Origin of the sequence: Flavobacterium mesophilum (genome assembly GCF_039581405.1) — a bacterium.
Lineage (GTDB): Bacteria > Bacteroidota > Bacteroidia > Flavobacteriales > Flavobacteriaceae > Flavobacterium.
In genome coordinates, this window is the sequence record NZ_JBCPXZ010000007.1 from 57,672 (window position 1) to 115,342 (window position 57,671).

Annotated in this window: 52 protein-coding genes and 1 tRNA gene (1 of these 53 only partly in view); 27 read left to right on the plus strand and 26 right to left on the minus strand. The window is 32.6% G+C overall.

What is annotated here, in order from left to right:
- The first annotated feature begins 57 nt into the window (after positions 1-57).
- Entirely contained in the window at positions 58-3,276 is a 3,219-nt protein-coding gene (locus AAYQ19_RS19350; protein ID WP_343538587.1) for a cytochrome c biogenesis protein CcsA, read from the plus strand.
- A gap of 77 nt (positions 3,277-3,353) precedes the next feature.
- On the opposite strand, the gene AAYQ19_RS19355 is transcribed toward AAYQ19_RS19350, so the two are convergent.
- The 4 genes from AAYQ19_RS19355 to AAYQ19_RS19370 form a co-directional block, all read right to left on the minus strand.
- Positions 3,354-4,085: a DUF3667 domain-containing protein gene (locus AAYQ19_RS19355; RefSeq protein ID WP_343538588.1), complete on the minus strand. Its 732-nt coding sequence runs from the start codon at positions 4,083-4,085 to the stop codon at positions 3,354-3,356.
- Between the two features lie 29 nt (positions 4,086-4,114).
- Positions 4,115-4,498 carry a DoxX family protein gene (locus AAYQ19_RS19360; RefSeq protein WP_343538590.1) on the minus strand — a complete coding sequence of 128 codons (384 nt, stop codon included), beginning with the start codon at positions 4,496-4,498 and terminating at the stop codon, positions 4,115-4,117.
- Between the two features lie 92 nt (positions 4,499-4,590).
- Positions 4,591-5,379 (minus strand): anti-sigma factor, encoded by a 789-nt coding sequence (locus AAYQ19_RS19365; RefSeq protein WP_343538592.1) that lies wholly within the window; start codon positions 5,377-5,379, stop codon positions 4,591-4,593.
- Positions 5,379-5,909, minus strand: a complete 531-nt coding sequence (locus tag AAYQ19_RS19370; RefSeq protein WP_343538593.1) for an RNA polymerase sigma factor — start codon at positions 5,907-5,909, stop codon at positions 5,379-5,381. Before AAYQ19_RS19370 ends, AAYQ19_RS19365 begins: the two co-directional genes overlap by 1 nt.
- A gap of 822 nt (positions 5,910-6,731) precedes the next feature.
- Here AAYQ19_RS19370 and AAYQ19_RS19375 point away from each other — a divergent pair.
- Complete coding sequence (locus tag AAYQ19_RS19375; RefSeq protein ID WP_343538595.1) at positions 6,732-7,316, plus strand: glutathione peroxidase; 585 nt, start codon at positions 6,732-6,734, stop codon at positions 7,314-7,316.
- 180 nt (positions 7,317-7,496) lie between these two features.
- Here AAYQ19_RS19375 and AAYQ19_RS19380 read toward each other — a convergent pair whose 3' ends face one another.
- The gene (locus AAYQ19_RS19380) at positions 7,497-7,994 is read right to left on the minus strand and encodes a GNAT family N-acetyltransferase (RefSeq protein ID WP_343538597.1); all 498 of its coding nucleotides are present in this window, start codon (positions 7,992-7,994) and stop codon (positions 7,497-7,499) included.
- A 25-nt stretch (positions 7,995-8,019) separates the two neighbouring features.
- A complete protein-coding gene (locus AAYQ19_RS19385; RefSeq protein ID WP_343538598.1) occupies positions 8,020-9,195 on the minus strand; it encodes a thioredoxin family protein in 1,176 nt (391 codons plus the stop codon).
- 174 nt (positions 9,196-9,369) lie between these two features.
- On the opposite strand from AAYQ19_RS19385, the gene menD reads away from it, so the two are divergent.
- Positions 9,370-11,031, plus strand: a complete 1,662-nt coding sequence (gene menD, locus AAYQ19_RS19390) for a 2-succinyl-5-enolpyruvyl-6-hydroxy-3-cyclohexene-1-carboxylic-acid synthase (protein WP_343538600.1) — start codon at positions 9,370-9,372, stop codon at positions 11,029-11,031.
- A gap of 91 nt (positions 11,032-11,122) precedes the next feature.
- The gene (locus tag AAYQ19_RS19395; protein ID WP_343538601.1) at positions 11,123-11,464 is read left to right on the plus strand and encodes a DUF2853 family protein; all 342 of its coding nucleotides are present in this window, start codon (positions 11,123-11,125) and stop codon (positions 11,462-11,464) included.
- A gap of 54 nt (positions 11,465-11,518) precedes the next feature.
- On the opposite strand, the gene AAYQ19_RS19400 is transcribed toward AAYQ19_RS19395, so the two are convergent.
- On the minus strand, positions 11,519-12,868 hold the full coding sequence (locus AAYQ19_RS19400) for a M28 family metallopeptidase (RefSeq protein ID WP_343538603.1): 1,350 nt from the start codon (positions 12,866-12,868) through the stop codon (positions 11,519-11,521).
- 132 nt (positions 12,869-13,000) lie between these two features.
- Between AAYQ19_RS19400 and AAYQ19_RS19405 the strand changes: the two genes are divergently transcribed.
- From AAYQ19_RS19405 to AAYQ19_RS19430, 6 genes are all read left to right on the plus strand, one after another.
- The gene (locus AAYQ19_RS19405; RefSeq protein WP_343538605.1) at positions 13,001-13,858 is read left to right on the plus strand and encodes a CvfB family protein; all 858 of its coding nucleotides are present in this window, start codon (positions 13,001-13,003) and stop codon (positions 13,856-13,858) included.
- Between the two features lie 848 nt (positions 13,859-14,706).
- On the plus strand, positions 14,707-15,540 hold the full coding sequence (locus AAYQ19_RS19410; RefSeq protein ID WP_012024845.1) for a 1,4-dihydroxy-2-naphthoyl-CoA synthase: 834 nt from the start codon (positions 14,707-14,709) through the stop codon (positions 15,538-15,540).
- A gap of 98 nt (positions 15,541-15,638) precedes the next feature.
- Positions 15,639-16,601 carry a 1,4-dihydroxy-2-naphthoate octaprenyltransferase gene (gene menA / locus AAYQ19_RS19415; RefSeq protein ID WP_343538613.1) on the plus strand — a complete coding sequence of 321 codons (963 nt, stop codon included), beginning with the start codon at positions 15,639-15,641 and terminating at the stop codon, positions 16,599-16,601.
- Between the two features lie 26 nt (positions 16,602-16,627).
- Complete coding sequence (locus tag AAYQ19_RS19420) at positions 16,628-17,305, plus strand: metal-dependent hydrolase (RefSeq protein WP_343538614.1); 678 nt, start codon at positions 16,628-16,630, stop codon at positions 17,303-17,305.
- A 206-nt stretch (positions 17,306-17,511) separates the two neighbouring features.
- Entirely contained in the window at positions 17,512-18,714 is a 1,203-nt protein-coding gene (locus tag AAYQ19_RS19425) for a tetratricopeptide repeat protein (protein WP_343538616.1), read from the plus strand.
- A 103-nt stretch (positions 18,715-18,817) separates the two neighbouring features.
- The gene (locus AAYQ19_RS19430; RefSeq protein ID WP_343538618.1) at positions 18,818-19,870 is read left to right on the plus strand and encodes an o-succinylbenzoate synthase; all 1,053 of its coding nucleotides are present in this window, start codon (positions 18,818-18,820) and stop codon (positions 19,868-19,870) included.
- A gap of 71 nt (positions 19,871-19,941) precedes the next feature.
- On the opposite strand, the gene AAYQ19_RS19435 is transcribed toward AAYQ19_RS19430, so the two are convergent.
- Positions 19,942-20,475: a hypothetical protein gene (locus AAYQ19_RS19435; RefSeq protein WP_343538619.1), complete on the minus strand. Its 534-nt coding sequence runs from the start codon at positions 20,473-20,475 to the stop codon at positions 19,942-19,944.
- A gap of 260 nt (positions 20,476-20,735) precedes the next feature.
- Here AAYQ19_RS19435 and AAYQ19_RS19440 point away from each other — a divergent pair, with 260 nt between their 5' ends.
- Both AAYQ19_RS19440 and AAYQ19_RS19445 read left to right on the plus strand, forming a co-directional pair.
- Positions 20,736-21,209 (plus strand): CYTH domain-containing protein, encoded by a 474-nt coding sequence (locus tag AAYQ19_RS19440; protein ID WP_343538620.1) that lies wholly within the window; start codon positions 20,736-20,738, stop codon positions 21,207-21,209.
- Between the two features lie 7 nt (positions 21,210-21,216).
- On the plus strand, positions 21,217-22,182 hold the full coding sequence (locus tag AAYQ19_RS19445) for a YpdA family putative bacillithiol disulfide reductase (protein ID WP_343538622.1): 966 nt from the start codon (positions 21,217-21,219) through the stop codon (positions 22,180-22,182).
- Positions 22,183-22,249: 67 nt separating this feature from the next.
- Here the strand turns inward: AAYQ19_RS19445 and AAYQ19_RS19450 are convergent, their stop codons facing one another.
- Together AAYQ19_RS19450 and msrA are read right to left on the minus strand one after the other, a co-directional pair.
- Positions 22,250-23,818, minus strand: a complete 1,569-nt coding sequence (locus tag AAYQ19_RS19450; protein WP_343538623.1) for a protein adenylyltransferase SelO — start codon at positions 23,816-23,818, stop codon at positions 22,250-22,252.
- Between the two features lie 73 nt (positions 23,819-23,891).
- Positions 23,892-24,422, minus strand: coding sequence for a peptide-methionine (S)-S-oxide reductase MsrA (gene msrA / locus AAYQ19_RS19455; RefSeq protein ID WP_343538624.1), 531 nt, complete (start codon positions 24,420-24,422; stop codon positions 23,892-23,894).
- Positions 24,423-24,606: 184 nt separating this feature from the next.
- Between msrA and AAYQ19_RS19460 the strand changes: the two genes are divergently transcribed.
- Complete coding sequence (locus AAYQ19_RS19460) at positions 24,607-26,094, plus strand: aminotransferase class V-fold PLP-dependent enzyme (protein ID WP_343538626.1); 1,488 nt, start codon at positions 24,607-24,609, stop codon at positions 26,092-26,094.
- 252 nt (positions 26,095-26,346) lie between these two features.
- On the opposite strand, the gene AAYQ19_RS19465 is transcribed toward AAYQ19_RS19460, so the two are convergent.
- The 6 genes from AAYQ19_RS19465 to AAYQ19_RS19490 form a co-directional block, all read right to left on the minus strand.
- Positions 26,347-28,089, minus strand: a complete 1,743-nt coding sequence (locus AAYQ19_RS19465) for an APC family permease (protein WP_343538627.1) — start codon at positions 28,087-28,089, stop codon at positions 26,347-26,349.
- Between the two features lie 141 nt (positions 28,090-28,230).
- Positions 28,231-28,701, minus strand: a complete 471-nt coding sequence (locus AAYQ19_RS19470; RefSeq protein ID WP_343538628.1) for a nuclear transport factor 2 family protein — start codon at positions 28,699-28,701, stop codon at positions 28,231-28,233.
- 50 nt (positions 28,702-28,751) lie between these two features.
- Positions 28,752-29,276: a hypothetical protein gene (locus AAYQ19_RS19475; RefSeq protein WP_343538629.1), complete on the minus strand. Its 525-nt coding sequence runs from the start codon at positions 29,274-29,276 to the stop codon at positions 28,752-28,754.
- Between the two features lie 9 nt (positions 29,277-29,285).
- Positions 29,286-29,762 (minus strand): hypothetical protein, encoded by a 477-nt coding sequence (locus AAYQ19_RS19480; RefSeq protein ID WP_343538630.1) that lies wholly within the window; start codon positions 29,760-29,762, stop codon positions 29,286-29,288.
- Positions 29,763-29,768: 6 nt separating this feature from the next.
- Positions 29,769-30,446 (minus strand): peptidoglycan DD-metalloendopeptidase family protein, encoded by a 678-nt coding sequence (locus tag AAYQ19_RS19485; protein WP_343538631.1) that lies wholly within the window; start codon positions 30,444-30,446, stop codon positions 29,769-29,771.
- An 11-nt stretch (positions 30,447-30,457) separates the two neighbouring features.
- The gene (locus AAYQ19_RS19490; RefSeq protein ID WP_343538632.1) at positions 30,458-31,123 is read right to left on the minus strand and encodes a spermidine synthase; all 666 of its coding nucleotides are present in this window, start codon (positions 31,121-31,123) and stop codon (positions 30,458-30,460) included.
- A 105-nt stretch (positions 31,124-31,228) separates the two neighbouring features.
- Here AAYQ19_RS19490 and AAYQ19_RS19495 point away from each other — a divergent pair, with 105 nt between their 5' ends.
- Complete coding sequence (locus AAYQ19_RS19495; protein WP_343538633.1) at positions 31,229-31,741, plus strand: 1-acyl-sn-glycerol-3-phosphate acyltransferase; 513 nt, start codon at positions 31,229-31,231, stop codon at positions 31,739-31,741.
- Positions 31,742-31,824: 83 nt separating this feature from the next.
- Here the strand turns inward: AAYQ19_RS19495 and AAYQ19_RS19500 are convergent, their stop codons facing one another.
- Positions 31,825-32,298, minus strand: a complete 474-nt coding sequence (locus AAYQ19_RS19500; RefSeq protein ID WP_343538634.1) for a helix-turn-helix domain-containing protein — start codon at positions 32,296-32,298, stop codon at positions 31,825-31,827.
- Between the two features lie 312 nt (positions 32,299-32,610).
- Between AAYQ19_RS19500 and AAYQ19_RS19505 the strand changes: the two genes are divergently transcribed.
- From AAYQ19_RS19505 to AAYQ19_RS19520, 4 genes are all read left to right on the plus strand, one after another.
- Complete coding sequence (locus AAYQ19_RS19505; RefSeq protein WP_343538635.1) at positions 32,611-33,765, plus strand: M14 family metallopeptidase; 1,155 nt, start codon at positions 32,611-32,613, stop codon at positions 33,763-33,765.
- A gap of 77 nt (positions 33,766-33,842) precedes the next feature.
- Complete coding sequence (locus AAYQ19_RS19510; RefSeq protein ID WP_007805990.1) at positions 33,843-34,322, plus strand: Lrp/AsnC family transcriptional regulator; 480 nt, start codon at positions 33,843-33,845, stop codon at positions 34,320-34,322.
- Between the two features lie 89 nt (positions 34,323-34,411).
- Positions 34,412-36,997, plus strand: a complete 2,586-nt coding sequence (locus AAYQ19_RS19515; RefSeq protein ID WP_343538636.1) for a phosphoenolpyruvate carboxylase — start codon at positions 34,412-34,414, stop codon at positions 36,995-36,997.
- A gap of 11 nt (positions 36,998-37,008) precedes the next feature.
- The gene (locus AAYQ19_RS19520) at positions 37,009-37,524 is read left to right on the plus strand and encodes a DinB family protein (protein ID WP_343538637.1); all 516 of its coding nucleotides are present in this window, start codon (positions 37,009-37,011) and stop codon (positions 37,522-37,524) included.
- 99 nt (positions 37,525-37,623) lie between these two features.
- On the opposite strand, the gene recQ is transcribed toward AAYQ19_RS19520, so the two are convergent.
- The 5 genes from recQ to aroB all read right to left on the minus strand — a co-directional run bounded on the left by recQ (position 37,624) and on the right by aroB (position 44,142).
- Positions 37,624-39,741: a DNA helicase RecQ gene (gene recQ, locus AAYQ19_RS19525; RefSeq protein ID WP_343538638.1), complete on the minus strand. Its 2,118-nt coding sequence runs from the start codon at positions 39,739-39,741 to the stop codon at positions 37,624-37,626.
- Between the two features lie 141 nt (positions 39,742-39,882).
- On the minus strand, positions 39,883-40,293 hold the full coding sequence (locus AAYQ19_RS19530; protein ID WP_343538639.1) for a DNA primase: 411 nt from the start codon (positions 40,291-40,293) through the stop codon (positions 39,883-39,885).
- Between the two features lie 9 nt (positions 40,294-40,302).
- On the minus strand, positions 40,303-41,271 hold the full coding sequence (locus tag AAYQ19_RS19535; RefSeq protein WP_026728690.1) for a deoxyhypusine synthase family protein: 969 nt from the start codon (positions 41,269-41,271) through the stop codon (positions 40,303-40,305).
- Between the two features lie 102 nt (positions 41,272-41,373).
- Positions 41,374-42,777: a type III PLP-dependent enzyme domain-containing protein gene (locus AAYQ19_RS19540; RefSeq protein ID WP_343538641.1), complete on the minus strand. Its 1,404-nt coding sequence runs from the start codon at positions 42,775-42,777 to the stop codon at positions 41,374-41,376.
- Positions 42,778-43,074: 297 nt separating this feature from the next.
- On the minus strand, positions 43,075-44,142 hold the full coding sequence (gene aroB, locus AAYQ19_RS19545; protein WP_343538642.1) for a 3-dehydroquinate synthase: 1,068 nt from the start codon (positions 44,140-44,142) through the stop codon (positions 43,075-43,077).
- 265 nt (positions 44,143-44,407) lie between these two features.
- Between aroB and AAYQ19_RS19550 the strand changes: the two genes are divergently transcribed.
- Positions 44,408-45,577, plus strand: a complete 1,170-nt coding sequence (locus AAYQ19_RS19550; RefSeq protein WP_343538643.1) for a proline dehydrogenase family protein — start codon at positions 44,408-44,410, stop codon at positions 45,575-45,577.
- Between the two features lie 204 nt (positions 45,578-45,781).
- Here AAYQ19_RS19550 and AAYQ19_RS19555 read toward each other — a convergent pair whose 3' ends face one another.
- Complete coding sequence (locus tag AAYQ19_RS19555) at positions 45,782-47,572, minus strand: ABC transporter ATP-binding protein (RefSeq protein WP_343538644.1); 1,791 nt, start codon at positions 47,570-47,572, stop codon at positions 45,782-45,784.
- Between the two features lie 265 nt (positions 47,573-47,837).
- On the opposite strand from AAYQ19_RS19555, the gene AAYQ19_RS19560 reads away from it, so the two are divergent.
- Together AAYQ19_RS19560 and AAYQ19_RS19565 are read left to right on the plus strand one after the other, a co-directional pair.
- Positions 47,838-47,912 (plus strand) — tRNA-Val (locus AAYQ19_RS19560).
- Between the two features lie 149 nt (positions 47,913-48,061).
- Positions 48,062-49,366: a M20/M25/M40 family metallo-hydrolase gene (locus AAYQ19_RS19565; RefSeq protein WP_343538645.1), complete on the plus strand. Its 1,305-nt coding sequence runs from the start codon at positions 48,062-48,064 to the stop codon at positions 49,364-49,366.
- An 81-nt stretch (positions 49,367-49,447) separates the two neighbouring features.
- Here the strand turns inward: AAYQ19_RS19565 and AAYQ19_RS19570 are convergent, their stop codons facing one another.
- A complete protein-coding gene (locus AAYQ19_RS19570; protein WP_343538647.1) occupies positions 49,448-50,377 on the minus strand; it encodes a DUF2268 domain-containing putative Zn-dependent protease in 930 nt (309 codons plus the stop codon).
- 128 nt (positions 50,378-50,505) lie between these two features.
- Entirely contained in the window at positions 50,506-50,640 is a 135-nt protein-coding gene (locus AAYQ19_RS19575) for a hypothetical protein (protein WP_343538649.1), read from the minus strand.
- Between the two features lie 253 nt (positions 50,641-50,893).
- Between AAYQ19_RS19575 and AAYQ19_RS19580 the strand changes: the two genes are divergently transcribed.
- From AAYQ19_RS19580 to AAYQ19_RS19600, 5 genes are all read left to right on the plus strand, one after another.
- The gene (locus AAYQ19_RS19580; protein ID WP_343538650.1) at positions 50,894-51,634 is read left to right on the plus strand and encodes a DUF6882 domain-containing protein; all 741 of its coding nucleotides are present in this window, start codon (positions 50,894-50,896) and stop codon (positions 51,632-51,634) included.
- A 13-nt stretch (positions 51,635-51,647) separates the two neighbouring features.
- Positions 51,648-51,959: a hypothetical protein gene (locus AAYQ19_RS19585; protein WP_343538652.1), complete on the plus strand. Its 312-nt coding sequence runs from the start codon at positions 51,648-51,650 to the stop codon at positions 51,957-51,959.
- A gap of 114 nt (positions 51,960-52,073) precedes the next feature.
- Complete coding sequence (lepB, locus tag AAYQ19_RS19590) at positions 52,074-53,684, plus strand: signal peptidase I (RefSeq protein ID WP_343538654.1); 1,611 nt, start codon at positions 52,074-52,076, stop codon at positions 53,682-53,684.
- 242 nt (positions 53,685-53,926) lie between these two features.
- Positions 53,927-55,135 (plus strand): outer membrane protein assembly factor BamB family protein, encoded by a 1,209-nt coding sequence (locus AAYQ19_RS19595; protein WP_343538655.1) that lies wholly within the window; start codon positions 53,927-53,929, stop codon positions 55,133-55,135.
- A 67-nt stretch (positions 55,136-55,202) separates the two neighbouring features.
- Entirely contained in the window at positions 55,203-55,733 is a 531-nt protein-coding gene (locus AAYQ19_RS19600) for a hypothetical protein (protein ID WP_343538656.1), read from the plus strand.
- On the opposite strand, the gene AAYQ19_RS19605 is transcribed toward AAYQ19_RS19600, so the two are convergent.
- Positions 55,734-56,579: a class I SAM-dependent methyltransferase gene (locus AAYQ19_RS19605; RefSeq protein WP_343538659.1), complete on the minus strand. Its 846-nt coding sequence runs from the start codon at positions 56,577-56,579 to the stop codon at positions 55,734-55,736. It abuts the gene before it with no gap.
- 308 nt (positions 56,580-56,887) lie between these two features.
- Between AAYQ19_RS19605 and AAYQ19_RS19610 the strand changes: the two genes are divergently transcribed.
- A protein-coding gene (locus AAYQ19_RS19610) for a chromate resistance protein ChrB domain-containing protein (protein WP_343538660.1) crosses the window boundary here: on the plus strand, positions 56,888-57,671 show its 5' portion. It continues 59 nt past the right edge of the window; 784 of the gene's 843 nt are visible here — the first part of the coding sequence; the start codon lies at positions 56,888-56,890; its stop codon lies beyond the right edge, outside the window.

Here is a 57,671-nt window from a genome sequence, read left to right on the forward strand (position 1 = left end):
GAACTCAACATTTTTAAGTACTTTTGTGCCACTTTTATACAATGTAATTCCTCAAAAATGGATAAAAAAATATTCTCTTTTTTGTTTTCTACACGCTTAATGGCCGTTCTTTTTTTAACATTTGCAATTGCAATGGGTGTTGGAACTTTTATCGAAAGTAAATACAACACGGATACGGCTAGAATCTTAATTTACAATACTTGGTGGTTTGAAGCTATAATGGCTGTTTTCATGCTAAATTTCCTTGGAAACATCAAACGTTATCAATTGCTTAAAAAAGAAAAATGGGCGACTTTGTTACTTCATATTGCTTTCGTTTTTATCCTTTTAGGAGCTTTTATAACTCGTTATATCAGTTATGAAGGAATGATGCCAATTCGTGAAGGCGCTGCAGAAAACCAAATTTATTCAGACAAAACATTTATTACCGTTTTTGCTGACGGGGATTATAAAGGAGAGCCAAGAAGAAGAGTTTTTGATAAAAGTCTTTTATTGTCGCCAGTAACTAACAATGATTTTAAGCTTTCAGGTCAGTTTGACGAAACGCCATTTGAAGTTTCTTATGTCAACTATATCATGGGCGCAAAAGAAACCATAAAACCAGATCCGAAAGGAACTCTTTACCTAAAATTAGTGGAAGCTGGAGCAGGTGGACGTGAAGAGCATTTCTTGAAAGAAGGTGAAGTTCAAAATATTCACAATGTGTTGTTTGCATTGAACAAACAAACTGATGGCGCAATCAACATCAACACAAAAGGAGATAAATATACCATTCAAACTCCATTTGAAGGAGAATTTATGCGAATGGCTGATAAATTAAAAGGAACTGTTACTAAAGATAATGTACAGCCTTTAATGATGCGTTCCCTTTACAGCATTGGTGATATCCGAATTGTTTTTCCAGATCCAGCAATCAAAGGAGTTGTAGATTATGAGTCAAGCAATGATTTTAAAGCAAAATCACATACGGATGCTTTATTTGTAAAAATAAAAGCTGACGGGCAAGAGAAGCAAATACGTCTTTTAGGTTCTAAAGGAAGTGTTGGAGAACCTCAAACTGTGAAAATTGGCAAAATTGAATATAGTTTATTCTTTGGAAGCAAAGCTTACGTTTTGCCATTCAAAGTTAGATTGAACGACTTTATAGCGACAAAATATCCTGGAACAGAGAAAAGTTATTCTGCTTTTGAAAGCAAAGTTACTGTTTTAGATTCGTCAGAAACTTTTGATGCAGATATTTATATGAATCACGTTTTAGATCATAAAGGGTATCGTTTTTTCCAATCTTCATTTGATCCAGATGAAAAAGGAACTGTGTTATCTGTAAACCACGATTTCTGGGGAACTAACATTACTTATTTAGGTTATTTTATGCTTTTCTTTGGCTTAATGGCGATTATGTTTACTAAACATTCACGTTTTGCAGATTTGAAACGTAAACTTGATGTGGTTAAAAAGAAAAAAGAAAAACTAATTACGATTTTAGTTTTAATGATTGGTTTAAGCGGTTTTGCACAACAAAATCCTCATGTACATTCACATGAACACGATCATAATCATACTGCAGATCCAAATGATCATGCGAATCACGTTGTGGCGCCGCCAAGTCAAAAGCAATTAGATTCGTTATTGACTATCTACAAAGCTCCAGAAGCTCACGCTGCTAAATTTGGACGTTTGATTATTCAGGATGCAGGAGGAAGAATGAAGCCTATCAATACGTTTTCATCTGAATTGCTGCGAAAAGTAAGTCAGAAGGATACTTATAACGGAATGAATTCTGACCAAGTATTTTTGTCTATGACACAATACGCTCAGGTTTGGATTCAGATTCCGCTTATTTACATGAAATCAGGAAACGATAGCATTCGTAAAATTATCGGGGTAGATAAAGACGCAAAATATGCACCATTTGTGAAGTTTTTTGATGAAAATGGTAATTATAAATTATCGCCATATTTAGATGATGCTTACAAAGCAGGAAATCCGAATCAATTTGAGAAAGATTTCATTGAAACAGACAAAAAAGTAAACTTAATGGAATCTGCTTTAAGCGGTAGTATTTTGAAAATTTTCCCTGTTCCAAATGATCCAAACAACAAATGGGTTTCGTTTTTAGAACGTGAAAACAGCGGATTTAAAGGAATGGATTCTACTTATGTGAAACAAATCCTTCCGTTATACTTCAGTGCTTTAAATAATGCTTCAATTTCTAAAAATTGGGATACAGCTGATCAATTGGTAGAAAGCATTAATGGTTTCCAAAAGAAATTTGGAGCAAAAGTACGCCCAAGTGAGCAAAAAATTGATGCCGAAATTGCATACAATAAATATGATGTTTTTAAAGTATTGCCATATTGGTACATAACCGTTTCAATCTTGATGTTGCTTTTTACAATTCTAAACATCTTTTTTGAAAAAAAATGGATTCGTATTACGGTAAATGGTTTCCACATTATTGTTGGATTATTATTTGCACTTCATACTTTAGGATTAGTAGCACGCTGGTATATTTCCGGTCATGCACCTTGGAGTAATGCATACGAATCTATAGTTTACGTGGCTTGGTCGACAATGTTTTTTGGATTAGCTTTTGATAGAAAATCAAAATTAACAGTCGCTTCATCTGCCTTTGTTACAGCAATGATTTTAATGGCAGCTTACATGAACTGGATTGATCCAGAAATTGCAAATTTACAACCGGTTCTTAATTCGTATTGGTTGATGATTCACGTTGCAGTAATTGTAGCAAGTTACGGTCCAACGGCTTTAGGAATGATTTTAGGTTTTGTGTCTTTATTATTGATTTTCTTTACTACTGAAAAAAATAAAGCCAAAATGGAATTGAATATCAAAGAGATTACATACATCAATGAAATGGCATTGACAATTGGTTTGATTATGCTTACAATAGGTAACTTCCTTGGAGGACAATGGGCAAACGAAAGCTGGGGACGCTATTGGGGTTGGGATCCGAAAGAAACTTGGGCTTTAATTTCGATTATGATTTACGCATTTGTAATTCACGCTCGTTTTGTACCTGCTTTACGTGGAAAATGGTTCTTTAACTTAATGAGTATGTATGCTTTTATTTCGATTTTGTTTACATATTACGGAGTAAACTTCCATTTAGTTGGTTTGCATTCTTACGCAAGCGGAGAGGCACATTCTTTAAATTGGATTTATTATTGTTTTGCAACAATTTCTGTAATTGGAGCGATCACATATCCAAAATACCGTAAATATTACAAAAGCAAAAAAGTGAAAAAGAAATAATATTTTTGAAGAAATTATTAATTCATAAAAAAGGTTCAGCTGTATAGTTGAACCTTTTTTGTTTAGAAATTTAATTATTAAGGTAGCTTTCCTAAAATTGCTAATACGATTATCATAATTATTAGAAAGCATATTAAGAATATTAAATGGCTTAAAATGCTTAAAAAGAATGCTCTAGTTTTGGACATCTTATTGAAAAACTGAATGTTAGTCCAAAAAATTAATATAAGTCCGATGATGTAGGTCGCTTGCGAAAATTTATGAATATAGGGTGTTCCATTTAAATAAAGCAATATCGGAAATGTCAAAATCTGGACAAAAAGACGTTGTGACGCTTTAAAAGTATTTAAAACAAAAAACTCGAAAAAATTATATCCTTGTTTTCTAAAGACAATAAAAGTTCCAACGGTAAAAATAGGAATTGTGGCAATTGTCATCCATGAGAAATGCGTAGCCATCCATTCGTTGAACTCACCGTAATCCATTGTTGCCTCTTTTGCATCTGGAAATGTATTTATATTAAAATAATGATAAAGCACCCCATATAGAGTAGCCAAAACTACAACCAAGGAAAGAGGCTTAAAATGTTTAACACGCTTTCCTTCGATAAATTCTCGTACGGAATCTCCTGGTCTTGTAAACAGTTGTTTTAATGAATAGGTAATTCCTTTATCAAAATGAAGTAAACCATGCTGAATATCATGCCATAAAAAATGAGCATTTATTTTGTGCGTTGCAGACGGTTGTCCGCAATTGCTGCAGTAGTGTCCTTTGTAAACGTGATGACAGTTTTTACAAATTATTTCCATTAATTGTGTGGTATTTTATAGGTTTCGATTTATATAGTATTCTTTTTAAAACCATTTGGATACATGATTGCAAGTAAGACTACAATGAGCAGAAAGTTGTATTCAACGCCATTTCTTCCTCCGCCAACTACAAACCAGCCTTCTTGAAAATGAACGAGGATTATTCCCATTACTAAAACAAAAATAGTTACAAATCCAGCAAGCTTAACATATTTGTTCAAAAGCAGAAGAACAGCAGCGATAACATGTGATAATTTAATGCTCCAAGCCAGAAAAACGCCAAAAGGAGCGAAGCCAATTTGATTTAAATACAAATTCCCAAAATCATTTATTCCGTTATTGAACATACCAAAAACAGAATGCGTCAAGAGAATAATAGCAACTGCAATTCTTAAAAGTAAATTTCCGTTCATATTGTGGCATTTGGTTATTAATGAATTAAAAATAATAAAAAAACGCATATTAAGATAATATGCGTTTTTCATTTTGAGTATGAATATCAAATTTAAACTTTTCCTAATGTATAAAGTTGTGTCATTGTTGGTGTCAAACTTCCGCCAGCTGGCTCCAGCGTAATCCCGAAAGCTTCTGCTTCATTTGTACGATCAACAGCAAAAATTTTATTTGAATTTCCTTCAAAATCGCTCAATAAACCAATACTTGTTGGTGTCAACACTGGACTAAGCTTTAATGCCCACACTTGGTAAACCATTCCTTTTGGAGGTTTTGGCAAACCAGCAGCATCAATATAAGTTGTTTTAGTGTCCTTGTTCCAATACACTTTTGCAAAAGATGTTGGAGAAACTGCTTGACCACCAAGCGTTACACCGGTATTTTTTATATCTCTTACAATGGCTAAACTTTTCTCAGTTTCTTTATTTTGCTGATCTAGAAAGGCATAATCTCTTTCAATTTTGCTCTTTTCAGTTCCAACTGTGCTGATAGCTTCTTTTGTTTTAGTCAATTCCAATGTTTGGTAACCTAAACCTAGCAATAACAGAATTGCTGCTGCCCAGCCCACATATTGCGACCAGTTTGATGCTGGTTTCATGTCGACCACTTTACCGTGTTTAAGCTCTAATCTGGCTTTGATTTTCTCAAAATTTGCTACCGAATGAAAAGGAGAGAAGCTTGACGACAAAGCAACAATAGCTTTCTCGATAGAAATAATTTCCTGTAAAACTTCTGGATTATTCTTAGCCAATTCGGTAATTTCTAGATTTTCAGCTTCGGTCAATAAACCGTAAACATATAATTCTAGAGTTCCTGATTCAATATATTCTTGTGCTTCCATTATATTTTTAGATAATTTCTTAAGTCATTAATACAGTTTCTGTTTTGTGTTTTGATAGTTCCCAATGGCATTGCCAATTCTTCTGAAGCTTCTTGTTGGGTATATCCTTTAAAGAATAATAAATTAATTATTTCGATACATTTTGGTTTTAGTTTTTTTACGAACTCTTGAATTCCAATTGCATCCAGTTTATTGCTTAATTTATTGCTCTCATCTAACAGATTTACGAAATTATCGGATGAAAGGTTTTTTTGAGTGTTATTATAATTTTTGGATCTCAAAGTATCGATCGAGGTATTCCTAGCAATATTAAGGATCCAGGTATAAAATCGGCCTTTGCTTTCGTTGTACGAATCGATGTTTTTCCAGATTTTCACAAAAACTTCCTGCAAAACATCTTCCGCCTCTTCGCGATTTTTGATCAATACACTTATGACCGAAAATAAACTTTTTGAGTACATATCGTACAAATGGGTAAAAGCTCGTTCGTCTTTCTCGTAAATTAAAACTAATAATTCTTCTTGACTCATAGATTTGGATTTAAGCTTAAACAAAAAATAATTTGGCAGTATTTTATTACCTGAGATAAAGATAAATCATTTTTTTATGAAAAAAATATTTTTTTTATTAACGAAATAACCAATGAATATAAGGGTTCGAAAAAAAAAATAAAAAAAAAAGCATTTTTTTAAAACCAAAAACAATCCAATTACGTAAATGCAAATAGATAGCAAATAAGTAGGAAATAGATTAAATGTAATAAAGATTAAATTTTTCTTGTCTAAGATTTACATAAATCCGATAAACAAAACTTTAATTTTAAAGATCACAAAAAGAGTGTGGACCAAATTTATAAAATCATGAATAAAACAAATTGTTTAAAGATTTTGATTGTAGCGCTTACGAATGTTTTGGCGGCAACATATTTTGGGAATAGTGATAATAGTAAAGATATAAAAAAGCTGAATTTTTCAATCTCTAGGATTCAGATTTAAACAATTCATAGTTGGTGTCCTCGGACTTCCAAACAGAAAGTTATTGGTAAACTGTATTTTCAAAATTATAAACGAGTAAAATCCACTGTACAAGCCATAGAAATTATTAGACGAGAATGCGAATTAGGGTTTGCAAAATAGTTTTCAATATAACCGAGAGGCATCAACTATATTTTAAATACGAAAAAAAGAATAAGGCATAATGATTAATTCATGGTTTGATTTGTTTGTATGGGGGGAAGCCTAACGTCTGATTAACGTTAGGCTTCATTTTTTTAACGAATCTTTAATAGAAAATAAAATTGCCAAAGCCATTTTGTAAATCAGATTTTAACTAATTTTATAAAAAATTAAACAATGAAAAAAATAGTATTTTTAGCTTGCAGTGTTGCTTTTTTATTTGCATCACAAGTTCAAGCTCAAACGAGTAATAAAAAATCTAAAACAGAGAAAGCTATGGCAGCAGAAACCATTTACCAATTCAAGGTTGAAGATTTATCAGGAAAAACTTTTGATTTTGCTTCCTTAAAAGGAAAAAAAGTTATGATTGTCAATACAGCTTCAAAATGTGGACTTACGCCACAGTATAAAGATCTAGAGGCAGTTTATAAAGAGTACAAAGACAAAAACTTTGTAATTGTAGGCTTTCCAGCAAATAATTTTGCAGGACAAGAGCCAGGAACAAATGAAGAAATTGCTACATTTTGTCAATTGAATTACGGCGTAACTTTTCCTATGATGGATAAAGTTTCTGTAAAAGGTGATGATATGTGCGAGGTTTACAAATTCTTGACTCAGAAATCTAAAAATGGATTGCAAGATTCAGAAGTAGAATGGAATTTTCAAAAATATCTAATTAATGAAAAAGGGCAATTGGTTAAAGTAATCAAACCTAAAACATTAGTTACAGATGCAGAAGTAATCAACTGGATTAAAAGTTAATTACCAATTAAAAAAAATAAAAAATCCACAAATTTGAAGAAATTCAAGTTTGTGGATTTTTTTTATTGTAGAATTACAGTCGTCTTCCTGAGCGAAGTTGAAAGATTTTGAAACGTGGTCTTCGACTTCACTCAGACTGACAATGTAAATATTTGGTATAAAAGAATGGAATTTTTAAGATTACTTCAAAATCAATTGCATAAAAACCAAATCCAGCCAGTGATCAAATTTGTACCCAACTTCGCGGATTGTTCCAGTTGCTACGAACCCAAATCGTTCATGAAAGGCAATACTTCCTGCGTTATCGGCATCAATTGCGCCAATCATAACGTGATAACCTTGTTCTTTTGCTAAGCGAATTAATTCGGTCAATAATTTAGATCCGATGCCTTTTCCAATCACATTTTCAACCACATAAACAGAATGTTCAATTGTATATTGATAACCAATTTTTTCACGGAATTGCCCATAACTTCCAAAACCTACAACTTCGCCGTCTAAATCAGCAACAACAATTGGCAAATTCTTCGATTTTTTATCTTCAAACCATTTTATTTGTACTTCAAGTGTTTGAATATCATAACTGTAATTTGCGGTTGTATGCAAAATAGAATGATTTACAATTTCTAGGATTTTTTGCAAATCATTTTCTGTTGCGGATCTTAGTGTAACTTCCATGGTAATTTTTAAGGTATATTTTTGGTTATTTTGTGTTTAGTTCAGCTAATAAAGTATCGACTTCTTTGGGGTTCCAAGTCATTTCGGTACAAATGGTTTTGGCGTCTTTGGCATATTGCAACGCCATTTTTTTGTCTTTGATTTTATTGTAAAGTCGGGCGATTAATAAATTCCCGTCGTACGAATCATTTAATTCTAATGAATGTTTTACCCAGAAAATTGATTTCTTCAAACTTTCAGCATCATTAATATGCTTTAAATAAGTCTGACCAATATCTTTTAAAAAACTAGCATCATTCCAAACTAATTTTTGAGTACTCTCAAGAGTTGTTTTTTTATAAAACTGCCATTTTTCTGTTCGCTCTGCCAGTGTTAAATCAAATTTAAAAACCAGAGAATCCGTTTTTTGCAGACGAATCGATTTTGCAACTTCTCTCTGTTTATAATAATTTATAGTGTCTAAATTATCAACCAAAGGACGAAGCAATTCGTTTACAATACTCTCAATTTTGCGATCTACACGACTTTGAGAAGCTACAGCGGCAAATTCTTTTTGATGTTTCAATACGTATTGAAATTCTCTAGAATTAATATCAGTAACTCCGTTAGCAATAATTCTCCAATTGGTTTCACTAACTAATTGTGCATCAGATTGTGTTTTTAAATAAATATGCGTTGCTGGCGATAATTCTGTTCTGTCTTTTCCTTTTTTTAGCGTATTTAAATAAGCGAAAAACTTATCTGAATTACTTGGGTCAGACATGAATTCTTTTTGTAAATAAGGCAATTGCATTCTAGAATTCAGCGCATATTTTGCTTCCGTCATAAATTCAGGCGTTTTCATTTCGCCTTTTAAGGCATATAAAAGCGTTTCATTGCCATCTAAAAACAAAAATGTAGGCAATGATTTTGTATTGTATTTGTTTTTTAAAGCAATTCCTTCGTCTTTTTCAATGTTCTTCCAAATGCAAACATAGTTTTCGTTTAAAAAAGCAATGACGTCAGGATTGCTAAAAACCTCTTTTTTCATTTGATTGCAATGCGGACACCAATCGGCATAAAGCATGATGAAAAGTGGTTTCCCTTCAGCTTTTGCTTTTTCCAGTGCAGCTTTATACGGCGTATCATTTGGAACAAACTGATTTTGAGAATTTATAGTTTGAAGCGAAAGAAAAAGGATAACAATATAAAGTAAACGCATAAGGTGTATATTTTTAGTACAAATTCACTTTTACAAATATATTCCCTTTTTCGAGAATGTTTCTTAATATCTTGCCATTTATAAGTTAAATCAATTACGAAGTTTGTAACTTTGTAGAAGTGAAAGAAAATTTTAGTTTTATAAAATTTCTTTAAAAAATAATACGCCACAGGAATGATTTACCCCAAAATACCGCTTGCACAAAGCATTATCGAAATTTGTTTAGCAAAAGGAATAACAAACATTATAATTTCTCCAGGTTCACGAAACGCACCTTTAACGATAGGGTTTGCGCAAAACCCGAATTTTAAGTGTTATAGCATCGCCGATGAGCGTTGTGCGGCATTTTTCGCATTAGGAATTGCGCAACAAACCAAACTGCCAACAGCGGTTGTTTGTACTTCAGGATCAGCATTACTAAATTATTATCCGGCTGTGGCCGAAGCTTTTTACAGCCAAATTCCATTAATTGTAATTTCTGCAGATCGCCCGCAAAGCAAGATTGATATTGGCGACGGGCAAACCATTCGCCAAGAAAATGTTTTCTCGAATCATTCGGTTTTCAATGCAAACTTAACCGAAGATGCTTCTGGTGAAAATGATTTGAAAATAAACAAAGCTATTGAAACTTCAATTCTTCAAAAAGGACCAGTTCATATCAATGCTCCATTTGAAGAACCTCTCTATGAAACAGTAGAAACGCTTTCTGTTCAGCCAAAAATCACAACTTCAGAAGAAGTTCTTGATACAAAAAACATTGAAAATGAAGCAGAATTTGTTTCAATTTGGAATAAGGCCAAACGCAAACTTGTTTTAGTTGGCGTAAATGAAGCTAATACAATTGATAATGCAATTATAGAAAATTTAGCTAATGACCTATCGGTTGTTGTGCTAACTGAAACGACTTCTAATTTGCATCATCCGAATTTCATCAATAGCATTGATACTTTGATTACGCCTTTTGACGATGCTGATTTCAAAGCCCTCGAGCCTGAAATTTTAGTGACTTTTGGCGGAATGATTGTTTCTAAAAGAATCAAAGGATTCTTGCGTAAATATAAGCCAAAACACCATTGGCACATTGATACGTTACGTGCATACGACACTTTTGGTGCACTGACACAGCATTTTGTAATGAAGCCAAATGATTTTTTTACTGAATTATTTGCTAAAACTGATTTTACAAAAAGCAATTATTTCTCTGAAATCAAAAAAGTTTACGATTTAAGAAAAGCAAAACGAAACGAATATTTGAAAAAAATACCTTTTTCAGATTTTAAAGTTTTTGATGAAATTATTAAATCATTGCCAAAAGATAGTCAGTTGCAGATTAGTAACAGTTCGGCAATTCGTTATGCACAATTAATCGATATTGAGGATTCTGTAGAAGTTTTCTGCAATAGAGGAACTAGTGGAATTGACGGAAGCACATCAACAGCAATTGGCGCGGCCGTGGGCAGTGATAAACAAGGGATTTTTATTACAGGTGATATTAGCTTTTTATACGACAGCAATGCTTTGTGGAATTCTTACATTCCGAAAAATTTTAAAATTATTTTAATTAATAACGGAGGAGGAGGGATTTTCAGAATTTTGCCTGGACATGAAGAAAAACCTGTTTTTAATACCTATTTTGAAACTTCACATCATTTGACAGCAGAACATTTAGCTAAAATGTATCAGTTTAACTATTTAAAAGCTTCTGATAATGAATCTTTAAAAGAAAATATAGTTGAGTTTTATTCTCAAAATGAAACTCCTGTTATTTTCGAAATATTTACCCCGACTGCGGAAAATGATGTTATTTTAAAACAATATTTTAAAGAATTAGTTTGATTTTTTTGTAAGTTAAATTGTGTTAAAATTTAAAATTGAATTGTTTTTAATTTTAAATTGGCTGCATTAATTGTAACCAATATTAAAATTTATGAACGCTAGAGAAGAATTAATTAAGAAGTATGCTTTAGATCTAAAAGAAAAATGTGGAGTAACGCCAAATATGGATTTGCTGACAAAAGTAACCATAGGCTGTGGCCCATCAATTTACAATGCCGATGCATCAACAGTAGCATCTTCACAACAATCTGAATTAGATACTGTAAAGAAAAACTTTTTAATCAAAAAGTTAGGATTAGCAGATGGTCCTGCTTTAGATGAAGCAATTAAAGCTGTAATTGAAAAATACGGCCATGCTAACAGACATAAATACAGAGCAGTTGTCTATTATTTATTGACGATTCACTTTAAGAAGGAAAGTGTTTATAAATAAGAGCAAAAAAGAAAAAGCGCCAATTTAGGCGCTTTTGTTTTTTTTTTGAATGTTCTATTTAATTGGTATAGGGAAAATTGGCAAACTTGCATGCCCTAAAGCATCTACTGTTTGTACGGCAAAAAAGTAATTATCTTTTGAATACGGAATTTCTGCCTGTGTTTCTTTTACAAAAATTGTTTTTTCCCAATGTGATGATGAAGTCTCACGCATTAAAATTTGATAGCCATATTGTGCTTTCCCTTCTGGAGCTGACCAAATCAAAGTCGATGAATTAGAAAGTTTTTTAACTTCAATTCCAACATTTTCCGGAGCTTTTGGCGAAGAAGCAAGATTAGCCAATGTTGCCAAGTTTGAACATGTATTTTTTCTTAAATAGTCAAAATCCATGAACTCAGGCAAATCGCCATATTTTATATTGTTCTCTGTTCTCAAATCCTGATGCTGATGGTCAAAATTTTCATTCATTTCACAAAAACGAACTGCTGTAAAGCCATTTTGGCTAAATGGAGTATGATCGCCACCACGTAAAAAGCGGTCGTTTCTATAAACTAATTTTACTTTCAGTTGATCTACATATTGCTCCGTAACCGTTTTGATATAGCGTGCCAAAAGTCTTGACGGACTGTCATTATCGCGGCTGATTGCTTTGCGCATTTTAGCTTCTTCTTCCGTTTCTAGATACGGAATAGTTTCACTAAAAACACGAATTTGAGTATTATCTCTTAAATTAGTACCACTTGACAAACTATTTCCAATCATGTCATTGTTAAGCATTGCAATAACATTCCAATTTTCTGCTTTTGCTTTTTCAGCAAGATGACGCGCACCAATTAATCCTTGCTCTTCACCTGTTACGGCAACAAAAATGATGGTAGCAGGAAAAGATCTTTTGCTCATTACTTTTGCCAATTCAATTACAGCAGCAACACCAGAACCATCATCATTTGCACCTGGAGCGTTTGATTTGATATTCATAACATCCGTAACTCTTGAATCAAGATGCCCACTAATAATAATCACACGATTATCATTTGGATCTGTTCCTTTTAAGGTTGCCATTACATTTCCAATCTTACTATCTACATTGATTCTTTTGCCATCAGCTTTAACATCAAAATAATCAATTTCAGCAGTTAATCTTCCATTTGATTCTAGGGCAAATTTGTCAAACTCAGATTTAACCCATTGTTGCGCGGCGCCAATTCCTTTTGTTTTATTTTTAGGATCGCTTAAAGTATGTCTTGTTCCAAAAGAAACTAATTTATTGATGGTTGCTTCAAGGTTTTCAGCTTTGATTTCGCTGATCATTTTCTTTATTTCTGGATCTTCAGAAACTTGTGCGACAGAAGCTTGTGTAAAAATTAAAAATGCAAAAGCAGCATAGATAAGGGTCTTTTTCATTTATTTGGTATTAATTATAGGTTTTCAAATGTAATTAAAAGGAATAAACTTTGGCAAAATGCAGCGTTCTTTAACATTTTTCGGTTTACCATTTCCAAACTTCGTACATTTGCAGCCTAGAACTTAATGAATATGCTTAAAATAGGAAAATACAATGCACTAACAATATTGCGTGATACTAAAGTTGGCTTGTTTTTAGGAAATCCTGAAAATGATCCAGACGGAATTCACGATGTTTTGCTTCCAAATAAATATGTTCCAAATGAATTTGAAATAGGCGAAGAGCTTGTTGTTTTTGTTTATTTGGATCACGAACAACGACCAGTAGCGACAACACTTGAGCCTTATATAATGTTGAATGAATTTGCGCTTTTAAGAGTAAATTACATCAATCAAGTTGGTGCTTTTATGGATTGGGGAATGGAAAAAGACATTCTTGTTCCGTTCAAAGAACAAGCCCGCCCAATGGAAAAAGGAAAACGCTATCTGGTTTATCTGTATATGGATAAGCAAACGAATCGTTTAGTGGCATCAAGCAAAACAAATCAGTTTTTAAGCAACGATCAATTGACGGTTGAAAAAGGAGAAGAGGTTGATTTGATCGTTTCGCATATTACTGATATGGGAATTAATGTCATCATCAACGAGCAACATAAAGGTCTTTTATACAAAGATGAAGTGTATGACGATTCAATTAGAACGGGTGATAGAATGCGAGGTTACATCAAAAACATTCGCCCTGACCATAAAATAGATGTTGCATTACAAATGCAAGGATATCAGAGTATTGAGCCAAATGCAGAGAAGATTTTGGATGAATTAAGAGCTAATCGAGGCTTCTTGAGACTAAATGATAATTCGCATCCAGAAGATATTAAAACGGTCTTGAAAATGAGTAAAAAGACCTTCAAAAAGGCAATTGGCGCTTTATACAAAGAGAAACTCATTGAAATCAAAGATGACGGAATATACCTTGTAAAGGAAAACTAAAAGGATAAATTCCAATATTTAAAATTCCAAATTCCAATGCATTTAAGTTTGGAATTTGGAATTTCTTTTTTTGAATTTCCCCAAGAATTGGAATTTGGAATTTATTTTTTGGAATTTATCTTGCGTTAGCAAAATTATTATAACAAGAAAGGCTGCTCATTACAAGCAGCCTCTCTCTTTTTATTCTAGTTTTAAAAAAAATTGTAATTAAAAAAAAACAGAAATAAAATAATTCGAATCCATTTAAAAAATAATAGCTTTATTACTTTTAGAAATTACTTTTCATCATGGGTATGTCTTTTAAACAATCAATACATTCATTTTTATTTGCAAAAGCTCGATTTCACGGCTAATCCATTTGGTTTGATAAAATAACTTTTAGAAAGTTTCAGTTAGTATTTTTTTCCTCTTTTCGTAATCAATCTTGTATACTAATTACATTGAACAATTCTATTGTTTAACCGTAGGTGTTACTATCTCCTTTTTGAAGTTTTAACAAACGCATAAATCATTTGCCCACTGTTTTTGGTTTTATTACTTATTAGAACCGTAAAAAAATGAGCGACAAATTTTTTAAATTTTCTCAAAAAAATCATTTTTTAGGTTAATAAATCAGTGAAAGAAAATCAATCTTATATCAACAAAATAATTTGTATCTCGTTGATTTCTAGGGTGTAAAATTACTTATTATTTTTTAAAACTAATGTTAAAAAGTGTTATTTTTTGTAAGTAAATACCAATTGTTAACATTACGAGTCGTTTTGATGCAAGACTTAAACTAAATTGAGTAGGTAAAAATGTAAAAATGCTTTATTTTTACACTATAATTATAAAACAAACAAATAAAAATGGATTGGATTACAGCCAGAGAATTTGAAGATATAACCTATAAAAAATGTAATGGAGTTGCTAGAATTGCTTTCAACAGACCAAATGTTAGAAATGCTTTTCGTCCAAAAACAACTTCAGAATTATATCAAGCTTTTTACGATGCACAAGAAGATACGTCAATTGGCGTAGTTTTGCTTTCTGCAGAAGGCCCGTCTACTAAAGATGGTGTGTATTCTTTTTGCAGCGGAGGTGACCAAAATGCTCGTGGACATCAAGGCTATGTGGGAGATGATGGACAACATCGTTTAAACATTCTTGAAGTGCAACGCTTAATTCGTTTTATGCCAAAAGTGGTTATCGCTGTAGTTCCAGGTTGGGCTGTTGGTGGTGGACATAGTTTGCACGTAGTTTGTGATATGACTTTGGCAAGCAAAGAACACGCTATTTTTAAACAAACAGATGCTGATGTTACAAGTTTTGATGGAGGCTATGGATCTGCTTATTTAGCTAAAATGGTTGGTCAAAAAAAAGCGCGTGAAATTTTCTTTTTAGGAAGAAATTATTCTGCTCAAGAAGCTTTTGAAATGGGAATGGTAAATGCTGTGATTCCGCATGATGAGCTTGAAGCAACAGCTTACGAGTGGGCACAGGAAATTCTTCAGAAATCTCCAACCTCTATCAAAATGTTGAAATTCGCCATGAACTTGACAGACGACGGAATGGTTGGGCAACAAGTTTTTGCCGGTGAAGCAACACGTTTAGCCTACATGACCGAGGAAGCAAAAGAAGGAAGAAATGCCTTTTTAGAAAAAAGAAAACCAAATTTTGGTGAAAATAAATGGTTGCCTTAAAAAGTTAAAAATTGTTTCAAGTTTCAGGTTTCGAGTTGCGAAACCCAATGCAAAACTTGAAACTTGAAACCTGAATCTAAAAAACTAAAAATAAAATAATGAAACATTGGATTGAAGCCGCAAGATTGCGCACATTGCCTTTATCAGTTTCTGGAATTATCGTTGGAAGTATTTACGCTTTATCAAACCCAACAGAAACAATTAATACGCCGACAGAAGTATTTAGCTGGAAAATTTTTGGTTTTGCACTTTTAACAACATTAGGTTTACAGGTTTTATCCAATTTTGCCAATGATTATGGCGATGGTGTAAAAGGTACTGATAATGCCGACAGAGTAGGGCCACAGCGTGCTATTCAGAGTGGAAAAATTACACCTCGAGCTATGAAAAAAGCCATAACAATCACATCGTTATTGACGCTTTTAGCAGCTATAATACTGATTTATTTTGCATTTGGAAAAGACAATTTTGGGTATTCAATTTTCTTTTTATTGCTAGGAATTGCGGCAATTGTTTCGGCAATTAAATATACAGTTGGAAATTCAGCATATGGTTACAAAGGCTTTGGAGATGTTTTCGTTTTCATATTCTTTGGGTTGGTAAGTACATTAGGGGTTAATTTTTTATATACCAAACAATTAGAACCGCTTTTGATTCTGCCTGCAATTGCAATTGGATTATTGAGTGTGGCTGTATTGAATTTGAACAACATGCGTGATGAAGAATCAGACAGAAAATCTGGAAAAAATACAATTGTAGTTCAAATCGGTGGCGCAAAAGCTAAAGTTTACCATTTTACATTGATTATTACAGCAATGATTTTGGTGATTGTTTTTGCAATTTTAAGCGATTACAACTTTGATCAATACTTGTTTTTGCTGGCTTATATCCCTTTAACTAAACATTTAATTACGGTTTCTAAAAATCAAGATCCCAAGCTTTTAGATCCAGAATTAAAAAAAGTAGCGTTAAGTACATTCCTGCTGTCGCTATTATTAGTAATCTGCATGATTTCACTAATTTCAGATATTATCGTTAATCTTTTTCTTGGAGGAAGATAATCAGTTCAACTTAAAAAAATAAGATCATGAAAATAACATTTTACGGACACGCTTCTTTAGGCATCGAAGTTGGAGGAAAACATATTATTGTTGATCCATTTATAACGGCAAATCCTGCCGCATCTTCAATTGACTTAAGAGATTTAAAAGCAGATTATATTTTGCTGACGCATGCACACTCTGATCATGTTTTAGATGTTCAGGCTCTTGCAAAACTTACCAACGCGGTTATTGTATCTAATGCAGAAATTGCTAGTTATTATGCAAAATTAGGTTTCAATTCACATCCTATGAATCATGGCGGAAGTTGGAAATTCGATTTTGGAAAAGTTAGATATGTGAATGCTATTCACTCAAGTACTTTTCCCGATGGTACTAGCGGAGGAAATCCAGGTGGATTTGTAATCGAAAGCGAGCATAAAAATATTTACATTGCTGGAGATACAGCTCTTACAATGGACATGAAATTAATTCCGATGCGAACAGAATTAGATTTAGCTATACTTCCAATTGGAAATAACTTTACTATGGATGTTGAAGACGCTATTATTGCCTCAGACTTCTTAGAATGCGACAAAGTTCTTGGATATCATTTTGATACTTTTGGATACATCGAAATCAATCACGAAGAAGCGATCAAAAAGTTCTTCGACAAAGGAAAAGATTTGATGTTATTGGCAATTGGCGAATCGATTGAATTATAAAAATATAAAGATTTTGAATATAGTCGAAAGAAGGAGCTAATCCCACTTTCGGCTATATTTTTTTAAACAAAAACGAGACTAAGTCGCTCGTTTTCATAATAAATGATTTTGGCATAATTTTTACTAAGTTCATTTCAAATCATAAAATAGGCAAAGAAAAATTAGTGCAATTCGTGCAATTCGTGGCCAAAAAAACGACCATTCATATGACTTTAAAAAAAATATTTTTATCCCTTTTAATAACTTTTTCTTTTAATGCTTTTGCGCAAAAAGACGGTTATTGGGATAAAGAGCGTGCTACAACAAAAGAAATCATCGTTTCTGCGCGCGACCGAATCGTTCTAAAAACAGAAGATTTGCCAGTTGGCACAACTGAAATAGTTTACCGAATAACGCTTTTGGATGAAAATCAGCAAATGGCAAACAGTTTGGTTTCAGTTTTAAAATCAATTCCAGACCCAACAGGAATTAGTCAAGGCTCAGCCGGAGCTGTATTTTTGATGTCTAAGATTTCAGGAGATGATACTTGTACTTATTCATTATTTACTTCAAATGAAACCGCAAAAAAGTATATTGAAGACGGGAAAATTGACAAAGCATGTTATTCGCAGGAAGAACCTTTGAGCAAAGATGCTAAACGTTTATCGCTAGATAAATCTTCTTGCTTAGGCCAAAATATTAGTAATCTCTGGTTTGGATTTCACAGCAAAAATTGGCTTTTGAAACAAAAAATAGTTTTAGAAGTTGTGCCTTGGGTAGATATAAAATTGAATCGTGGTTGGAATCAAGATAATAAAAACGAAATTATAAGTTTGTGCAAAACATCGACAATGGCTCAAAAAATGGCTAATTCTGATGATTTTTGCGTTTGTATTTTGGATAAAATCATGAAACAGTACCGTTACACTGAATTCCAAAAACTGCTTCCAATCGAGAAAAACAAAGTTTATAAAGACTTTGGAAATGCCTGTTATAAGGATGCCGATATTTCAAAAAATGTATTTAATGACCTTAGAAATCAAGCAGCAACATTAATTAAGCAACAAAAATACAATGAGGCAATTCCGAAATTAAATACAATTATTAATGAAGGGAAGGCAACGGCATTGGATTACAGTTCAATTGGTTATTGCTATATTCTAACCAAACAATTTGAAAAAGCTCTAAAATTCTTGCAGGAAGGCGAAAAATTAGACAACACTGAATTATTGGTAAAACTGAATTTGGCACATTTGTATTTGGTAACCAATAAGTACAGCGATGCAAAAGCAATCTATAAAAAATATCAAGATCAAAATGTGACCGATAGTTTAAGTTGGAAAGACAAAACGAAATCTGATTTTGCAATTTTTCAAAAAGCTGGCTTATCATCAAAAGATTTTGAGAAAATTTTAAAACTTTATAATTAAGTTTCTAAGTTGCTAAGATTCTAAGATGCTAAGTATATTTTACTTTACGCGTTAAAAACAAAACTTAGTATCTCAGCATCTTAGAACCTTAGCACCTTAAAAAATGATAGCTACTTACCACAAATACATGCTTGAATTCAAAGTTCCGTCTGGGACTTCGCGTGGCATTATGACCGAAAAAGAAACTTGGTTTATTATTCTTAAAGAAAATGACAAAATAGGAATTGGAGAGTGTGGTATTTTAAGAAGTTTAAGTGCTGACGATCGAGATGATTATGAAGAAAAACTTAAATGGACTTGCGAGAATATTCATTTAGGAGAAAAAGCATTATGGGAAGCTATGCTGGAATTTCCTTCAATCCAATTCGGAATTGAAATGGCTTTTTTATCGTTTAAAAGTGAAAATCCTTATGTATTGTTTCCATCTGATTTTACTTCAAATTCTAAATCAATTGTAATAAACGGTTTAGTTTGGATGGGAGATGAATCATTTATGAAACAGCAAATCGAAACAAAATTAGCCGAAGGATTTACATGTATAAAACTTAAAATCGGAGCAATCGATTTCCAAAAAGAATTGGATTTGCTGCAATTCATCAGAAGTCATTTTTCGCCGGAACAAATAGAAATTAGGGTAGATGCTAATGGTGCTTTTGCTTTAAATGAAGCTTTAGATAAACTGCACCAATTGGATAAATTTCAGCTTCATAGTATTGAACAGCCAATCAAAAAAGGAAATGAAGAAACAATGGCGGTGTTGTGCGAACAAACTCCATTTCCAATTGCGTTAGATGAAGAATTGATTGGCGTCTTTTCATTTGAAGACAAAGAAAAACTTTTACAGAAAATCAAGCCACAATACATTATTTTGAAACCAAGTTTTATTGGCGGCTTCAGAGGAACAAAAGAATGGATTGATCTAGCTGATAAATACAATATAGGCTGGTGGATTACATCAGCACTAGAAAGCAATATTGGCTTAAATGCGATAGCACAATGGACTTTTTTGCAAAACTCTAATATGCCGCAAGGTTTAGGAACTGGTGCGCTTTACACCAATAATTTTGATTGTCCGCTCGAAGTTTCAAAAGGACAGCTTTGGTACAATACTTCAAAAAGCTGGGATTCAGAAATTTTTAATAAAGTGACAAAGTAGCAAAGTAACAAAGGGACAAAGTATATAAAAGCTCTGCACCTTTGTCCCTTTGTTACTTTGTTACTTCAAATTCACTCTTTTCCTCCTAATAAATTAGCTTGCCAATCTTTAAGTTCCTGCCATTTTCCTTGATATGCCATTGATGCTTGCTTGGCCCAAGTACTTGGGTTGTGTATGCCGTAATTCTCGCCTCCGGCATCCAAAATTGATTGCAGTTTTTCAGTAGAAGATAAAGATAATTCCTGCCAGCTTGTAATTCCAGCTTCAATAAATAGAGACTCGATTTTGACGCCAATTCCTTCTACAATTTTCAAGTCGTTATTTTTGATTTTTTTGCCTAAAATGGTTAAAGCAATCTCTTGGTCAAATATAAATTGAGGTTGTATTTGTGAGTTATGATGTTTTGTTTTTGTATCTAGCTCAGTATCAAGACTGTTTATTTTTTGGTTTAGATTCTTGACAGTAGCTTTGCATACATCTAAATCTTCTTGTAAAGATATAGCAAGCAAAACATCTTTTTTCGAACTCATTCTTCCTAGTAGATAACCTAAAATCCCAAAGATCAAACCTACTAGTGCCGGTATTAAAAAAGACATTATGTTCATGATCAGACATTTTAAATTTTGATAAATATGGACTGCTGAAAGAAGTACTGCTTTAAATTTTATTTCAAAAAACAATAAAATCAACAGTTTTAGGGTTAATCAAATTTAGTCAAAAAACAAACCTTAATGTATTAACAATCAGTTAATTTGATTTAGATATGTAATTTGTAGCACCAGAAACGGCAACGAGATCCAATTTAGCAATTTAGATACTGAATTAAATTGAGTAACTTGCACTAAATATTAATTGAAGCATCAAAATGGTTGAAATTGAACGAAAGTTTCTTGTAAAATCGGAAGATTTTAAAGAACAAGCTTTTACTCAAAATAAAATTGCTCAGGGTTATTTAAGCTCAATTCCTGAAAGAACGGTTCGTGTTCGAATTAAGGGAGAAAGAGGTTTTTTGACCATTAAAGGAATTGGGCACCAAGGAGGAATGACTCGTTTTGAGTGGGAAAATGAAATTCCGCTAGAGGAAGCTACGGAATTGTTGAAATTGTGCGAAAAAGGGAAAATTGAAAAAACTCGCTTCGAAATCAAATCAGGAAATCATGTCTATGAAGTTGATGAGTTTTACGGCGAAAATGAAGGTTTGATTATTGCAGAAATAGAACTAAAATCTGAGACAGAAACATTTGACAAACCAAATTGGCTTGGAGAAGAAGTAACAAATGATGAGCGGTATTATAATGCTTATTTGAGTAAAAAACCTTTTAAAGACTGGGAAAAATAACCAATTTATGACAGATTACGATTTGATTATTGTAGGTGGCGGTCCAATTGGTCTTGCCTGTGCAATAGAAGCTCAAAAGAAAAACTTACATTATTTAATTATTGAAAAAGGGGCAATTGTAAACAGCATTTTCAATTATCCTTTGTATATGACTTTTTTCTCGACTGCAGAAAGATTAGAAATTGGAGATATTCCTTTTAATTGCTTGGCGCCAAAACCTGGACGTCAAGAAGCATTGGAATATTACAGAAACATTCATCGCTATTTTAATTTCGCGATTAATTTATTTGAAAAAGTTACTGGAATTCAGAAAAATGAAAATTCGATTTTTGAAATTACTACAAACAAGAACTTTTATAAATCAAAAAATGTAATTATTGCGACCGGATTTTATGACATTCCGATTACGATGAATGTAAAAGGAGAGGAGTTGCCAAAAGTTCGCCACTATTACAAAGAAGCACATGAATACGCTTTCCGAGATGTTTTGGTAGTTGGCGCAAATAATTCATCTGTTGATGCTGCCTTAGAATGCTGGCGAAAAGGAGCAAACGTTACAATGGTTATTCGTAAGAATGAAATTAACAGCAGAGTAAAATATTGGGTCAAACCTGATATTGAAAACCGAATTACCGAAGGGAGCATTAAGGCCTATTTTGAATCGAATATTACGGAAATAAAAGAAAATAAAGTTGAAATCGAAACTCCTAACGGAAAAGTGACAATTGAAAACGATTTTGTCCTAGCATTAACGGGCTATAAACCAGACTTGAATTTTCTTGAAAATATCGGAATTAAACTTTCTGATGATGCATTAAAAATTCCTGTTTATAATGCTGAAACGATGGAAACCAATGTTGAAGGATTATTTCTTGCGGGTGTTGTGTGTGGCGGCATGCAAACGCACAAATGGTTTATTGAAAACTCAAGAATTCACGCCAAAATGATTGTGGATTATATTACATCAAAATAAAAGTTTGCCACAGATTAAAGGATTTTTTGGATTAATCATTGAAATCCTCTAATCTGTGGCAAAAAAATTAAGAACTACAAGAAAGCATAGAACATCCTACTTTTGATCTTGCCCAATCTGGTCGTTTTGCGAACCATTTTTCATATTCTGGTTGTTCATCATATGGCTTTTGCAAAAGCATATAAAGCTCATCAATCAAAGAATAATCTTCTTTTTCAGCGGCATCAATGGCTAATTGCGCCATGTAATTTCGAAGCACATATTTTGGATTAATAAGATTCATTTTTTGAGCACGTTCTTCATCTGATAAAGATTCAATTTTCAATCTTTCCAAATAATCAGAAAACCATTTTGTCCAATTTTCTAAAATTTCTCCTGAAACTTCTTCTGGTTTATAAAATGAATATTTAATCTTTTCGATGGCTTCAGGAGCAAAATCTGAATTTTCTACTAAGCTTAAGTTTCTGAAAAAGATCGTCATGTCTGTTTCCGTAAGCTGTAAAATATGTTCTAGATCTGTTACTAATTGATCGTCAGTATCAGTTGAAGTGAATAACCCTAATTTACTTAAAAACATAATTTTATAATCAGAATCAAATTCAGTCACAAAAGATTCGAGAATCTTTTCTAATGGAGCGGCTTCATTAATTAAGGGATAAAGTGCATTGGCCAATTGGAACAAATTCCATTGTGCTACGCCTGGCTGATTTCCAAAACGGTACCTTCTGTTTTGACTGTCGGTTGTATTCGGGGTCCAATTCGGATCATAATTTTCAAGCCAGCCATACGGACCATAATCAATCGTGATTCCATGAATCGACATATTGTCTGTGTTCATTACTCCATGAACAAAACCAACGCGTTGCCAGTGTAAAATCATTTCACGAGTTGTATCGGCAACTTTTTTAAAGAATTGCAGATATTGTTCTTTCGGTTCGCCAATAATTTCTGGAAAATAATGTTTGATTGTGAATTCTACGAACTGTTTTAAATTCTTCAACTCATTTCGTGCTGTAAGCATCTCAAAACTTCCAAATCTGATGAATGATGGAGCTACACGACATACTACGGCACCTTTCTCGTAAGCAGGATTTCCGTTATATAAAATATCACGCAAAACTTGGTCTCCAGAAAGAATCAAAGAAAGCGATCGAGTAGTGGGAACACCCAGATTATACATGGCTTCGGCACATAAATATTCTCTAATTGAAGAACGCAAAACAGCCAAACCATCAGCGGTTCTTGAATATGGAGTTTTTCCAGCACCTTTTAATTGAAGTGTATAAAACTGATTATTGTGTTCGATTTCAGTTAAGTTGATTGCACGGCCATCTCCTAATTGTCCAGCCCAATTTCCAAACTGATGTCCTGCATAACACATCGCATACGGCTGCGTTTCCGGAAGAATTTCTTTTCCAGAAAAGACATTTAAGAAGCTTTCAGATTGAATTTCTTCTTTGGAAATTCCAACTAATGCTGCAACATCTTCAGAAGCGTGAATCAATTTTGGATCTGAAGGTTTTGTTGGATTTACATACGAAAACAAAGTGTTTTTGACTTGACGAACCTCATTGGATAATTCTGGATCAGCAGGCAATTCGGCAGTAAATCTGTTATTTATTTTAAGATTTTTCATTTTGTTTTTTTTCTTTTGCCACAGATTAAAATGATTTCATTCTTCAAATTTTATTTAATCTGCGGCAGAAAATTTAAATTAATCTATCAGCGTACATTTTTTTCAATTTCTGTACTTTCGGATCGATTACGATTTGACAGTAACGTGCGTCTTGATTGTTGTTGTAATAATTTTGGTGATCTTCTTCGGCCAAATAAAATACTTCAAAAGGAGTCACTTCTGTTACAATTCGATCTTCGTAAAAAGGTTGTACTTCTTGAAAAACTTGTTCAGCGATTTCTTTTTGCTCTAAATCGTGATACAAAACAATCGAACGATATTGTGTTCCAACATCAGCACCCTGACGATTTAAAGTTGTTGGATCGTGACTTGTCATAAATATGAAAATTAGATCGTGATATGAAATAATGTCAGGGTCAAATGTAACTTGTATAACCTCGGCATGTCCGGTTCTGCCAGTACAAACTTCACGATAGGGTGGGTTTTTAATAAAACCGCCAGAATAGCCTGATTTTAAAGATTTTACTCCGTTTAAACGCTGAATTACAGCTTCAATACACCAAAAACATCCGCCACCAAAAGTAGCTGTTGCTAAATTTCCCATAATAAATAGTAGTGTTTATTGTTTTAATGCCTATTAATCCGATAGAATATTATGATAATTTATTAAAAAAAGAACTAAATACTTAAAGATAGTCATTGGTTCTTTAAAATTTGAAGTTTAGTATTGATAAATTCGCAATTGTATAAAAAAGCAATATATTTGCAATCAAACTCAGGCACACATAATGAATAGCAAAAATAATACCATCAGTTTAGAAACTTATTTTCAGGATTTTCGTCAAAATATAGTGGGAATTAATCAAGAATTCATCTCTCCATTTGGCAAAAAAAGAATAATTTATACTGATTGGACTGCCAGCGGAAGGTTATATCGCCCAATTGAAGAGAAACTTCTTAATGAATTTGGTCCTTTTGTCGCTAATACACATACTGAAACGACTGTGTCAGGTACTGCCATGACAAAAGCATATCATCATGCCAGACATATTATCAAGCGCCATGCAAATGCCAATCATGATGATGTCCTAATTACTGATGGGACTGGAATGACTGGAGTTGTCAATAAATTCCAACGTATTTTAGGATTGAAAATTCCTGAAAACCTTAAAAGCTGCACAACTGTTCCAGCTGAGAAAAAACCGATTGTTTTTATTTCGCACATGGAACATCATTCTAACCAAACTTCTTGGTTAGAAACTATTGCAGATGTTGAAATTATTCCGTCTTGTGAAAAAGGACTTTTTAGCCTTGAGCATTTAGAAACACTTTTAGAAAAATACAAAGACAGAACTATAAAAATAGCTTCAATTACTTCATGTTCTAATGTTACAGGTTTGAAAACACCTTTTCATGAAGCTGCTAAACTAATGCATCAATATAATGGTGTTTGTTTTGTAGATTTTGCTTGCTCTGGTCCTTATGTAGAAATAAACATGCATCCTGCTGATCCTGAAGCATATTTGGACGCTGTTTTCTTTTCGCCTCATAAATTTTTAGGCGGACCTGGAACTTCAGGAGTTTTAATTTTCAACAAAAAGTTATACAACAATATGATTCCGGATTGTCCTGGAGGAGGAACTGTAAGCTGGACAAATCCTTGGGGAGAACATAAATATATTGACAATATTGAAGATCGTGAAGATGGTGGAACTCCAGGATTTTTGCAGGTTATAAAAACGGCTTTGGCAATTGAGTTGAAAGAAGAAATGGGAATTGAAAACATCTTGCAGCGTGAGCACGAAATTGTGGAGTATGTTTTCAATCAATTAGAGCCAGTTGAAAATATTAAGATTCTAGCAGGACAGCATAAAGAAAGATTAGGTGTTGTTTCGTTTTTTATCGAAAACCTTCATTTTAATTTAGGAGTTAAATTGCTGAATGACCGTTTTGGAATTCAGACTCGTGGCGGATGCAGCTGCGCAGGAACATACGGGCATTTCTTGCTGCATGTTGATCAGGAAACTTCAAATAAATTGGTTAACGAAATTACAATTGGTGATTTAATCAAAAAACCAGGGTGGATCAGAATGTCAATTCACCCAACTACGACAGATGAAGAAATCGCTTATGTTTGTGAAAGCATTAAAGAATTGGCTAAAAATCACGAAACTTGGGCTTTAGATTATTCTTATAATAAAAACACAAATGAGTTTATTCATAAAGATGCTACTTCGTTTGAAGATGAATTAGTGGAAAGTTGGTTTAAATCTTAGAGTTATAAATTGGCAATAATCTTTGTCAAAGTTTAAAAGTTTGACAAAGATGTTTTTACATAATTAAACCCGACAGGTTTTAAAATCTGTCGGGTTTTGTTTTTTGTGTTTGTCATGAAAATGATATTTCTCATTTAGCCCCGATAGGACTGAAAATCCTTTTGTGCCGGGGTTCGGCACAAAAGATTGAAAGGGATAGCGGGAAGTCACTTGAACTGAAAACGAATATTTCTGCTCCTTAAAATTCAGAAACTACATAATCAATCGCACGCCACCGAGATCTGAAACGCGGTAGGAGAATTTATCTCCGGGAGACGCGATGAACATGAAATTTTTTGGAATATTCCATTTTTTCGAAAGTTCGTCAATCATGTCAGGGCCAAATACACCTTGTATTTCAAGATATTCGATATCAATGTCATCATATGCGCGATCTAAAACTTCAAGATCCTTTTTTAAAGCGGTGTTGGTTGCTTCGTGTTTTTTGACATGAACAATTTTGAGTTTTTTTGTAGTTTCATTATTTTCAACATATTGCAAGACTTTATTTAAAATTGCAATGTCATCGCCTTTAGTGAAAAATACAAATTCCTGAGAGTTTATTTGAATGCTTAAATTCTGAAGATAACGATTGCTTAATATGACCATTCGGCGTAAAGGCTGATAAAAATATTCAAGCGCTTCGATTAGCAATTTGATCAATATGACGCGATTGAGCATAATTCCGATAAAAAGCAGAGACGGAATCATGTATTTCAAAAAGGTGTAAAAAGCGTTAATGTTAAGTTCCATGTTTCCGATGAAAGCTGCGATAACAAAAATTACAGCGGTGACAACTGCAATGCCACGTGCGCGTTCTGGTCTTGGAAGTTTTTTGCGCTTAAATTTCAACAGTAAATTCCCGATTCCGAAGAGCGCCATTACAGCTAAAAATGAAAATGTATAAACACCTGCTAATGATTCTAAATGCCCTTGTGTGGCAAAAAGTACTGAAATGCAAAGAATTAAAAAGCTAACCACAATTCGGTAATGTGAACCTCTTTTGTTTTGTTTTAAGAAATAATTTGGCAAAATTCGGTCTAACGTCATACGATTTAATAATCCGGAAACACCAACAAATGAAGTCAATACTGCACCACACAAAACTAAAACAGCATCAATTGAAATTAACCAAGCCAGCCACGAACCGCCAGTTGTTTCGCCTAAATGCGCTAGAAGTGATTCTTTGTTTTCGCCAACTTCGGTAAGCGGAATTACACTAATCAATAAAATGGCAATTACAGGATTGAAGAAACTTACAATTGCCCACATGTTGCGGAGTGTTTTGGGAAAAATTCCTTGTTCTTGTTCTTCGACAAAATTTGCTGAACTTTCAAATCCCGAAATCCCAAGCATTGCTGCAGAAAATCCGAGAAAAAGAGCTGTTTCTATGCTTCCTGTTGCTAGTGGTGTCTGCCAATTTATATGAAAAGTTTCAAGTCCGTTAAAAAGTAAAAACCAAACCGACGTTAGGACCAGCAAGGTCAAAGTCGTAATGTGCGTAATGAAAATGATTACCGCTACAAATGCAGATTCGCCAATTCCTAAAATAGCGAGAAACGTAAATAAAATTAAAATAACAACTGTAGCGATCGTAACATTTAATCCATCAAAAATTCCGTGCAAGTAATGCATCCCTTCAGATGCCGAAATTACTGCCGTCGCCATGTATGATAAAACAGTTAAGGTTGCTGCAAGTGATGCTAATTTTTTTGTAGAAGTGTTTAATAAAACATTGTAAGCCCCGCCATTTAAAGGAATTGCGCCAACAACTTCACCATAAATTTTTCGGAATAAAAATAAAACAATGGCAACAATCAGCAATGAAATCCAAGCATACTGGCCAGCATATAAAATAGTTAATGCCGAAACATACAAACAAGAAGAACTAATATCATTGCCACAAATGGCGGTCGCCTGTAATTGATTTAATCTTTTGTGAACGATTTCTTTCATGAGTATTCAAGATTACAATGTGATTAACTTTATAAAAATGGCAACAAAACAATTAAAATCAGTATTTGCGAACAGTTTCTTGATTTTTGAAACTGAAATTATTTAGTTAATCTTGAATTTTGAATATTCAAGTTAAGAATATTATTTGGATTGCTGAAACTTTTTAAGAGACAGTAAAGCTTGTTCTTGAATTTTTTTATGAAAAAATCCTGTCCAGCCCAATAAATATCCGGTAATACCAAAAGCTTGCTTGGACCATTTCCAAACATCAAAATTATCGGTATGTTTGATAATCAGTCCGTCTTGAAATACAAATTCTGCATAAATGTTGTTTACCACTTTCCTGTTGGTTTTGCTAAAATTATAAGTAGCAACCCATCTTGCAGAACCTGAAAAATCATTGGCTTTTACATCCGAAAATTCAATTTTAATATTTCCTTTGCTTTTCAAAATAAGCATTTCCCACATTTTAGAAACTTGCCCTTCTTTAAGCAATCCAAAAGCTGGATCGATAAAATGTACTTTTGGATGATAGCATTCGCTCATTGTTTTTGCGTCAGCATTTGCAAAAGCGGTGTAGAATTTTGTAATTAAACTTTCGTTGGCGTTCATTTAGATCTTAATTTGAGTATAAATATAAGATTATTATTTAAGTCTTTTCTTTATAAAATACTAATTTCTTTTGCCGTATCAAAAGTCTTTTTTGATTTGTCGTAGAGTGTTGAAAAATAAGAGTTTCTATTCACAGCTGTAAAATGTCCTGTTTCATTGCTAAAGGCATTTGAATTGCCTGCAACAATAAAGCGAATGCCTTGAATATCTGTTTTTTTAAGTTTCAGCATTTCGGCAGGAGTAAAGTAATAGTAAGCTGAAGTTTTGCCATCAGCAGTTTCTTTGACATTTTTGTCGACGCAAGCAATTACATCGCCATTTGCCAAATCGACATAAACACCTCCCGAAATTTTGGTTTGATCATTTGCTGTAACTATGCTTAATTTTAAAATTCCGCCTTTTTCTGTTTTTGCAACCTGAACATTAAGCTCACCTGAGAAAGCATATTTTTCGCAAATGAAAACATAATTTTGAGTTGCTGGATAAGGTTTTGAGCCTTTTACGCTTATGCTTTCCTGAGCGTTAGCAAAGTTTGCAATAAGCAGCAATAAAAACAACGGTAATTTTAAACGCATATATTTACTTTATTTGTCGGTTAATTTAGCATCAAATTTTTCATCCCAATCCATTGATTTAATGGCCGAAATCAAATTATTTTCATCAACAAAAACTCTAAGTTCTTTGTTGGCTACTTTTTTGGAGTACAAAGCATGATAACGATAGATGACTTCGTTTTTAGTTTTGTAAACGCCGTCGAGCTTCAAATCAATAAAACTGCCATAATACTGTCTAAATCTTGTACAAGTTTTAGTCAATCGTTCTTCAGTTGTATTTTCCATTACAGATTTGGTTACTTCTGTATCGTTAAATGGCTTAAATTTAGAAGTATTGCAGGTTTCTAAAACACGTTTGCCTAATTCGTAAGCTTTTTTTTGCTGGTTCGAATTAATTTCAGAAACTGCTACTTTCTTAATTTTTAAATCTTCAGTATCTCTACTGACCGTTTTTGATTTGCATCCAATAAGCAATAACAAACATATAATCAATCCTGCTTTCTTCATAACTATTTATGTTATTTTTAATAATAAGTTAGGGTCGGGGCAGTTTTCTATGTAAAAGTTTAGATCATTTGAATTGCATACGCCAGGATAATCACCCCAATATTCTTCAATATTTTGTATAATTTGAAAATGAACATGAGGTGCATAATCACCATTAACAGCAGCATTTCCAAGGGTTGCAATCTGATCTCCTTTTTTGAAAGACTTCCCAACCGTTAAGTCGTCTAAACTTTCTAACGATAAATGTCCATATAAAGTATAAAATTTTACATTTTGAATTTCATGTTCCAAAATAATTGTTGGTCCATAATCGCCTAAACCAATATTATTTTTAAAACTGTGCACTTTTCCGTCAAGCGGAGCCAAAACAGTAGTTCCTTCTTTCGTCCACAAATCAAGTCCAATGTGAATATTGCGTTCTGGTATCGAATCATTTCTAAAAATCGTACTCCTTTTATATAAGGTACGACCTTCAATATAGCCGCCAAAAGCTACTTCGGCATTATTTCTGGACAAATAATCTGAAATGAAAACTTCAAATTCAACGGCATTCTCTGGTCGGCTGTCCATTAATTCTTCATTATTTGCAGATAAATCTAACGGAATATATTTCGATAAATCAATACTAGAATCAATAATTTTAGTAGGTGGTAAGGCGTTTAAAATGGCGGAAAGGGGTTTCATAAAAATAAAATTTAAGCTACTTTTTCGATTATAATTAATTCATTGTGAGCCTCAACGCGAGGCAGCATTTTTGAGGAAAACAATTTAGGGTTTATTTCTGAAATGTACTTCTTATTTCTCACATTATGTGCTTCGTCTAAAATCATCGTATTAAAAAGCACAAAACCGTGGTTATTTAAAAGTGAGCAAACACGCTCGCTGAAAAAACTTTCAAACAAGAAATTCGGCATTTTTATATCTTCAAAAATGTCTATTATAATTAAATCGTATTTGTCTTTCGTTTTTAAAACAAATTCAAACGCATCATCAATAATCAGTTCCAGTTGTTTAATTTTATTCAAATTAAAATATTGATTGGCAACCTGAATCATGTCTGAGTCAATTTCGACACCAGTTATTTTTCCTTTATACTGAATTTCATCAACTAAAGTTTTGATGACGCTCCCGCCGGCAACACCTAAGACCAAAATATGATTCATTTCTAAAACCTTGTTGTAGCCAATATTTCGCAATCCATATCTTAAAATACGCTGCAAGCTTCCATAAGAATAATTTGTGTTTTCAGAGTCTAAAACCAGTTCGCCATTCGCCCATGTAACTTCTATTGTTTTGCTTCTGGCCGATTTTTTTTTGTAAATTTTTATAGGGATAATATAACTGAACAGTTTTTGAATCATTTTATAAGGCTTTTACTCAAAAATACATTTTAAATCTTTTATTTTGCAGAAATAATAAAACTTTAATGAAAAAAACAGTTATACAAATTCATCTTTTATAAGCTAATGGGCTGGAAAATTAAGGGAATCGAAAATGCAGATGTAAAAAAATGCATTTTGATGGTTATGCCTCATACCAGCAATCACGATTTTTATATTGGGCTTTTAACTCGCGGAATTTCTGGACTGCAAATGAATTGGGTTGGAAAAAAGGAATTATTCAAATTTCCTTTTGGTTATTATTTTAGAAATGTTGGTGGCGAACCGCTTGATCGTTCTGGAGGATTAAATAAAGTAGATTCAATAGCGGCAATTTTTGACCGCAAAGAAATATTTCGTTTAGCAGTTGCGCCCGAAGGAACTAGAAAAGGAGTAACTGAAATTAGAACTGGTTTTTATTATATCGCACTTAAAGCGAATGTTCCAATTGTTCCAGTAGCTTTTGACTGGGGAAAGAAAGAAGTTAATTTAGGTAAGCCTTTTTTTCCAACAGGAAATTATGAAGCCGATTGGGAAATTCTGAAACAACATTATATAGGTGTAGTTGGAAAAATTCCTGAAAACGGAATTCAGATTTAAAATTTTCTATTTTTTTCAATTCCGTGAGAATCGCTTAAATGAAAAATATTTTTAAAAATTTTCAAATACGCGAAATTTTCGCATTACGGGATATATACCTTGAAAGTTCCGTTTTTATGAAAAAATATTATTTTTTCGATTTCATCTTCTTCTGAAGCAAAAAATTGATTTTTGATTGGCGACGGACTTTTAGGTTCTGTTTTTTCTTTTTCATGATTGATTTCAGAAAATAAATCGAACGCATTAAAATTTTCATTTGAAGAAATAGGAGAGGACGTTTTTTCCATTTCGGAAATTACATTAGATTTTTGAATGCTAATTTCATCATTGCTTTTTGGAAAATTTCCTTTCCCATTTAGTAGCCAATATAAATCTACATCAGGAAAAACTTCTAGAATTTTCATGACAAAATCAAGACTTGGTTTGTTTCTTCCGGATAAGAGATGAGACATACTTGATCGTTGCACGCCAATTTTATCTGCAAACGAAGAAGCATTTAAAGTATAGTAATCAAGTATAATTTCAAGCCTTTTTACAAAATCATCGATGTTTACCATTGTAAATTATTTTAAAAGATTTACCTGTTTACAAATGTAACAAAAAGAATTTGGATAGCCAATTTTACAGTTGTAAAATGTGAAAATAGGGACATATATATTAAACTATTACTTTAATATTTTAAATATAACTAATTGAAATTTAGTGATTAATACATTAAGAGCGCAAATAATAACATTTGTCAACTACTTGATTTAATTGGTTTCAAATTTAATAGTAAAAACTGTTTACAATCTTGAATTATTTCAATTTTTAATAGTTTACATTTGTAAAAATAAAGATGTTTACTTTTGTAAACAAATCAAAACACAATGAATTTAGAAGAATTATTTAACCAGAACAAAGAAGAATCTATCTCAGGACGTTACTTGACTTTAGATCATATTGAGCCTTTATTGAATAAACTAAATACGAATAATCAAGTTTCGGTTATTGGCAAATCAGTTTTAGGAGCACCTATATATAGTTACCAAATTGGAACCGGAAAAACACGTGTTTATCTTTGGTCGCAAATGCACGGAAACGAGAGCACAACAACAAAAGCACTGTTTGACTTTATTAATGTATTGAATAGCGGCTCGGAGTTTGCTCAAAAAATGTTAAATACTTTTACTTTTTATAGCATCCCAATACTAAACCCTGACGGTGCGAAGTTATATACGCGTGAAAATGCCAACAAAATCGATCTAAATCGTGATTCGCAGAATTTGACGCAACCTGAAAGTAATGTTTTAAGAGATGTTTTTGAGACTTTTAAACCTCATTTCTGCTTCAATCTTCATGATCAGCGAACAATATTTGGTGCAGGAGAAACAGGAAAGCCTGCGACAGTCTCGTTTTTAGCGCCTTCATATAATGAAGAAAGAGAGGTAAATGAAAACAGATTAACAGCTATTAATCTGATTGCCGGAATTAATGACGAACTGCAGAAGCATATTCCAGGGCAAATTGGTCGTTTTGATGATTCATTTAATATAAATTGTATTGGAGATACTTTTCAATTTTTGGGCGTGCCAACCATTTTATTTGAAGCAGGGCACTATGCAGGCGACTACAATAGGGAAATCACGAGAAAGTTCATATTTTTCTCACTAATTACGGCGTTTCAACTGATTTCCGAAAACGATTTAGTTCATAATAGAATTGGTGATTATTTGAATATTTCACAAAATAAAGTGGTTTTTTATGATTTTATGTATAAAAATATCAAAATAAATTATGATGGTATCGAAATTATTACGAATTTTGTCGCTCAATACAAAGAGGAATTGATTGAAAATAAGATTCATTTCAATGCTTATATCGTTGAAGCAGGAGAATTAGAAAATTATTTTGGACATTATGAATATGATGCAAAAGGCGCAGTTTATTCAGATGATTATGATAATTTTCCGAAATCAAACCAAAAAGCAGATTTTTATTTAAATAAAAATATTAAATTTGTTAACGGGTTGATAAAAAGTTAATTTTTATGTGAATTTGTTGTTTTTTATATATATTTTTATACTTTGTAAGAGCAATTAGTAATATTAATTAAAGAATTATGAGTAAATTTCGTTTAGATGAAGTAGATCACCAGATTTTAGATATGTTAATAGACAATACGAGAGTTCCGTTTACTGACATTGCAAAAAAACTATTGATATCTGCTGGAACAGTACATGTTAGAGTAAAAAAGATGGAGGATGCCGGTATCATTATGGGATCATCTTTAGCCTTAGATTACGATAAATTAGGGTATTCATTTATTGCTTATGTAGGTGTATTCCTTAATAATACGTCTCAAACTAAATTTGTATTAGAGAGAATCAATCAAATTCCATTCGTAACAGTTGCTTCTGTAACGACGGGTAAATTCAACATTTTTTGCAAAATTAGAGCAAAAGATACTAAACACGCAAAAGAAGTTATCTTCATGATTGACGATATTGAAGGTGTTTACAGAACTGAAACAATGATTTCATTAGAAGAAAGTATTAACGATAAGAAGCGTTTGATGCATACTATTTTTAAAAATATGTAATATTTTCTTGAATGCTATATAAAAATATACCTCAAGTTTACTCTTGGGGTTTTTTTATGACTAATTAACCAACCAACTACAACACAATTATGTACACGTTACCAAAAATTGAACGTTTTAATCAAGACGTTCTCTCTAAATACTACATTTATAATAGTGTTTTTATAACATTGCCGTTTGATTCTATAGACAATACAGGAGTTTTATTGCCTTTATTTACAGAAACTTGCGAAACAGGATTTAAAAAACAGGAAACACCAAAAGAAATTTTTGATTTTTTCTCAAATAAGTTTCTAAATAATGCTTCTGAGAAGGAAAAAATCGACTTAATGTTTCGATTTATTCAATATATCGAACGCCAAATTGTATTATTTGACGCCATTGAAGATGCAGCTTTTCCAGAAGTAAATAATATGGAGGGGCGCGGATCTCTTCGTGATATTAAAGAAAAGACAGACGCAAAAGAAAAAGACGAAGAATTAATAGAGTTTCTTGAAAACTTCAATGTTCGTACGGTTTTAACAGCGCATCCAACTCAGTTTTATCCTGGACCAGTTTTGGGAATCATCAACGATTTGACTGAGGCAATTCGCAAGAATGACTTATTAGAGATTAAACAATTACTGGCGCAATTAGGAAAAACACCTTTTATTCAAAATGTAAAACCAAATCCTTATGATGAAGCCGTAAGCTTAATCTGGTTTTTGGAAAATGTGTTTTATGCAACTTCAGGAGAAATTGTTCATTATTTGCAGAAAAATATTTTAAACGGAAGTGCAATTCAAAATCAATTAATCAAACTTGGTTTCTGGCCAGGAGGGGACCGCGATGGAAATCCTTTCGTTACAACAGAAATTACTTTGAAAGTTGCTGATCGTTTGCGTACTTCTATTTTGAAATGCTATTACGTTGAAATGAGAAACTTAAAACGTAAGTTAACTTTCTCAGGAGTAGATACTTTAGTGGCTGAACTTGAACATAAACTTTACCGTTCAGTATTTTATTCAAAAGGTGAAATTTTTATCACTTTAGAGGAGTTATTGGCTCAATTGAATAAAATCAGAACTATTATAATTGAAAAACATCAGTCTTTATATTTAGACGAATTAGAAGCACTTTTAGTAAAAATCAACCTTTTTGGATTCCATTTTGCTACTTTGGATATTCGTCAAAACAGCAAAATTCATAATGCTGTATTTAAGGATGTGGTAAATTATTATTTGAATTCTGGTTCAGATACTTTTCCTAAAAATTATTATGAATTGACCGAAGATCAAAAAATTGATGTTTTGTCAAAAATAAAAGGAAATTTAAATCCTGCTGATTTTGAAAATGAAATTACAAGATCGACTCTAGAATCTGTTCAAGCAATTAAAACAATTCAGCAAAATAATGGAGAAGAAGGAGCGAATCGTTATATCATTAGTAATAACGAAAGCGCCCTGAATGTAATGGAAACTTTTGCCATGATTCGTTTGAATAATTGGGAAAACCCAACTGTCGATATTATTCCACTTTTCGAATCGGTTGATGATTTGCAAAATGCACACTCTATTATGGAGCAGCTTTATACAAATCCAGAATATTCTAAACACCTAGAAGCAAGAGGAAACAAACAAACTATTATGCTTGGTTTCTCTGATGGAACAAAAGATGGTGGTTATTTAATGGCTAACTGGAGTATTTATCAAGCTAAAATTTCGTTGACAGAAATTTCTAGAAAATACGGAATCAAAGCAATTTTCTTTGATGGTCGTGGTGGACCTCCTGCGCGTGGTGGTGGAAAAACACATAAATTCTACGCTTCATTAGGTCCAAAAATCGAAAACAATGAAATCCAGATTACAGTTCAAGGTCAGACTATTAGCTCTAATTTTGGAACTTTAGATTCTTGCCGTTATAATATTGAGAATTTATTGACTGCCGGAGTTACAAATCAGGTATTCAAAAAAGAAGAAAACGAACTAAGTGCTGAAGAGACACAAATCTTGACGCAATTAGCGACTTTAGGATATGATAAGTATTTGAGTTTTAAAAATCATCCAAAATTCATTCCATACTTGGAAAAAATGAGTACGTTGAAATATTACTCAAAAACAAATATTGGAAGCCGTCCATCAAAAAGAAGCAAATCAGAATCACTTGATTTTGCTGATTTAAGAGCGATTCCATTTGTTGGATCTTGGAGTCAATTAAAACAAAACGTACCAGGATTTTTTGGTGTAGGCTCTGCTTTAAAACATTTTGAAGAATCTGGACAATGGGAAAAAGTAAGTGATCTTTACCATAATTCATTATTTTTCAAGACTTTGCTTGAAAACAGTATGATGTCTTTGGCAAAATCATTCTTGCCATTAACAGCATATATGCGTAAAGATCCTGAGTTTGGGGAGTTCTGGCAGATTATCTATGATGAGTTTTCAGAAACAAAGCGTCTTTTACTTAAAATTGCAGGTCACAAAACGTTAATGGAAAATTATCCTGACGGTATAGCTTCGATTCAAATTAGAGAACGTATTGTATTACCATTGTTGACAATCCAGCAATATGCTCTATTGAGAATCAATGAATTGAATAAAGAAAAAGAAGCAAACGAAGATTTGATCAAAGTTTATGAAAAAATTGTAACAAGATCTCTTTTCGGAAATACGAATGCAAGTAGAAACTCAGCTTAAAAAATAAAATCATGAATGCAGACCAATTATTAGAAAATGAATATTCCGGTGGATTTGCAACATATATCCGCGAAGCAGGAAATGTAAATTTGATTGAAGAACTTGAAATTTCACTTCATGAATTTATCAGGTTTGTACAAGATATTCCTATGGACAAATTTGATTATCGTTATGCTGAAGGGAAGTGGACAATCAAAGATATCATTCAGCATATTATGGACTGCGAGCGTATTTTTGCTTATCGTGCACTGCGTTTTTCAAGAAACGACAAAACGGCTTTGCCAAGTTTTGAGGAAAATGATTATGCTGAAAACACAGACTCAAATCATAGAAGCATTCAGGAATTATTAACAGAATTGTCAGCTTTAAGACATTCAACGTTATTGTTTTACAAAAGTTTATCTGAAGAACAGCTTAAACGAATTGGAACTGCTTCGAATATTCAAATTTCAGTTCGTGCTTTAGGTTTTGCTATTATTGGACATCAAAAGCATCATCAGAAAGTTTTTAAAGAAAGATATTTGTAAAAAATGAAATGTTTAAAAATAGAAAAGCCTGTGAGTATTCACAGGCTTTTCTATTTTTAATTCTGTCATTTCTTCTTCGTCGAAATGAGAGAAAAAAGTCTATTTTGTATTTTGATATTTTCTTTCTATAAAAGCTAAACCAAACCTAATTTTGTCATATGACATTTTTTCTTCAAAATAATCAAAATAAGGTTTCAGAGCATTTGGTTGCTCTAATTCGATTTGCGCTTTTTCTATTTTTGAAATTTCATCTTCAGAAACGAATTGACTCAAATCCAAATCATATCCATCAAGATATAATTTAGCCAAATGAGAAATTACAGTAGTTTGGCTGATACTTCTTCTTTCTGCAATTTCTTCTACTGAAATTCCATTTTCAAATAATTCTAAAGTCTTTTTATAAGTGCTGTCCTTTTTTTCTTTTTTTACAACCGACTTGTTTTTGTAAAATTGAATTATCGCATTTATAAAATCAGATCCGTATTTTTCGAGTTTTGCTTTACCAACACCTTCCACCGCAAGAAATTCTTCATCAGACATCGGTCTTAAAATTTCCATTTGTCTCAAAGTTGCATCACTAAAAATGACATAAGCTGGAACTTCTTCTTCTTGAGCGATTTCATAACGCAATTTTCGCAAGGTTTCGAAAAGAGAATTTTTGACTGCTTTTGCTTTCTCTTGCTTAATTTCATTTTTATCAATTACTTTCTTAACAACAGTTGTCAGTTTTACCTTTTCTCCTTCAAATAAAACTTTTTTAGCAAAAGGAGTAAGCAAAATTTTATTGTGCTGATGGAAGGCAATTTCGCAATATCCTAAATTTATTAATTGAATAAGATATTGATTCCAATCGTACCAAGAAATATCGGCGCCAATTCCGTACGTTTTTAGCTCTTGATAATTTTTTTCATAGATATACGCGTTTCTCGAGCCTCTTAAAAAATCAACAATCACTGCCAAAGGTTCAGATTCCTGCAAACGTGTAATAGCGGATAATGCTTTTTGCGCGAGAATCGTACCATCGAAAAAAGTTGGCGGATTTTTGCAAATATCGCAGTTACCGCAATTCTCTGTTACAAGCTCGCCAAAATAAGAAAGCAAAATCTTCCTACGGCAACTTACAGCATCTGCATATTGTTTCATTCGATCTAACTTTGCGAGCTGAACATCTGAATTCAATCCGTCAGAAGCAAATTTTTGAAGTTGAATTACATCGGCATAACTTTCAAACATTATAGTTTCCGCTGGCAATCCATCTCGGCCGGCGCGTCCAATTTCTTGATAATAACCTTCGATGTTTTTTGGGAGATTATAATGAATTACCCAACGAACATTAGATTTGTCAATTCCCATTCCGAAAGCAATGGTTGCGCATACCACCTGACAATCGTCATTTATAAATTGATCCTGAGTTTTGGCTCTAGTTTCATTATCTAATCCTGCATGATATGCTTTTGCCTGAATTCCATTTTTTGATAATTTTTCTGCAAGTTCTTCTGTTGTCTTTCGGCTTAAGCAATAAATTATTCCAGATTCGTTTGGCTTGTTTTCTATAAAATCAATAATTTGTTTTACACGATCTAAAGCCGGGCGAACTTCCAGACTCAAATTTTTTCTATCAAAAGAAGCTACGAATGTTTTTGGATTTCTTAAATTCAGCTGTTTCGTAATATCCGTTCGTGTCGCTTTGTCTGCAGTTGCAGTCAGGGCAAGAATTGGAGTAGAAGGGAAGCGGTTCTTTAAATATCCTAAATTAGTATATGCAGGTCTGAAGTCATGCCCCCATGAAGAAATGCAATGCGCTTCATCAATCGCAATCAAGCTGATAGTCAATTCATTAAAAACAACATCCAAATAAGATAAGCTTTCTGGCGCAATGTAAACCAACTTGTAGGTATTTGATTTTAGGCTATCAATGTAAAATTGTTGCTCTTGAGAAGATTGGCTGCTATTAATATAACAAGCTGCAATTCCATTTGTTTTCAAGCTGTCGACTTGATCTTTCATAAGAGCAATCAGTGGTGATATTACAATTGTAATTCCTGGCAGTATTAATGCTGGCAACTGAAAACAAATTGATTTTCCTCCGCCTGTTGGCATAATTGCAAGTGTATCTTGACCAGATAAAACCGTAGTAATAATGGTTTCCTGATTGGGTCTGAATTTTTCAAATCCAAAATTTTCCTTTAGTTTGGCGTGGAGTAGTTCTAAATTCATATGGCAAATATTTATATTTTGATAGAGAATATAAATATAGTATTTTTCTTAATAATTTAACAATTTGCTTTTCACTCATATCTCATAAAAAAAAGGAACTCTATATGAGTTCCTTCTTTTATTATTTAAACGAAAAAATGATTAATCTTCGTCATCTTCATCATCGTCGTCGTCTGCGATATCATCTCTGTCCTCATCGTCATCGTCATCATCACCACCATCAGTATCTGGTTTATCTTGGTTGTCATCTTCATCGTCATCATCAGCAGCATCGTCATCAAGATCTAGACCTTTAACTGGCTCGATTGTATCAACATCAAGATCCATATCGTCATCTTCGTCGTAATTTTCAATTCTGTCAGCAAGTTTTGTACTAATTTTTACTAAATAAATAGTGTCTTCAGTACGAACTTCAACAGCTTCTACTAATTCGTTTTTAGCGTTTCTGAAACGGATAACATCCGAATCGTCATAACCATCAGGAAACTTTTCAACCAAAAGGTTTAGAATTTCATTGGTCAATTTGGCGTAGTCTACTATAATTCTTTTCATAAAAATATACTATAAATCTAATAAATAGGCGAAAATTAATGGTGCAACAATTGTGGCATCCGATTCTATAATGAATTTTGGAGTTTTAATATCTAATTTACCCCAAGTGATTTTCTCATTCGGAACTGCTCCAGAATATGATCCGTAACTAGTTGTAGAATCAGAAATTTGGCAGAAATAGCTCCAGAAAGGAACATCATGCATTTCCATATCTTGGTATAACATTGGAACCACGCAAATTGGGAAATCCCCTGCGATACCACCACCAATTTGGAAAAATCCGATACCGTTATCGCTATTTTTTGAATACCAATCAGCAAGGAAAGTCATGTATTCGATACCTGATTTCATTGTTGATGCCTTCAAATCACCTTTGATTACATATGAAGCAAAAATATTACCCATTGTGCTGTCTTCCCATCCTGGAACGATGATTGGAAGATTTTTCTCAGCAGCTGCGTACATCCAGCTATCTTTTAAGTCGATTTCATAATATTCTTCAAGAACACCAGACAGCAACATTTTGTACATGAATTCATGCGGGAAATAACGTTCTCCCTTGTCATCTGCATCTTTCCAAATTTTATAAATATGTTTTTGCAAACGTCTGAAAGCCTCATGCTCAGGAATACAAGTGTCAGTAACACGATTTAAACCTCTTTCAAGCAATGCCCATTCGTCTTCTGGTGTCAAATCACGATAGTTAGGAACTCTTTCATAATGAGAGTGAGCTACTAAGTTCATGATGTCTTCTTCTAGATTGGCTCCAGTACATGAAATAATTTGTACTTTATCTTGTCTAATTATTTCAGCGAAAATTTTACCAATTTCTGCCGTACTCATAGCTCCAGCCATACTCACAAGCATTTTAGCGCCATTTGCTAATTGCTGCTCGTATTCTTTAGCTGCGTCCACAAGAGAAGCAGAATTAAAGTGTAAATAATGTTTTTCAATAAACTGACTGATTGGTCCTTTCATTTTCCTTTTTTTTTGTTTTTTTGAATTAAAGATTTTAACCTTCTGTGTTGTATGCAAATTAAGCATTTTTAAAATATTAACATTTAATTTGCAGTTATTTTTTTACATTTTTTTCTTGTATCCTAAAATCTTCAATACATCATCAGAAGTTTGTTGCTCTGAAAACACTTCGGTTGCTAATATTCCGTTTTCGTCACGGTCTATTAGAATGTGCTTAGGTTGGGGAATTAAGCAGTGGTGCAAACCTCCATATCCACCAATTGTTTCTTGATACGCACCAGTATTAAAGAAACCAATATACAATGGCTTTTCTTTGTTGTATTTAGGCAAATAAATAGCGTTCATATTTTGTTCTGAGTTGTAATAATCGTCACTATCACAAGTCAGTCCACCTAATAAAACCCGCTCATAAGTATCATTCCAGCGGTTGATTGCTAGCATGATAAAACGTTTATTTATTGCCCAAGTATCTGGCAAAGTTGTAATGAACGATGAATCGATCATATTCCATTTTTCTCTATCATTTTGTTGTTTTTGATACAAAATTTGATAGATTGCGCCACCACTTTCGCCAACCGTAAACGAACCAAATTCTGTAAAAATATTTGGAACATCAACTTCAGCCTCTTCACAAGCAATTTTAATTTGATTGATAATTTCATCAATCATATATTGATAATCATATTCAAAAGCAAGAGAGTTTTTGATTGGGAAACCACCACCAATGTTCAAGCCATCTAGAGTAGGGCATTCCTTTTTAAGTGCGATGTATACTTTAATACATTTTACTAACTCATTCCAATAATATGATGTATCATTGATTCCAGTATTGATGAAAAAGTGAAGCATTTTAAGCTCTAATTTGTCATTTTCCTGGATTTGTTTTTTATAGAACGAAACTATGTTTTTATAACCGATTCCTAATCTTGAAGTATAAAACTCAAATTTAGGCTCTTCCTCAGCAGCAATACGAATTCCAATTTTGAATTTCCCTTTGATTTCACCTTGCAGCAAATCAAGTTCTTCGTAATTATCAATAATCGGAATAGTGTTTTTATGTCCGTTATTAATTAATCGTGCAATATTCGTAATGTATTCGTCTCTTTTAAAACCATTACAGATTACATAAGTACTTTTATTGATTTTACCGTTTTCAAGTAAATTCTCCACAATATTAACATCAAATGCAGATGATGTTTCAATATGAATGTTATTCTTGAAAGCCTCATTCATAATATATTCAAAATGAGAGCTTTTTGTACAATAACAATAGTAGTACTTTGCTTCATATTTGTTCTTTTCCATTGCCTTTCTGAACCAAGCTTTTGCTTTGTTGATATTTTCAGAAATTTGAGGTAAATAAGTAAACTTTAATGGAGTACCATATTGTTCAACCAATTTCATCAAATCGATGTTATGAAATTGAAGGTTGTCTTTGTTTAGTTTAAATTCCTCTTGTGGAAAATAGTATGTTTGGTTTATTAGATCAGAATATTTTGTATTCATTTAGTTTTCAATATTTTAATTTGTATTTAAATTTAGTAAAATCGGCGCTAAATTTAAAATTCAAACTCTAATATTGGCAAAAATAATTGGCAGCTTTTCGTGTTCTGCTCGTGAACATAAAAAAACATCAAAACAAAACGGGCTTTTACTATTATAAAAACGGTTCAACATTCTTAATAAAGAACTGTTGAGTCTGTTTCTGTAAGAGCTGAAATGTCTTTGTTTTCTGTTTGTTTTCATCGAGGCAAATGTAAAAAATAATATATACCTAAAGCAATCCTTTTGATTAAAAAAAAATTAAGATTTATAATCCTGAAACGCTTCGAGAATCAATTTATTTTCAACAGATTGGTTAATTTTTATTTTCCCGATTCCTTCAATTAATGCAAATTGAATTAATCCGTATTCATTTTTTTTGTCGTGAATCAGCAATTCCAAGATCGGATCGATGTCGTTTTCTTCAAAAATCACATCGTCGTAAATACCTTTAATTATAGTTTTTATTTCTCTATATTCTTCTTGAGAAATAAGGCCTTTTTGAAGTGAAATATAGCTTTCTAAAATCATTCCAACTGCTATAGCTTCTCCATGCAATAAAGTAGTTTTTTCCTCACTTTCTAAGAAATAGCCTTCAATAGCATGTCCTAATGTATGGCCAAAGTTTAAAGCTTTACGGATATTTTTCTCGGTTGGATCTTGAACGACAATTTCATTTTTAATCTCAACCGAACGATATATTAATTGATCCAACTCGTCAAAAACAATCGATTTTAAGTCTGAGAACTGCCTCCAGTATGGGGCATCGTATATCAAGCCATGTTTTAGCATTTCAGCCAAACCAGAGCGCATTTCGCTTTGAGGTAAAGTCTCTAAGTATTCAGTATCAATCAAAACCATTTGTGGCACGTTGATAACTCCAATTTGGTTTTTAAGATTTCCTAAGTCAACACCTGTTTTTCCTCCAACAGAGGCATCAACCATAGATAATAATGTAGTTGGAACATTAATGAAATTTACTCCTCTTTTAAAAGTAGAGGCAACAAAACCGCCTAAATCAGTAACAACACCACCACCTACATTAATAATAAGCGTTTTTCTGTCAGCGCCAAGTTCGGTTAGTATATTCCAGATTTCAATACAAGTTTCAATATTTTTATTTGCTTCTCCTGCTTCAAATTCTATGATTTCGATCGCTAAATCTGTTTCTAAAAGAGGGATGAATTTCGGCAAACAATATTCATTTGTTTGATCATCTACAATTATAAATATATTAGAGTATTTATTTTCTTTTAAATGTTTGTTTAAAGCTTCGTAGGCATTTTGGTTGAAATGAACGAAATAATTATTGGCTTGAATAGATTTCATAATTTGCAAGTTAATTGAAACCGCAAAATAAGGCATTTTTTAACAAATAATATTCAAACTTTGGTTCTAATTTGTTGGATAAGCACCATATCTTATTCAATTATTTAAATTAGCAAACCAAAGCATATGCGTAATGTGTTAATATTCTTAATTTCTTAAACTTTTGATTCAAATGACAACTTTAACTAAAAATATGCAAAATTATAATGCTGTTTTATAAACAATATTCAAAACACTCTATATCTTTGCATCAAAACTAAACTTAATGGAAAAAATATTCGATAACACTCAAGTTGCATTTTCGCTAAAGAGTGACACAGAACTAGACAGAGCTTACTTTCTTTTTAAAATGATTGATAGCGAACCACTTGTAAGAATCGGAACTGCTGTAACTAATTTTGCGATCAAAGCGCACCTTCCAGTAGAAGGGCTTATTCGCGCAACGGTTTTTGATCACTTTTGCGGTGGGGTAAACGAGAATGATTGTCTTACAGTAGTTGACAAAATGTTTACAAAAGGCGTTTCATCTGTTTTGGATTATTCTGTTGAAGGAAAAGAAGAAGAAGAGCAATTTGATGCTGCTTTAGAAATGACATTAAGAACGGTAGAATTTGCCAAAGAACGTTTAGCGATTCCTTTCGCCGTTTTCAAGCCAACAGGTTTAGGACGTTTTGAATTGTATGAGAAATTAGGTGAAAAACAAACTTTGTCACCAGCCGAACAAGAAGAATGGAATAGAGTAGTGGCACGTTTTGATAAAATATGCAGTGAAGCGCATAAAAAAGATGTTGCGTTGCTAATTGATGGTGAAGAAAGCTGGATGCAAGACGCTGCTGATGATTTGGTAACCGATATGATGCGCAAATACAATAAGGAAAAAGCAATTGTTTTCAATACTTTACAAATGTACCGTTGGGATCGTTTGGATTATTTGAAAAAATTGCATGATGTAGCTAAAGCAGAAGGTTTTTATATTGGAATGAAATTAGTTCGTGGCGCCTATATGGAAAAAGAACATAAAAGAGCAGAAGAGAAAGGATATGTTTCTCCGATTTGCGTTTCTAAAGAAGCAACTGACGTAAACTATGATGCTGCTGTACATTATATGTTAGAGCATTTAGATACAATGGCTATTTTTGCTGGAACTCACAACGAATTGAGCTCTTACAAATTAATGGAAATGATGGCTCAAAAAGGAATTGCTAAAAACGACCATAGAATCTGGTTTGGACAATTATACGGAATGAGTGACAACATTAGTTACAATTTAGCTGAAAACGGTTATAATGTTGCAAAATACTTGCCATTTGGCCCTGTAAAAGATGTTATGCCATACTTGATTCGTCGTGCCGAAGAAAATACTTCTGTAGCAGGTCAAACAAGCCGTGAATTATCAATGATCAAAGCAGAACGTAACAGAAGAAAAGGGAAATAATTTGAGTTTTCGGTTTTCTGTTTCAGTTACAGATATAAAAAACTCCAATCGAAAGATTGGAGTTTTTTTTGTATTAAATATTAAACCCGACAGGTTTTGAAAACCTGTCGGGTTTGTCCAGTACAATAAAAGCCCGATTTGAGAAATCAAATCGGGCTTTTGTATTATTTTGGAATTTGGAATTTTTAAAATTTGGAATTTCGCTTATGAGTTGCTGAATTGAAGATTACTCAAGTTTTTATAAATTCCGTTTTCAAGATTTATCAATTCTTGGTGCGTTCCTTCTTCAGAAATTTTTCCGTTATCAAGAACTAGAATTTTATCAGCATTTCTAATCGTTGAAAGTCGATGCGCAATGATAATGCTTGTTCTTCCTTCCATTAATACTTCTAAAGCTTCTTGAACCAGTTTTTCGCTTTCGCTATCTAATGAAGATGTTGCTTCATCTAGAATCAAAATACTTGGATTTTTAAGCAAAGCTCTCGCAATGGCGATACGCTGACGTTGTCCGCCCGATAATTTAACACCACGTTCTCCAACCAAAGTTTCAAATTTTTCAGGGAAACCTTCTATAAAATTGAATGCATTTGCTTGTTTTGCAGCAGCTATAATTTCTTCGTTTGAAGCATCTGGTTTTCCGTAAGCGATATTTTCTCTGATTGTTCCTCCAAATAAAATCACATCTTGAGGCACAATACTCATATTTCCACGTAAATTTTCTAGATCATAATCGTGAATATTTTTTCCGTCAACCAAAATTTCTCCTGCAGTGATATCGTAAAAACGTAATAATAATGAAGAAATAGTTGATTTTCCAGCACCACTCGGACCAACAATCGCGATTTTTTGTCCAAATTCTGCTGAGAAATTCACATCTTTTAAAACCTGAACTTCTTTTCGTGAAGGATAGTGGAAAGCAACATTTTTAAAAGCCACATTTCCTTTGATTTTTTCTATAGTTGATGCATGCGGATTTGCATTGATTTCTTCTGGAGTTTCTTCCAATAATTCAAAAACACGTTCAGTTGCTCCAACGGCCTTTTGAATTTGAGCATACATTTCGGCAATTCCACCAAAAGACGCACCAATAAAAGTGGTATAAAGAACAAATGAAATCAAATCTCCAACGCCTTCAACCTCACCTCTGATTGTTAAGGTAATTCCGTACCAAACTACAGCAACTACACATCCAAAAAGACATAAAATGATAAATGAAGCAAAATACCCTCTGTATTGTCCGCCTTTGATAGCGATTTTTACGATTTCTTTGATTTTGTTTTTATAACGCTGAATTTCATACCATTCATTTGCAAAAGCTTTTACATTGCTGATTCCTTGTAAAGTTTCTTCAACAATAACTTGACTTTCGGCAACCTTATCTTGTGTTTTCTTTCCGTATTTGCGAATAAATCTTCCAAAAATTACTGCAGCAACAGCCACAACCGGAACAATAGCCAACATCATTAAAGTCAATTTCGGACTAATACTTCCTAAAATAACAAAACCTCCAATAATCAAGATAAACTGACGTAGAAATTCTGCAATTGTTGTGGTGAAAGTATCTTGAAGTTGCGAAATATCAGCACTGATTCGGCTGTTTAATTCTCCAACACGTTTTTGCGAATAAAAAGACATTGGCAATTTTACCAAATTCTCATACAATGCAAAGCGGATATTTGATAATGAATTCTCAGTAAAATTTACGAAAAGTGAAATTCTGAAAAAAGAGAAAATAGCTTGCAGTGTTAGAATTCCCATTAAAGCAAGCGCAATTTCGTTTGCTTTGTCAAGATCTTTATTAGTAACACAATCTACAAGCATTCCCATTAATTTAGGAAAGGCGAGGGCAGTGGCGCTGGTTAATAAAAGGAAAATCAAGCCTAGGAAAAATTTCCATTTGTGATTTTTGGCGTATTTAAAAATTCGGAGTGCTTTTTGAAGCGAGTTAGAGTCTAATTTAGCTTTCGGTAAATCATTTTCTTGAAATCTTGCCATTGGAGTTTACAATTAAAGTACGACAAAGGTATGATTATAGCAAGTGAATACAAAAGAATATTCCAATTTCCCTTTTGAGATCTTCATTTTTAACTAAAATTAAGAAAACGAATATTTTTTTTCATTTTTTAATCGACTGAAAAATAGTACGCTAAATATTTTTTTAAAATTATTTTAAACTTTTTTCCCAAAAACGCTTGCAAATATAAAATCTAGCTGTATATTTGCACTCGCAATCACAAAATGATAGCCACCTAGTAAAATAGGGCGATTAGCTCAGCTGGTTCAGAGCACCTCGTTTACACCGAGGGGGTCGGGGGTTCGAACCCCTCATCGCCCACAGAATTTTAAAAACTCCAAAGTCTTATGACTTTGGAGTTTTTTGCGTTAAGACACTTTATGAATTTTTATTGTTTATATTTTGTTTAGTTAAAGTAAGAATAAATTGTATTTTTGGTTTAACTAAAATATTATTTCTAAAAGCAAAATATGAAAAAAATCATTGTAAGCATCTTTGTTCTAAGCCAATGTTTTAATGCACATGGACAATCAATTGATAAAATTATCACAAACAAGGAAGTATCTCGTATAGAGAAAATACTTTCGGCTGATGATATGCAAGGAAGGAGAACTTTTACTCCTGGTATTGACAAAGCATCTGCCTTTATAGAATCAGAGTTTAAAAAAATTGGTTTACAGACATATAACGGAGCAAAGAATTACAGACAAGAATTTTCAATGACTGCCTCTAAAGCAGTTTCTTCAAAAATTATTATTGATGGCAAAGAAATAAATAATAATCAAGTTGTAACATTCTCATATCTTCCTCAAGTTTCTTTAACCGAAAAAAGCGATATTTCTATTGTAAAAATTAATAAAGGAGATAACGTTGGACAGAAATTTAATGAATATTATAAAAGCTCGAAAAATCTTTTGGTATTGGTTGACCCTTCATTCGAAAAAGTCTTACCAAATATTCAGCATATTGATCGTATAACTGCTAATCCTGGAAACAATACCGTTATGTTTGTTTTTGGTACGACAGAAGCAACCACTTTTTCTGTTGAATTAACGAATACAATCTCTAAAAAAACATTGAATAATGTTGTTGGGATATTACCTGGAAAAACTAAACCAGATGAGTATGTGATTTTTTCAGGTCATTATGATCATTTAGGTGTAGGCTCTCCTGAAGAAGGTGCGCCACATCCAGCAACAGATTCTATTTATAATGGTGCAAATGACGATGCAGCGGGAACAACAGCAGTAATTATGCTTGCGAAATATTTCAAAAAGCAAAATAATAACGAGCGCACTATTATTTTTACCACATTTGTGGCTGAAGAATTAGGTGGTTATGGAGCCAAATATTTTTCGAAACAGTTTGCACCAGAAAAAGTTATGGCGATGTTTAACATCGAAATGATTGGAACAGAATCTAAATGGGGCAAAAACTCTGCTTACATTACAGGCTTCGAAAAGTCGAATATGGGACAGATTTTGCAAACGAATTTAACAGGGACGAATTTTACATTTTATCCAGATCCTTATCCAGACCAACAATTGTTTTACCGTTCAGACAATGCTACATTAGCTAGACTGGGTGTTCCTGCTCATACTATTTCTACTTCAAAAATGGATAATGAACCCTATTATCACACAGCTGATGACGAATTTGAAACGTTAGATATTGATAACATGACTCAAATAATAAAATCAATTGCATTAAGTTCTTCTTCGATTATTAGCGGAAAAGATACACCAACAAGAGTAGATAGTACTCAATTGAAATAATATAAGTAAACTATAAAAAAAACTCCTTAAGAAATTAAGGAGTTTTTTTATGTGCGTTTTTTGAGCAGGAAAAATTCTTAATCATTTAAAAAACGCATCATAACTTTCTTTTTTGTCTTTCTGATACTTTTCGATATAAGCATCTAAAAATCCGCTTTGTTTTAAAAATTGCAAAGAATCTTTTATATTTAATATTTCTTCAATAGCTTTTTGCTTGTCTTTTTGTTTATTGAAATAGGATTCTATTATTTTATAACCCATCCAATAGCCCAAATCATTTGGTCTATCATCTTTCTTAGAAGTTCCATAAAGCCAATCTTGAATGTCTGTATTTTTTAATCTTGAAACAAACTCTTCGGCTAATTTAGCTTCATTTTGCGCTCCATATTGGTATGAAAATTCATTAATTGATTCTCCGGAAATAAGTTCCCCAATAAAATCTGCTCCACCTTCTTTCAAGCACCATTTCAAAAGCATATCTTGGCCTGTAAAGTTTTGTTGATAATGAATCAATTCATGAGCGATTAGGCTCGAAACTCCGTCTAGATTTTGAAGTTTTTCGGTTCCAATTACTATTCCTTCGGGAGCAGAAGTTCCTCCCGAATTAAATCTTCCATAAACAAAATAAATAGGAGGGAATTTGGCATTTGGATACCAATATTTTAATGCGCTATAAATCGCTCTAACGCGCTTTTCTTTACTGGAAAGATTATTCAAAACATTTCTTGAAAGCTCATAATCGGCTTTTCTTTTCTTGACAACAGAAAAAAGAGAATCGGCATTAATTATTCTGTTTTCAGTAAAAGCTTTCACGCCTGGAGAACCTTTTTTCATGTATTCTACAAACGGATTTTCTTTCGACTTATCCATTTTATCAAAAGCTAACCAAAAATTTTTTGAATCTTTTGTTTCAAAAACAGCATCTAATGGATTGCTAGAGAAATTGTTTTGTCCGAAATGAGAATTAGAAAATGTAAATAAAACTACGACTAGAACCAATTTTAAATTCATATAATATTTTTTTAAGTAAAGTACAATTTTTTAATAGTTCTAAAACGAGAAAAATTATAACGAAATAAATATAATAAAAACAGCTTGTTTATAGAATAAAAAAAAAGCTGGATATACTTCATATTCTATTAAATATGTTCTTTATAAAACGCAGGAAATTTAAATCCAATTTCGCTTTCTTTTTGAAGGATTTGCCCTTCTGTTCTTCCAATTGTCGCGTCGGTAAAACCTTGCTCGGGTTGTCTCCAAATATCTTTTATCATATTAATTCGCTGAGTAATTTTAATCTTTCTTCGAATTTAATTCCAACTTGTATTTTCTACAGAGTAAACTTTCGAGTTTTTATCAAATTTTTTAGATTAAACATTTATTCTAATTTTTAAGAATCCATATACTTGCTTCTTACAATTTATAAGAATAGTTTCTATATTAGCGAAAACAAAATCTTAATCACATCAGATTTATTTGTCCTAACCCTAACAGCTAAGATAGCTTTTAAAGCTATTAATTTACAATATGACTTACAAAGATTTCTTGACAAATTGTTTTATTGAATTAGAAAAAATACAAGATCAATTAAACGAGTCTTTTGATATTAATTCTTATACACGTTGGGATTATGATCAACCTAGCGGTATTATTACTCTGTCTAAATCTGATAAAATTATTAATTTTAGATATTACGAAGTTGGAACTTATTCTACAAAATCAAAAACATGGAAGTGGTCGTGGGATAATGAAAACACATCAAAAAATGTGGTGGTTGACGAAGAGAAAATTAAAGGTTTTGGTATTGAAAAGAATTACGAGAATTTAATTAATGGAGAATTTTCTTCGTATGACGAAATTGGATGGGAATTATCCTCTATTTGTCTTCATCTCATTGGAGGAATTGGCGTTTATAGACCAGTAATAGACCACTTAAACATTCATCTTGTCTTAACCGAATTAATTGACAATGATTTGGCCGAAAGAGAAAGAACGAAATACGTTGACTGCGAAAATCATCAAAGGAGAAGAAGAGCATTTATATGTGGGCACTTGAAAGAGGGAAGCAAAAATGGATTCGAAGAATCATTTGAGACATTTGAGGATATGGAGTTTGAATATGAGGATGACGATTTTGTTGCTTGGTGCAATGATTGTGAAAAAGTAAGAGTGGAAGAAGATAGCTTGTCAGGAAAATGCTGGGAGCAAGGCAATTTCAAGGTGGTTTGCGAAAAATGTTATTTCAAAATAAAGGAAACTAATACCTAAGACAGCTACAACAATGTTATTAAAAGACGCAATTTTATCCTGCGAAAATTACGAAGATCAAGAAGAAACTCTATATTCAGTTTTTGCCAAAAGAATTAACGGAAAATTTCAACCAGATTCCGAAGCTTTAATTTTAGAATTAACCATTGAAGAAATGGAAATTCAACCTGCTAAAATAGCCGAGGAAAAATGTCCGGGATATGACTATTTTTTAGAAATGTTTATTTTAAAAGATTTTTATACGGACTTATCAAATCTTGAAGAATATCGATCAGATGCCAAGAAAGTTGAGCGAATCATCTATTTCGCCGAGTTTGATGCGTAACTAATTTCATATTGCTTGTTGTTTATTAACATGTAACAAATTCTATAAAAAGCTACATATATTAAAGCAATATAGATTTTGTACAAATAAAACAACCAATAAAACTTCAAAAATATGAACTTATCACAATGGCTCATCTTTATTTTTATTCTGCAAATCATCCACGGATTATCGACTTGGAAACTTTATATTAAAGCGGGAAGAAAACCCATAGCGTCATTTATCCCGATTTATAATTTAATTGTAATGATGAAAATTATAAAGCGTCCCCGCTGGTGGGTTGTTTTGCTTTTTATTCCAATTATTAATCTTTTGATGATTCCGGTATTTTGGATTGAAATCATTAAAAGTTTTGGGAAAGACACTACAAAAGATACCATTTTAGTTTTAGTGACATTTGGCTTATATATTGCTTTTTTAAACTATTCTGAAAAGCTGACCTATATTGAAAATAGAGATCTAACTCCTAAATCTAAAACAGAAGATACAATAGGCTCGCTTGTATTTGCAATTATTGTTGCCACATTGGTTCATACCTATATAATACAACCATTTACCATTCCGTCTTCATCATTGGAGAAAACATTATATACAGGAGATTTTTTGTTTGTAACCAAGTTTAATTATGGCGCAAGAACTCCAATGACGACAGTTGCTTTGCCGATGGTTCATGACTCAATTCCTTTTTTGGGTAAAAAATCATATTTATTTAATGATGATGTCACAAAAAAAGAAACATCCTTATTAAACAAATTACAGTTGCCTTATTTCAGATTTCCTGCTATAGAAAGCATTGAGCGAAATGAAATTGTAGTTTTCAATCAGCCTGCCGACACGTTGCGAGATATGGATAATTTTCATCCAGACAGAAATTACTACAAACCAATTGACAAGAAGACAAACCTAGTTAAAAGATGTGTTGGAATTCCTGGAGATTCTTTAGAAATCCGTCAAGGCGATATTTACATAAATGGCAGACTATCAATATTACCAAAAAGCGCCAAACCACAATACAACTTTCTAATTGACACAAAAGGACAAGCAATTGATCAAGACGCTCTTGTTCACCGATACGGAGCCAGAGAAGGCATGAGGTATGAAAGCGGAGCTTTTGCCATGACCAATACTGGAGAATATTTTTTGACATTGACCGATGAAGAAGCTAAATTAATAGCAAGCAATCCTGTTGTAAAATCGGTTAAAAAACAATTGACACCAAAAGGTCAAGATGAAAATGTTTTTCCACACGTTAAATCATTGGGTTGGAATATAGACAATTATGGACCAATTTATATTCCTAAAAAAGGAAAAACGGTTCAGTTAAATTTAAAAACATTGCCTTTTTACAAGCGAATTATTCAAGAATATGAGCACAATGACTTAAAAATCGACGGAAAAAATATTATCATAAACGGAAATCCAGCTAATACTTACACTTTTAAACAAGATTATTATTGGATGATGGGTGATAATCGTCAAAACTCTTTAGATGCAAGATTTTGGGGATTTGTTCCTTTTGATCATGTTATTGGCAAACCTGTTTTTATTTGGTTCAGTTGGGATAAAGATGGTGTTGGGATCAATAAAGTGAGATGGAATCGCGTTTTTTCTGTAGTTAACGGAAATGAACCGAAATCGTATTTAATTCATTTCATCGTATTTATAGTTCTTTGTAGCGTAATAAACAAATTCATAAAAAAGAGAAGAAAAAGCACTCAATCATAACAATAATATCTCATTGAAAAAAGCATCATTTTTGAATTTAGCCTGCTAATCAAAGCAGTAAAATTGCTAAATCGCTGTAATAGTTTTTCACTATATTTGGCATAGAAATTGGTTGGTTTATTGTGTTCAATTTCATTGAATTATTTTTGAATCAACCAATTCTAAAACAATAATTTTGAATTTAATCAGTTACATTTTTACGCGATTTCCCCAAATCAAATTATAGAACCAAAATTTTAAAAATGAAGCAAAAATTAACCACTCTCTTATTTGTATTTACTTGCATAAATATGTTTGGCCAAGTGTCACCTACAACAAAACCCAGCCAAACTATTGATCCTAACAATAAAGTTTTAGCTTCAAGTGATGTACTCACTAACAAAGCGATAAGCCCACTTAAAAAAGTCCCATTAGACGAAGCTTCAATTTTGCTTTATGACTATGATGGCACTCTTTTTTCTTTTGATCTAGAATCTGAAACGATCGTTTGGACTAAAAAAGCTACGGATTCACACACAGAAATGTGCGCAAATGCGGTAACACTGCAAGATGGCGTTGTTTATGTTCCGTTTATTAACGGTGAAATTTTTGCAATTGACAATCAAACGGGAGATCTTTTCTGGAAATCAAGAATAGGCAACTACACAGATCAAATTGTATTAAAAGATCAAACACCAACGATTGCTAATGGCAAATTATTTGTTACAACTCAAAATCAAAACAGCAGCATTTATGCACTTGATATAAAAAATGGAAGTCTAGCATGGAGTTACAAACTTGATTCTGAGGTTAATCATGCTCCAGTTTTGTTTTTTGAGAACAAAGTTTTCACTCAAAGCGCAACCAATTTTTACTGTTTTGAAGCCAATACTGGAAAAGTAATCTATCAAAAGACTTTTGATGAAGCTATAACTGGAAAGCCTGTTACAGATGGCCAAAATGTTTTTGTAGCAAGTGAAAAAAATACGCTTTATGCCTTGAATCCTAATAAATCAGATATTGTTTGGGAATTTAAATTTGATGAAAATCAGAATAATGTAAAAAATCGCATTTTCTGCAAAGACAATAAAATATATTTTGCAGCGCAAGGAACAAGTACTACTTCTGTTTATTGTGTTGATTCAAAAACAGGAACGCAGCTTTGGAAAACTGATTTTAAAAATGACAATATTGAATATATCACTCAAGAAAATGATAATTTATGGGGATATACGCGTGGAAAGAAACTTTTTCAAATACTTTTAGATAGTGGTGAGGTTGTTCTAGATAAAAAATTGACGACTTTGCCAATCTCAAATATTGAATTCCCAGCCGATGACAATCTGTTGCTTTATTATTGCGACGCAGGTTTGATTCAATATGACTTGAAAGAACAAGATGAGAATATGTTCTATATGCGAACATCCATAAAAGATGATGTTTATAGCGCATTTATAAAAATTATTAGATAAAAAAAGAAGCTTTTTCACTATTTGAAAAAGCTTCTTTTTTTTAAATAAGATCAAAATTGATTTGTTTATGAAAAACATCATTTATATACTTTTTTTTGCCCAATCTTTGGTTTGTTTTGCTCAAGAACCTCCCGCTATTTTTAAACTAAAATATAGTTTCTTAAAAACTGATTCACTTCACGTTCTAGATGACTACAAAATAAATTCTCCGTCTGTAGAATACTATAAAAAATCAAAAAATAATTATTTAACACCCGAATATTGGAAAGAATACAAAGACAATATTAAGCTAGATAACGAATTCCTATATATCTACATGGGTCATGCTTATCCAAGAGAAAATGATATTATAATTTTAAACATTTTTAAAGATACAGCAAGAATGAGTATTTTTATAAAAATCAATTTTGATTTAGATTTTGGAGAAAAATTATACTTGAAAAATTTAAACTTTGAAGAAGGAAATTATTTTATTGATTTATCATTATCAAATTTAAAGGTTGAAAAAAGCGCTCAATTTCATAAAGAAAAAGAAGTTGATCTAAGTTCAATTAAAAAATATAGCGTTACTCAAAACACACTCAACCAAAAGATTTAATTATTTCTCCCCATACACGACCCACGCGCTGGAATCAATTACTACATTTCCATCGGGGAATTTTTCATTGACAATGGCATACGTTTCTTTTTTGATTTTTTCTCGCATTTCATCGCTTGTTGAACTCAGTGCTGCAACTATTGGCGCGGCAACTTCTGTCTGCATTTCCCAGTAGGCATCAGTAGTTTTACAATTTAATTTTCCGACTATTTCTGTTTGCTTTATGTTTTTTAATCCCGCTTTCGCGAAAATAGCAGCCAAAAACCCGTCTTCAGCGCAACGAAAAATTCCCGGCGAGCCAGCGGGTGGGGGCGAAAGTTCTAAATTTCTATTAATTGTTCCCGTCGTTGCTGTAATCCAAAAGTTTTTTTCAGGACCGTTCCAAACCGCTGTTGCAATTCGGCCTCCCGGTTTTAAAACACGCACCATTTCTTTGGCTGCCAACTCCATATCTGGGAAAAACATAAACCCAAAACGGCAACTTATGGCATCAAATGTATTATTAAGAAAAGGAAGCTCTGATACATCGCACGTCATCGTTTCAATGTTTTTGATGCCTCTTAAAGCGGCATTTTCACGTGCAATTTTGAGCATATCATCGGCAAGATCAGTTAGAATTATTTGCCCTTTTGACAATTTTTCTGCAATTGTCAATCCGGGTTCTCCTGTACCCGAAGCAATATCCAGAATATAATCGGTGCTTTTGGGATTTATTGATCGAATAATTTCATCTCCCATTGGTTTTAAAAAATCCATTACGAGCTCGTCCCATTTTTTCCAGCCTCCAGAAAACTTGTTCCAAGACTGCTTTTGCTGTTCGCGAATTTGTTCAAGGTGCGGTTCCATTGTCTTAAATTTTGATTCTATAATTGTTCTTCGTCTGTTCCAAAGTTAGAGGAGGGGCTAACTGGTTTATACCAATTCAGAAAACAGATAAAAATGGATTGAGAAGAAATTCGGATTTCGGTATAAATCAATATTTTAGAACAAACAAATTTAATCATTTTTTGAACACAAATTATTGATTATCAATTTGCTGATTTAGATTAATTCAATTAAAAATTGTTATTCTTTTATCTTGTATAAAATGCCTTAGGTTTTAAATGAAATGATTTTACTAGATTTGAGCATCCAAAAAAATAAAGATTTAACAAATGAAATGGATTACGAGAGAACGTCCAAAAATTGATCGAATTGCCTGTCCGTGGCTCATTCGAAAATTTGTCGATCGCGAAGCCGAATTCATTTATGTTCCGTTTAATATCGTTCTTGAGAAAGCAAATGAATTAAATGCCATTCCGTTCGATATTCCAGATGTCGAATTTACGCATTATGACGACCAAAGTACATTTGATTATATTGTCAAAAAATACGAAATCAACGATCCTGCAATCTTAATTATCGCCGGAATTGTACGTGGAGCCGATACCGACCGACATGATATTGCAAAAGAGTCAGCTGGACTTTGGGCGATTTCAGCGGGGCTTTCTTATAATATTACTGACGATTATAAACTGCTAGAAACCGGAATGATTTTATACGATGCCTTATACAGCTGGGCAACTCATTTGTACAAACAAAATCATTTGCAAAACAGTCCGTTTGAAAATTTGCTTCATGAAGTTTATACTAAATTTTTAAAATACAAGAAAACTTCAGCCAAAACTCCAGCTTGGGTTAAAGATTTAAAAGAAATCATTCAAGATCAAATAGATGCGCAATTTGCTTTTGATTTAAAGAAGATTTCAAATGAATTGGATTTGAATCCATCTTATTTATCACGAGAATTTTCAAAACATTTTGAAGATTTGAATTTTGGAGAATATGTTAGAAAACTTCGTATAGAAAAAGCAATCCATCTTATTTCGAGTTCTTCTCATACTTTAACCGAAATAGCTTATATGACAGGCTTTTCAGATCAAAGTCATTTCACGAGAA

Bases quoted from the DNA above. Each gene is read 5' to 3' on its own strand.
- AAYQ19_RS19350 (WP_343538587.1), top strand. From the start codon at position 58: ATGGATAAAAAAATATTCTCTTTTTTGTTTTCTACACGCTTAATGGCC.
- AAYQ19_RS19355 (WP_343538588.1), bottom strand. From the start codon at position 4,085: ATGGAAATAATTTGTAAAAACTGTCATCACGTTTACAAAGGACACTAC.
- AAYQ19_RS19360 (WP_343538590.1), bottom strand. From the start codon at position 4,498: ATGAACGGAAATTTACTTTTAAGAATTGCAGTTGCTATTATTCTCTTG.
- AAYQ19_RS19365 (WP_343538592.1), bottom strand. From the start codon at position 5,379: ATGGAAGCACAAGAATATATTGAATCAGGAACTCTAGAATTATATGTT.
- AAYQ19_RS19370 (WP_343538593.1), bottom strand. From the start codon at position 5,909: ATGAGTCAAGAAGAATTATTAGTTTTAATTTACGAGAAAGACGAACGA.
- AAYQ19_RS19375 (WP_343538595.1), top strand. From the start codon at position 6,732: ATGAAAAAAATAGTATTTTTAGCTTGCAGTGTTGCTTTTTTATTTGCA.
- AAYQ19_RS19380 (WP_343538597.1), bottom strand. From the start codon at position 7,994: ATGGAAGTTACACTAAGATCCGCAACAGAAAATGATTTGCAAAAAATC.
- AAYQ19_RS19385 (WP_343538598.1), bottom strand. From the start codon at position 9,195: ATGCGTTTACTTTATATTGTTATCCTTTTTCTTTCGCTTCAAACTATA.
- menD (WP_343538600.1), top strand. From the start codon at position 9,370: ATGATTTACCCCAAAATACCGCTTGCACAAAGCATTATCGAAATTTGT.
- AAYQ19_RS19395 (WP_343538601.1), top strand. From the start codon at position 11,123: ATGAACGCTAGAGAAGAATTAATTAAGAAGTATGCTTTAGATCTAAAA.
- AAYQ19_RS19400 (WP_343538603.1), bottom strand. From the start codon at position 12,868: ATGAAAAAGACCCTTATCTATGCTGCTTTTGCATTTTTAATTTTTACA.
- AAYQ19_RS19405 (WP_343538605.1), top strand. From the start codon at position 13,001: ATGCTTAAAATAGGAAAATACAATGCACTAACAATATTGCGTGATACT.
- AAYQ19_RS19410 (WP_012024845.1), top strand. From the start codon at position 14,707: ATGGATTGGATTACAGCCAGAGAATTTGAAGATATAACCTATAAAAAA.
- menA (WP_343538613.1), top strand. From the start codon at position 15,639: ATGAAACATTGGATTGAAGCCGCAAGATTGCGCACATTGCCTTTATCA.
- AAYQ19_RS19420 (WP_343538614.1), top strand. From the start codon at position 16,628: ATGAAAATAACATTTTACGGACACGCTTCTTTAGGCATCGAAGTTGGA.
- AAYQ19_RS19425 (WP_343538616.1), top strand. From the start codon at position 17,512: ATGACTTTAAAAAAAATATTTTTATCCCTTTTAATAACTTTTTCTTTT.
- AAYQ19_RS19430 (WP_343538618.1), top strand. From the start codon at position 18,818: ATGATAGCTACTTACCACAAATACATGCTTGAATTCAAAGTTCCGTCT.
- AAYQ19_RS19435 (WP_343538619.1), bottom strand. From the start codon at position 20,475: ATGAACATAATGTCTTTTTTAATACCGGCACTAGTAGGTTTGATCTTT.
- AAYQ19_RS19440 (WP_343538620.1), top strand. From the start codon at position 20,736: ATGGTTGAAATTGAACGAAAGTTTCTTGTAAAATCGGAAGATTTTAAA.
- AAYQ19_RS19445 (WP_343538622.1), top strand. From the start codon at position 21,217: ATGACAGATTACGATTTGATTATTGTAGGTGGCGGTCCAATTGGTCTT.
- AAYQ19_RS19450 (WP_343538623.1), bottom strand. From the start codon at position 23,818: ATGAAAAATCTTAAAATAAATAACAGATTTACTGCCGAATTGCCTGCT.
- msrA (WP_343538624.1), bottom strand. From the start codon at position 24,422: ATGGGAAATTTAGCAACAGCTACTTTTGGTGGCGGATGTTTTTGGTGT.
- AAYQ19_RS19460 (WP_343538626.1), top strand. From the start codon at position 24,607: ATGAATAGCAAAAATAATACCATCAGTTTAGAAACTTATTTTCAGGAT.
- AAYQ19_RS19465 (WP_343538627.1), bottom strand. From the start codon at position 28,089: ATGAAAGAAATCGTTCACAAAAGATTAAATCAATTACAGGCGACCGCC.
- AAYQ19_RS19470 (WP_343538628.1), bottom strand. From the start codon at position 28,701: ATGAACGCCAACGAAAGTTTAATTACAAAATTCTACACCGCTTTTGCA.
- AAYQ19_RS19475 (WP_343538629.1), bottom strand. From the start codon at position 29,276: ATGCGTTTAAAATTACCGTTGTTTTTATTGCTGCTTATTGCAAACTTT.
- AAYQ19_RS19480 (WP_343538630.1), bottom strand. From the start codon at position 29,762: ATGAAGAAAGCAGGATTGATTATATGTTTGTTATTGCTTATTGGATGC.
- AAYQ19_RS19485 (WP_343538631.1), bottom strand. From the start codon at position 30,446: ATGAAACCCCTTTCCGCCATTTTAAACGCCTTACCACCTACTAAAATT.
- AAYQ19_RS19490 (WP_343538632.1), bottom strand. From the start codon at position 31,123: ATGATTCAAAAACTGTTCAGTTATATTATCCCTATAAAAATTTACAAA.
- AAYQ19_RS19495 (WP_343538633.1), top strand. From the start codon at position 31,229: ATGGGCTGGAAAATTAAGGGAATCGAAAATGCAGATGTAAAAAAATGC.
- AAYQ19_RS19500 (WP_343538634.1), bottom strand. From the start codon at position 32,298: ATGGTAAACATCGATGATTTTGTAAAAAGGCTTGAAATTATACTTGAT.
- AAYQ19_RS19505 (WP_343538635.1), top strand. From the start codon at position 32,611: ATGAATTTAGAAGAATTATTTAACCAGAACAAAGAAGAATCTATCTCA.
- AAYQ19_RS19510 (WP_007805990.1), top strand. From the start codon at position 33,843: ATGAGTAAATTTCGTTTAGATGAAGTAGATCACCAGATTTTAGATATG.
- AAYQ19_RS19515 (WP_343538636.1), top strand. From the start codon at position 34,412: ATGTACACGTTACCAAAAATTGAACGTTTTAATCAAGACGTTCTCTCT.
- AAYQ19_RS19520 (WP_343538637.1), top strand. From the start codon at position 37,009: ATGAATGCAGACCAATTATTAGAAAATGAATATTCCGGTGGATTTGCA.
- recQ (WP_343538638.1), bottom strand. From the start codon at position 39,741: ATGAATTTAGAACTACTCCACGCCAAACTAAAGGAAAATTTTGGATTT.
- AAYQ19_RS19530 (WP_343538639.1), bottom strand. From the start codon at position 40,293: ATGAAAAGAATTATAGTAGACTACGCCAAATTGACCAATGAAATTCTA.
- AAYQ19_RS19535 (WP_026728690.1), bottom strand. From the start codon at position 41,271: ATGAAAGGACCAATCAGTCAGTTTATTGAAAAACATTATTTACACTTT.
- AAYQ19_RS19540 (WP_343538641.1), bottom strand. From the start codon at position 42,777: ATGAATACAAAATATTCTGATCTAATAAACCAAACATACTATTTTCCA.
- aroB (WP_343538642.1), bottom strand. From the start codon at position 44,142: ATGAAATCTATTCAAGCCAATAATTATTTCGTTCATTTCAACCAAAAT.
- AAYQ19_RS19550 (WP_343538643.1), top strand. From the start codon at position 44,408: ATGGAAAAAATATTCGATAACACTCAAGTTGCATTTTCGCTAAAGAGT.
- AAYQ19_RS19555 (WP_343538644.1), bottom strand. From the start codon at position 47,572: ATGGCAAGATTTCAAGAAAATGATTTACCGAAAGCTAAATTAGACTCT.
- AAYQ19_RS19565 (WP_343538645.1), top strand. From the start codon at position 48,062: ATGAAAAAAATCATTGTAAGCATCTTTGTTCTAAGCCAATGTTTTAAT.
- AAYQ19_RS19570 (WP_343538647.1), bottom strand. From the start codon at position 50,377: ATGAATTTAAAATTGGTTCTAGTCGTAGTTTTATTTACATTTTCTAAT.
- AAYQ19_RS19575 (WP_343538649.1), bottom strand. From the start codon at position 50,640: ATGATAAAAGATATTTGGAGACAACCCGAGCAAGGTTTTACCGACGCG.
- AAYQ19_RS19580 (WP_343538650.1), top strand. From the start codon at position 50,894: ATGACTTACAAAGATTTCTTGACAAATTGTTTTATTGAATTAGAAAAA.
- AAYQ19_RS19585 (WP_343538652.1), top strand. From the start codon at position 51,648: ATGTTATTAAAAGACGCAATTTTATCCTGCGAAAATTACGAAGATCAA.
- lepB (WP_343538654.1), top strand. From the start codon at position 52,074: ATGAACTTATCACAATGGCTCATCTTTATTTTTATTCTGCAAATCATC.
- AAYQ19_RS19595 (WP_343538655.1), top strand. From the start codon at position 53,927: ATGAAGCAAAAATTAACCACTCTCTTATTTGTATTTACTTGCATAAAT.
- AAYQ19_RS19600 (WP_343538656.1), top strand. From the start codon at position 55,203: ATGAAAAACATCATTTATATACTTTTTTTTGCCCAATCTTTGGTTTGT.
- AAYQ19_RS19605 (WP_343538659.1), bottom strand. From the start codon at position 56,579: ATGGAACCGCACCTTGAACAAATTCGCGAACAGCAAAAGCAGTCTTGG.